We start from the raw sequence: 57,671 nt of genomic DNA, 5'->3' as shown, positions 1-57,671 counted from the left end.
ACCGGCGTACCGTCGACGGTCGCCGTCACCTTGGCGGAGGCGACCGTGGTGCCAGCGGTGAGCGTGGCGGTATAGGTGCCGTCACCGTTGTCGGTGACACCGGAGACCGTCCCCAGCGTGCTGGCGACCACCACCGTGTTGCCACCGGCGGTCAGCGGCGTGTTGCCCGCATCGCGAAGCGTGACGGTGATGGTCGAGGTGCTGCTGCCGTCGGCGACGATGGCGCGTGACGAGGCACTCAGGCTGCTGTTGGAGGGATCGGGGGAGGCGTGCAGTACCGCGCCGACAGTCACGACAAGGGCCACGAGAACCGACAGGCCAGTCCACTGCCTTTGGGCAGGGCGAGGGAGGCAATGCATGGGATGGGCTCCGGAGGACGAAGTGGTGGCAGGTGTCCGTCACCTGCCACCACCAGCAATCGGCTGGTTCCCGGTCACGCATGAGCCGATCGGCACGACTGTCCGTGCTGCCTCACTACGGCCGCAGCGCCGCGGCAGGGTCGGTGCGCGCGGCTCGCCAGGCCGGCACGAGCCCCGCGAGGCCACCCGTCACCAACAGCACGGCCGCGGCGCCAACCAAGATCAGGGGATCACTCGGTTCGAGCCCGTGCAGCAGGATGCGCACGGCTCGTCCCGCCCACAGCGACAGCACGAGGCCCCCCACGATGCCGGCCCCGACGAGCAGCGCCACGCGCTGCAGCACGAGTCGGACGACGCGCCCCGGCGTGGCCCCCAGCGCGAGCCTGACCCCGATCTCGGCGCGCCGCCGGCTCACGGCGTACGCGGTGACGCCGTACAGCCCGACGACCGCGAGCACCAGCGCGAGCCCACCGAACAGCCCGGCGACCGTGGCGATCAGACGCTCCTGGGTCAGCGCGTTGTGGACGTACACCTGGTGTGCGGCCACGCGTGCGGTGATTCGCGTGTCTGCGGCATCCACCGCCTGCGCGACCGCCGCGACCAGCGTCGCGGCATTCGCAGCCTGCGACCGTGCCGCGATGGTGATGGACTCGCGCGGCGCACCCTCGAGCTGCCCCAGCGGCAGGAACACGGTCGGCTCGAAGTCGCGGCGAAGATCCCGCCGATAGACGGTGTCGGCGACGACTCCCACGATCTCGCGAGAGGCGGACCACGTGTCGGGGCGGTCGGGCAGGCCTTGTCGCACCCGGCGGCCGACGGCGGGGCCCCCGCCCAGGAAGCGCCGCACGAAGGCCTCGTTGACGACCATGACAGGCGGCGCGTCGGAGGTATCGGCGGCGGACAGGTCGCGGCCGGCGCGGACCGCGATGGCGTAGGTGGCGAAGAAGCTGTCGCTGACGCCGCTCACCCAGACCATCCGCTGCCTGGTCTCACCGCCGACGTCGGTCCCGTCGACGTCCACGATGGCCGAATTCCACCCGCTTCCTGACGCCGGCGTCTTCGTGGTCAGCGTGGTGGTGGCCACCCCCGGCACCTGGCCGACGATGGTGCGAAGCCGTTCGAGGAGCGCAACCCGCTCCTCGGGTGGAACCGCATCGGGCAGCATCCGCACCTCGGCGACCACGACGCGCCGGCTCTCGAGCCCGAGCGGCCTGGACGCGAGGCGAGTGAAGGTGGCGACCAGCAGTCCCGCCAGCACCACCAGCGCCAGCGACATGGCGATCTGCACCAGCACCAGCCACTGGCCCAGCGCGTGGCCGCCATCGCCGGCCACGGTCCGCGCCTGTTCCTTCATGGCGGCGCCCGGCTCGACGCGGGTCGCCTTGAGGGCCGGCAGGATGGCGAACAACGGGGTCACGACGCACGCCACCCCCGTCGCGAACAGCACGAGCCGCCAGTCCAGCGCCACGTCGAGCATCACCGGTGACGTGCTCGTCGAGAGCTGGCCCACGATCACGCGCGCCGTGAACACCGCCACCAGGAGGCCGGCCGCGACGCCGAGGACCGACAGGACCAGGCTCTCGGCGAGCAGTTGCCGGACCAGCCGCCAGCGCGAGCCGCCGATGGCCAGCCTCACGCTCATCTCGCCGCGCCGCGCCGTCGCCCGGGCCAGCAGCAGGTTCGCGACGTTGGCGCTCGTGACCAGCAGCACGATCACCGATGCCGCCATCAGCACGAAGAGCGCGTCGCGGTACTGGCCGCGCAGGGGCGAGCGCCCCTGTTCGGCGGTGACGACCCGCAGGGGTTCGCTCAGGTAGTCGGGATCCGGCGTGCGCGTCGCCTCGCGCACCGCCGGCGTCATCGCCGCCACGGCGGCCTGGACCTGCGCCTCGTCCTGCGTCGCACGCCGCCGGATCAGGATGTTCATCCACCAGTTGCGGCGCTCGTCGAGCGCCGAGCCCGACCCGCGCAACAGCGGCTCGGTGCCGAACGGAATGGCAACACTGAACGACCGTCCGACCTCGGGGCCGAAAAACGGTCGTGGCGTGACCCCGACGATCGTGAAGGGTACGCGTTCCACGACGACTGTGCGACCGAGCACGTTCGGGTCTCGTCCGAAGGCGCGTTCCCAGTACGCATCGCTGATCACGGCCACCGGGCCGTTCGCCCCGCCGCCGCGACGGTCATCGTCGGCGACGATGGTCCGGCCCAGGACCGGCGCGACGCCGAGCAGCTCGAAGAAGCCGCCGCTGACGAAGAGGCCCTGCTCGCGTCGGCTGCTGGCGCCCACACGCGCCGTCATCTCCTCGTTGGCCCAGGCGCCGGCGCCATCGAACTCGCGGCCGCGCAGCTGCACCTGCTCCCAGATGGGGTACGTCCAGCTGCCGCCGTCCAGCATGTACAGCCGATCGGCGTGACGCACCGGCAGCGCGCGCAGCAGCAGGTGGTCGATGATCGAGAAGATGGCGGCATTCGCGCCGATGCCCAGGGCGAGCGACAGGATCGCCGTGATCGCGAACAGCGGGTTGCGGCGCAGCAACCGCAATCCCATCCGCCCGTCCCGCCATGCCGACTCGAGCCAGCCGAAGCCGCGCTGCTCCCGCACCGCCTCCTGCACGGCCGTGACACTGCCGGTGCGGGCGATGACGCGCCGACGCGCCTCCGACGGGTCCATGCCCGCCGCCAGCTGGTCGTCCAGCTGCAGGGCCGCCAGGCTCTCGAGCTCCTCGCGCAACTCCGCGTCGTGCCGTTCCCGATGAAAGAGGCCTGCCACGCGACGGGTCACCGCGCGCAGGCGTTTCACGCCTCACCGCCGTCGGCGAGGAAGCGCGCCATGATCGCCGTGGTCTGCGCCCAGTCGCGCGACGCTCGCGCCATCTCGGCCCGGCCGCCGCGTGTCAGCCGATAGAACTTCGCGCGACGCCCGTTCTCGGACTGTCCCCACTCCGACGCGATCGTTCCTTCCTGCTCGAGCTTCAGGAGCGCCGGGTGCAAGGTGCCGTAGTTCACCGACAACAGATCCCCGCTGATCTGCTCGATGCGCCGTGCGATGCCGTAGCCGTGTTGCGGCCCCAGCGTATCGAGCGTGCGCAGGATCATCAGAGTCAGCGTGCCCTGCCAGACGTCGGTCTTGCTCGCCATGTCGTCTCCTATTGGATTGCCATACTAGAGGCGCTCGTATGGGTACGCAATAGGAGAGGACGGAGTTCCGTGGCAGACCAGGCCGGTCGACCTGAAGGTCGACCGCTACCGCCGTGCCCGGAGGGCTCCGGTCATGAACGGCAGCTCGCCAGTGCATGGCGCCCCCGTGCAGCCGTGACTCGCTTCGGCGCCCGGCGGCTCCGCCGACGGCTGTAGGCGTCGACCTTCAGGTCGACGCGCACCGGGCGTCGATGCGCTTATCGTTTGCGCTGCAGGTCGCGCAGGGCGCGCCAGCCGATGAGCTTGATGTTGCGCTGGGCGATCAGGGCCTTCACCGACGCGTCGTCGGTGAAGAGGTGGTACTCGGTGTCGCGCTCCTGCCAGCTGTTGGTGATGTGCTGCATCTCCTCGCCGGCGACGGCCGGGTGGATGTACAGCTCGGTCACTCCGGGCTTCAGCTCGGCGATCATCCGCTTCCAGTAGACGTCCACCGCTTCACCCGGCTTGCGCTGCTGGTGGATGAGATAGTCGGGATAGACCGTGCCGTCGGCGTCGAGCTCGGCGCGCAGGTGACCGCCGCCCATCTTCGCCAGCAGGTCCTGATTGCCCATGCGGATGGGCAGGTCGAACTCCTTGGCCAGGGCACGATACACGGCGTGAAAGCGCATGTCGTACTGCAGCGCTCCCATGTGGGAGTCGAGATGCGTGACGTCGATGCCCCGCTCCAGGGCCTTGCGCACCTGGGCCCGTGCCTCGACCGCGGCCTGTTCGGGCGTCGCGTTCTTGTAGATCGGCCCGATGTCCGGCCAGAGGTAGCCCTGCGGGGTCACGAGCCCGGGGACGTCGGCCCTGTTGGCGACCGGGCCCCACTTGTAGACCTTCCACTCGCTCGTGTGGGTCAGGTGCAGCCCGAAGTCCCTGGTCGGGTTCGCCGTCGCGTACACGGCGATCTCCTCGAACCACGGGGTCGGCACCATGATCGTCCCGCTCGTGATCAGGCCCCGCTCCATGCCGTCCTTCACCGCCATGTTCGTCCCGTGGCTCATCCCCACGTCGTCGGCATTGACGATGAGGACGATGTCGGAGGCGGAGAAGCCGAGACGCTCGGCCAGCGACGGCCGGGCCGCCGGGGCCTGCGCGCCGGGACGGGTCGTGGTGAGCAGCAGGATGGCGAGCAGCGCGCCCACGAGGAGCAGGACGAATCGACGCATGGTCGTCATCTTAGAACAGCGTCACAGCGTCTTGAGATACTCCAGCAGCGCCAGCTTGTCGGACGAGGGCAGGGTCACGCCGTAGGTGTGACCCGTGTTGGCGTTGCCGCGCTGCGTGGTGTCGAAGCGGACGCCTTCGCGTTCGGCTGCGGCCCCCTGGCTGACGAAGCCGACGCGGTCCCAGTCGTAGACGTCGTAGGCCCGGATGAACGTCGTCGGGCGTTCCTCGGGGAACAGCAGCGCCCGCAGGTCGGGCACCGAGCCGTTGTGCAGGTACGGCGCCCGCAGCCACAGCCCGTCGAGCGGCATGTTGGCGTAGCCCCCGGTCTTGCGGAAGCGCGCGAACTGCCACGGCCGACCCTTCCCGATGGTGTTCATCGCGGTGGCCAGAGCTGGCGTGAACGAGTCAAGCCGTCCGCGGTCGGTGCCGATTTCCTCGATGGGGGTGACCTGGCCGATGCCCGCCGCGCCGATGTCGTGGCAGCTGGCGCAGGCCGACGCGTAGACGGATCGTCCGGCGGCGGCGCGCGATCGGTCGAGGCGCGCCTCGGGATAGGCGGGCGCCGGGAAGTCGAGCAGCCAGTGCTCGATGCGCCGCATGGAGGGCAGGTCGAGTGACGCCGGCGTGGCGCCCGCGCCGATGGCGGCACTCTTGTTGCGCTCCTCGACGCGGTCGTTGTTGCCATCCCAGTGGAGCCAGAGACCTTGCCGCGGGCGCTGGTTCCAGATCGACGGCAGGTCCACGGTCCCCACGGTGGTGTCGAGCGGCAGCCTCAGCAGCACCTTGTAGGGATTGAAGGTGTCGACGCGGCCCGGCCCGAACGGCGGACGGTCGTCGAACCAGGCGTTCTCCTTCGCCCGCTCGAGAATGCCGTTGCGCGCCGCGCGCACCACGAACAGCCGGTAGGCGAGCCGCTGGAAGAACCCGAACTCGGGGTTCGCCCTGCGAATGCTGTCGATGAGGCGCCCGGTCTCGAACGCCGGACTCTGCGCGCACGCCGTCAGGAACCGGCCGTAGCCCTGCAGGTCCATCTGATTGGCCGGCATGCCGACGATGACCCGTCGGGGGGCGTCGACGGTCTCACGCAGTGTGCCGACGTGGCACGTGGCGCAGTTGAGTCCGACCAGGTCGCCGTCGCCCGGTCGAAACGAGGTGCCGATCGGGCGTCCGTGCCCGGCGCCGTCATCGAGGAAGCCAATGCGCTCGTAGCCGCTGCCTGGCCGCGTCGGCAGCGCGTCCTCGCACACCTCCGGCAGCACCTTCCAGATCCAGTAGGGCAGGCCAGACGACGCTTCGGCGCCAATCGACCCGTACTTGAAGTGATCGACGATGTCGGGGAAGGCGGCGGCGTCGTTGCGCGCGGGTGTGGTGGCACGCAGGCAGACGGACGCGGCGAGCGTCAGCATCAGTGCGATCCCGGGGAGCCGGCGGACGCCTCGGCGAGGCGTCCCTCCCATCGGCGCGCGGCGAGCAGCAGCGGGTCGCGCCATGGCGGTCACACGAAGGGCGCCGGGGAGAAGACGCTCATGATCTGATCGAGCATCGCCTCGCGCGAGTCGTAGCGCGTCTCGTCGTAGCAGCCGAGCGGATTCTCGACGGCGTTGACGAGACAGCGGTTGCAGTAGGTGCAGGGGCGGGCCGGCCGGCCCATGCCGGCGGCGAACTGCTGCACGAGGTCGTTGTTGGCGATGAGCGGTCGTGCGATGGTCACGGCATCGCAGAACTGCTGGCGGATGGCCTCGCGGATGACCTCGGCGGTCTGGAATCCGCCCGTGCACAGCACCGGCACGCCGACCGCGGCCGAGATGACCTTCGCCGCGGGCAGGTTCAGCCCCTCGATGCGGTCGCCGCGCGCCTCGGCCCAGCGTCGCTCGAACAGCCGCTGCGTCGGCTCGAAGCGGAACAGCAGGTAGTTGCGCAGGGCCTGACTGCCGCTCGACAGCAACTGGTCGTAGGTCTTGACGAGTTCGTCGACGGGGAAGTCGCCGGCCGGATTGCGCGGGTGCGGGAAGTACGACCCCGACGACACGTGGATGGCATCGACGCCGGCGTCGTCGAGCCACCGGCACACCTGCACCGTGTCGTCCAGCGTGTTGCCCGGCTTCTCGTCATCGTCGAGGGCGTCGTTGTGGTCCTCGGCGCTGATCTTGACCTGCAGGTGGAAGTCGGTGCCGACCTCGGCGCGAATCGCGGCGACCACGTCGAGGAGGAAGCGCGCGCGCTGCTGCAGCGGGCCCCCGTAGTCGTCGGTGCGGTCGTTGATGGCCGAGCTGAGGAACTGCGTGAAGAGGTAGCCGTTGGCGGCGTGCAACTCGACGCCGTCGAGGCCCGCCTCGCGAGCCCGGCGCGCTCCGGCAGCAAACGCGGCGATCGTCTCGGCAATCTGGTCGCGCGTCATCGCCACGCAGGGGAACCCATGCAGGGGCTCGTCGCGATCGGTGGAGCTCCAGGCCTGGGCGAACTCGATGCCGGGGACGTCGCGCTGGCGTCCGGCGTGTGACAGCTGCAGGATGAAGCGGCAGTCGTGCTCGTGCACCGCCTGGCCGAGCGCGCGCCAGAACGGGACGCGTTCGTCGCGATCGATGGTCGCGTAGTTGGGCACGATGCGCCCGCGGATGGTCACCGGCACGAACGACGAGATGATCGCGCCGACGCCGCCCCGCGCGAACTTCGTCTCCCAGTTGATGCGGGCCTGGTTGCCCGACCCATCGTAGTTGTCGAAGCGCCCCGACACGTTGGACCGGAAGACGCGGTTCTTGACCGTGAGGTGCCTGAAGGCGAGCGGCTCGAAGATCGGATCGGTGGGCATGAGGGCCTCGGCGATGTCCGTCGACCTGAAGGTCGACGGCTACATCCGCTTCAGATAGGCGATCAGGGCGCGCTTGTCGTCGTCCTTCAGCTGCGCGCCGAACGTGTGGCCACGGTCGAGCACGAAGTCCGGGGCGACGTTGTTGCGCAGGAAGCCGCGGAACAGCGTCTCGTCCGACAGCAGGTTGAGAATCACGCGATTGCGCACCAGCGCCGGCAGGCGGGTCGGATCGACGCGTGCGATCAGGTCGACGGGGGTGCCCGCGGGAATCTGCACCGGGCGATCGCGGCCCGTGACTCCCAGTTCGCTCGGCGTGCTGGTGACGATGATCGACTGGACGCCGAGCCGCTTCTCCGGCCACAGCAGCTTCTCGACGGCGTCGTTGAAGGCCGCCATGCGACCAGCCACCGACGGGTCCTTCACGTACGTGCCGAGGGCGTTGTTGTGGAGGTACGGCGCGGTGGCCCACATCGACACGAGCGACGGCGTGCGGTAGTAGCCGCCCTTCGATACGGTCATCGAGATCGGGTCATCCGGCTTGCGCGGGTTGTACAGCCCGACGATGGTGCCGGCCGGTGGCAGCTGCTTGTAGGTCTCCGACGAGAACTCCTCCCACACGTTGCCCTTCTGGGCGTTGGTCCCCATCGCCCGTGCGACGTTGGTGCCCAGCTCGCGCACCGAGTAGCGGCGGTCGTCGGACAGGAAGTTGTTGGTCAGGAAGTCGGGCTCACGGACGGCGTTCTCGAACCAGGCGCGACGCGCCCCGGGATCGGCGAGGGGCGATGGCGGCTGCTTGCTCGAGTGGCACTGCGCGCACTCGCGCGCGAAGACGCCCGCGCCCTGGCTCACCTCGGCCTGCGGCTCGCCGAGGTAGCGGGCGCCGCCGGGCGCGTCGGCGAGGTGCATCGGGCCGATGGTCTTCAGGAAGGCCTCGGCGGCCTCCATGCGCGCTTCCGTGTTGCGCCAGTCTTCGCACTTCTGGCGCGCCTCGGCCATGCGGAACGGCTGCTGCGGCACCAGTCCGGCCACCGGGTCGATGCGCGTCAGCCAGATGTCCGAGCACATGCCGATGTTCACGTACACACGCAGCGAGGCCCCTGCCACACCCACCGAGTCGGCGCCGTCCTTGAGGATGTGATGCACGGCCCGCTCCGTGCCATCGGGCATCTTCTCCATCACGGTCGGGCGATGGCCCAGCAGGAACACGGCGTTGATGTTGCTCGGGTTGTGCACGTGATCGGTCGCGAACCGTGACGTGTCCGAGGTGCCCGGCGGCTGCCGGTTGCCGAGGTGCCAGCGGAAGTCCTTCGGCGTCATCTTCAGGTTGAAGAGCCGGCCTTCCTCCCAGTACTGGTTGCCGATGGCGCCGGCCAGTTCGCTCCACTTCGGCCGCTCGGGATCGACCGGCGGATTGAGCGGATTGAAGCCGACGTGGCAGAAGCCGCAGGCCATGCCGATCAGGTAGGGCGGCTGCATGCCCTTCGGATGCGTCCGGTATGTCTCCGCATTCCAGGTCGCGGGATTGAAGGCCGGGTTCGGGAACCGCCGCAGGCCGACGATGCCGGCGGGTTGCCCGAAGGACGCGGGCAGCGCGTCAGGGCGGCAGGTGTCGAGCCACAGGCCGAACTCATCTGGCCCGGTGGCCGCCTCGCAGCCCGGCTGCGTCACGGCGCCGAGCTCGCGGAAGCGCCGCCCGTGGCGGCGCGAGTCCACGTAGTTGAGCAGGTCGACGTTGCCCTCGGTGAGCTCCGCCATCCGCACCCAGAACTTCTCGTTGCCGCCGGTCCAGAAGTACCAGGTGTCTCGGCCCGCCCGTTCGATGTCGGTCAGCCGACTCCCGTAGCCGTAGTCGTCTTCCGTGCCGTAGACCGGCTGTGCCGGGGAAACGCTGGCATGCAGCGTCACCGGGCCACCGGGCGCGGTGCCCAGGAGTCGAGTCGCCGACAGGGCCGCGAGACCGGCTCCTGCCAGCCACAGCAGCGTCACCGATGTCGTCCACGTGCGCTGGCGCACCATGTGTCCCTCCTGAAAGCTCTGGCTTGCGTATTGACGTGTACCGACAAGAACGGCGCGTCGAGCCAAATCGCACACGCCTGTTCGCTGTGTGCCACCCGAGCGTTGTCGCTCATGACCCGACATCCGGCCGGGACGCACGACGCGTCGAGGTACTGCCATGGCCAAGCGTTCGACTCGCAGCACGCCCCAGATCGCCCCACCCGCACCCGCCGCGCCGGCCTACGCCGCGACGTGTCGGGCCCTCCTCGTCCATGCCGCACCGGCCGAACGCGACGATGCGCGAGCGCAGGCGATCGCCGAGGCCGCCGTCCATGCGGTGATGGGCGAGGCCGTGCGCGTGGAGGCGCTCGGCCCCGGGGCGCGCGACTATCGGGTGACACGCCTCGATGGGCGCGCCATGGACCCGGGCAAGGCCTGGACGCACACCCGCGCGTTGCAGGCCCATCGCGACATCGCCGACGCCGAGCCGGCCATCGACCAGCCCGGTCTCGAACCGCCCCCGGGGACGCTCGCGCCCACGGCCGCCGGTCCAGCCCTGCGTCCTCGCGACTTCTCGGCCGAGGCGCCGTTGCCCTGCGCCAGGACCAACACGGAGTGGAGTCTGGAGCTGTGTCGGGTCAAGGAGGCCTGGGCACTCATGCCGCCGACGCCGCAGGGGCGCGCCAAGGGCGAGGGCATCGTCATCGGCCATCCCGACACCGGCTACACCGGGCACGCCGAGATCATCGACATGCCGTCGCGGGTGCGCGTGGCCGACAGCTTCGACTTCGTCCTTCGCACGCCTGACGCGCGCGATCCGCTCGAGGCCGGCAATCCCGGGCATGGCACCACGACGGCCAGCGTGATCATGAGCAGCACGGGAGGCGCCGGGGCCACCTTCGTGTCCGGGGTCGCGCCCGCGGCCACGATCGTTCCGCTGCGCGTCACGCCGCGCGTCGTCCTGCTCGGCTTCGATCGGCTTGCGGAGGCGATCCGTTACGCGACCGATCGCGGCTGCCACGTCATCTCGATGAGTCTCGGGGGTGTCACCCCGTCGGGCGCTCTCGAGCGCGCCATCGCCTACGCCGTCAGCGAGGGCGTCGTCGTCCTCGCCGCCGCGGGCAACGTGTGGCCGTGGGTGGTCTATCCGGCGCGCTACGACCAGGTCATCGCGTGCGCGGCCTGCAACTGCCAGCGCGCCATCTGGAGCAAGTCGGCCAGTGGCGATACGGTGGACGTGACGGCACCAGGGGAGTCGGTCTGGGTGGCGCGTCCCGGCAAGGACGTCGGGCAGGCCGACGACATCGTGGACGTCGGTTCGGGCACGTCGTACGCCGTGGCGACCACCGCCGGCGCGTGCGCGCTGTGGCTCGCGTTCCACGGCCGCGACACGCTCATCACGCGGTACGGCAAGGGCCAGATCGCCGCCGTCTTCAAGGAAGTGCTGATGACGCAGGGGGTCGACACCCCGCGCGGCTGGCGGACCGACAAGCACGGCGCCGGCATCCTCAATGTCGAGAAGCTGCTGCGTGCGCCGCTGCCGTCGACGCCGCCGGCATCGGGGCTGCGCGTGCGCGCCTCCGTGGTGCCGCGCGGCCAGAACGATGTGGATCGCTTCCTCCCGTACTACCCGGAGACGACCCCCGACCAGGTGCGCAGCGGTCTCGTGCGCCTCCTCGGGACGACCGACGCCCAGTTGCCCGTGGTGCTCGCCGAACTCGGCGACGAACTGCTGTTCCACGTGGCGACCAACCCGGACGTGCGCGCCCGCGTCATCGCCCGGCCTGGCCCGAAGAAGCGCGGTCAGCTGCTGACACCTCGGGCGACGCCCGGAGCGGCGCCCCGCGGCGCCCCGGCCGCGCGCCTGCCGCGCGAAGGGTCGAAGGCCCTGCTCTCACGCCTGGCGTGAGCGAGAGACGATGCCGGGCGCATGGGAGACCGAGGCCGAATGGCGACGGCTGACGCGCGAGCTGACGGCCTGGCGCGATCGGCGCGTGCGTGCCGATGCGCTCGGTCAGCATCGGTCGCAGCTCGAGGCCGTGTGCACGCTGCTGGATCGCGTGCTCGGCGAGCTGCGCGTTCCCATGGCATCCATGACCGGTGACGACGCGGCCATCCTCCAGCAGAGCCGTGTCCACGACCGTCGCCTGACGTGGGTGCGGCGCCTGTGGGACTTCTTCCGCGACCGGTTCGACCAGCGCGACGACCCGACGCTGGCACCCGTGCTGCACGGCGCCGACGAGGTCGTGTGGAGCTGCATGCGTGAGCCGGCGCTGGCGCTGGCCGCAGCGGGCGCCGGGCCCGCCGGCCCGCCGCCCCTGCCGTACGTCGAGCCGGCCCTGACGCCGGAAGTGTTTCCCCACGGGCTCGTCCCGGGCACGTTGCGTCGCGACATCGACGCGCCGTTTCTCCGGCAGGCGCTCGACGCCCTGCCCTTCGCCGTCGTCCGCGTGCCGGCGTCGTGCGTGACCGCCCCATGGTGGCTGATCCACCTGGGCCACGAGGTTGGCCACGTCGCCGACGCGCAATGGATTGGTTATCCGACGCGGACGGCCGTTGTCGAGAGCGTGACGCTGGATGCGCAGGCGACCGCCGACTGGACGCGCTGGAGCGGGGAGGTCTTTGCCGATGCCTATGCGGCGCTGATGCACGGGCAGTGGGCACTCTGGGCGCTGGCCGTGGCCGAGACGCACGACGCCACGGCGCTCGTGCAGCCTCGGGACACCTACCCGCCGCCGGTGGTGCGGCTGCTGGTGATGGCACAGGCGTGCGCCGTGCTGCGCACACCGACCACCGACGTGGCGGCCGACGTCGCCCGATGGCAGACCGTCGTCGACAGCGATCCGCGCCTCGCGGCGATGACCGCCGACGGCAGGCGCGTCGTGGAGGCACTGTTGCAGGTCACGGTGCGCCGCCTGTCGCTTCCCGCGCTCGCGGCTTGGGATCCCGCCAGTTGGGACCGCGCCGCGCTGCGGCCCTGGGTGTCGACGCTGCCGCGCCGGCCGGCCACCCCGTCGGCACGCCCGCGGCGTGCGTGGGCGCGATCCCTGGTGGCGGCGAGCGGGCTGCGCCGCAAGGACGGAGAGACGGCGCCAACCGGCCTTCAGGGAGAGGCGATTGCCGACGACCTTCTCACATGGTTGCCCGCGGTGCGTGAGCCCGGCAGTCGTGCCTCACGCGACGATGTCGCGGGGCGCGTGGCGGCACAGGGCGTGACACTCGCTCGCGATCTGATGGATGCGGAGCCGCTGCCATGAGCGTGCGCTTCGTGATCCGGCTCCGTGCGGACGACGCCGGTGGATGGACGCGCGACGTCCGGGACGCCGCCGGCGTCGTCGTCCCCGGGTCGACGCGGTCGATCGGGGCCCTGCCGCTGCCGCATCCGGATGACACGCTGCTGACGTTCCCGGCGTGCCACCCGCCGCTGGCCGCGGGCGCCGTCGACGAGGCCGACCTGCACGCACTCGACGCCCCCACGCTCGGTCGGTGGTACGCCAACATGGCCTCGGGGCAGGCCTCCGACGGCATGCCCCGTCGCTTCGGGCGGTACCTCTTCGAGCTCGCGCTCGGTGAGGCTGTCTGGGCGCACGTGATCGCGGAGGCCGCCGGCGCCGCGATCGAGCTGCGTCTCGACTGCCTGCCAGACGCCTGGGCGCTGATGCGGTTGCCCTGGGAACTGCTGCACGACGGCCAGCACTTCCTGGCGGCGCGACCGGGGCCGCTCGTCCTCATGAGCCGGCAGATCACGGCGCCGGTGGCCATCACCGCCCCGCGCGTCTTCACGCCGCGCGTCCTCTTCGTGATCGGCTCGCTCCAGGACGACACGGAGATCCGCGCCGGCGCTGAGTACCTCGGACTGCTGCGCCGGCTGCAGACGCTGGACCTGACGATCGACAGCCGCGTGCTGCGCGACTGCACGGCCGAGATGCTGCAGGCGGCGGTGGCCGAGTTCCAGCCGTCGGTCGTCCACTTCATCTGCCATGGAGGATTCGCCGAAGGCCGAGGGGCACTGCGGTTGATCGCCTCGGATGCCGGACTGCCCTTTCAGGACTACACCGCGCCGCAGTTGCTGGCGCTGCTGGCAACGACGGACGCCACCGGCGCGGTGGCGTACCCGCCCGTCCTGGTACTCAACGCCTGCTACAGCGCGACGCCGCTGCCGCCGGCCGCGGACCCCCTCGACACCCTCTCGGGACTCGAGGTCTTCGGTGGCGGTGCCGGCGTGCTGCCCACGTCGGCCGGCACCCTGCCGCTCGGCGCGGAGCTCGTGGCCGGCGACGGCGTGCACGGCGGCCCGGCGCTGGTGATCGGCATGGGCGGCAAGGTCGCCGATCTCGCGTGTCGTCTCTTCACGCGGCAGTTCTATCAGTCACTGCTGCGTGGCGACCCGACCTGGTCGGCCGCGGCGGGTCGGCGCGGCGCGTTCGCGCACGGGTTCGACCCGCGCGACACGGTGGACTGGGCCACGCCCGTGGTGTTCACCGAAGCGTCGGCCAGCCTGCAGGTCGATCCCCTCGAGCTCGACGCCGCCCGGCGGCGCGAGTCGACCGTCCGGCAGTTCCGGCGGCAGGCCGACCCGCCGGCGTTCTGCGGCCGTCTCCGGTTCTTCGATCAATGGCATGCGGCCACGGCGCCCCCGCCGCGAGGCACGCGGCGCCTGCTCGGCATCGCGATGAGCGACGCCGATCGCGACCGGCAGGTCGGCGGATCGCGGCTGCTCGAGGAACTCGCCGTGGCGTCGATTCACGCCGGGCACGTCCCCTGCCTGCGCCTGCACAACCAGGCGTCGCCCGAACGGGCGACCGACATCGCCGGCGTGGTCCGCGAGATTCTCGCCGCGGCCCTGGAGACACGCCTGCGCTTCGGCCTGCCGGCCCACACCTGGGTGTCGCAGGTGCTCCAGCTCACCCGATCGCTCAAGGGCCATGCGGCGCAGGTGGATCCGGCCGTGGACGACGCCTTCGCCCTGGATGAGGCCAACGGGTTCCGCACGGCGCTGCAGATGGACCTCTGGAGCCTCCGCGACGAGGTCGTCGCACAGCTCGGGGCACCACGCGGCAGGCCGGGCCAGCAACTCGCCGTGGTGCTGCTCGACGAAGTGCAGCGCTACGCGGGCGCTGCCGGTCGCTTCGTCGCCGAGCTGCTGCGCGCCGGCGGACTCGGCACCGAGCAGGATCCGATCCCGGTGGCCTTCACCTACCGCAAGGATCTCAACTACGCCGAGCCCTACGAGCAGGTCCGGAAGGCGCTGGATGCGATCTCGAACTGGGCCATCCGCGAGGAGCTGCACCCGCTGCGCGAGGCCGTGTCGGATCGCTCGATCTACCTGCACCTGCTGCTGCACCGGGCGCAGCCGCTGGTGTTCTCGCCGACGCTGGCGCTGCTCGACGTGGACCGCTTCTACAACTCCATCCATCGCGCCACCGCGTCCGGCTATCCGTCGCAGTTCCGCGAGAAGGCCGAGCCCCTCAACAACGTGCTCCTCACGCTGCAGGACGCCGACGTCGTGGTGCCCGCCACCGACGAGGACGTCCTGAGCGGGCTGGGAGACCAGTGATGTCGACGGCGCCTGGGCTGCCTGACGTGGGATCGGTGCTGGCTCGGGTCGAGTCGCTGCTGGCCGGTGGCATCGGTCCCCGCGTGCCGGATCAGCTGGACCCGGCGAGCATCCGCTGGGTGTGTCTCGTCCCCGTGTGGACGCCGACGCTGGCCGCGCGATGCGCCATGCCTGGCTGGGGCAGCGCGGCCGACCTCGACGTGCTCGACGCCTGGCGGGACGACGGGCTCATCGAGGCGACGCTGACGCCGCTGTCCATCGACGACGCCGGGCAGGTGACACCGGCGCAGCACCTGTTCTGGGTGTCGCGCCACGCGCGCCCGGCCTGGCTCTCGCGCATCATCGAAGAGGATGGCCTCGACGCCCTCGCGTCGCTGGTGCAGTCGATCGCCAGCCGTGTGCTCGCACAGCCGCGCGATCAGCACATGCCCACGGCCACGTGGCGCTGGGCCGTCGTGGCCTCGCATGCCACCAGCACGTTGCCGACGCTGCGCGAGGCCTTCGAGCACGAGCTCGATCAGGCCCTGTCGCAGGAGCGGCCCGAAGAGGCCTGGCTGTGGATCGAGGCCCTGCAGCGCGTGGCCGAAGTGGTGCCGGGCGAGGCCACGACGCTGCACCAGCGGTCCGTACGGCGCCTCGCGCTCTTCGACCGCCAGCGCAGCGACCGCGCGATGCTGCGCGGCTACCTGCCGCGTCGCGCCATGTTCGAGGCCTACCGCGATCTGCTGACCGGCCCGGACGGCGTGTGGGCGATGCACTACCTGGGCGGCGGTGGCGTCGGCAAGACGATGCTGATGCGCGCGTTGACGTCCGGCACCGACGAGCACCTGCCGCCGGGTGTCGTGCTGCCGCCCACGGTCACGGCGCGCATCGACTTCGATCACATCAATCCCGACTACCCGGCGCGGCGTCCTGGCCTGCTGATCGCCCACCTGGCCGAGGAGCTTCGCCTCAAGGACGATCGGCTCGCCGCCTCCGAGGCCTTTGCGCTGCTGTTCAGCAAGATCGCGTTGTTGCACGAGCGGGTCGACAGCGATCGCACGCCGGCGGCCGACGTCGAGGAGATGCTCGAGGTGTTCCGCTGGGCCTGCGAGAGTGTCGCCAGCGGCGGCCGTCGCATCGTCCTGCTGCTCGATACGTGCGAGGAGCTGGACCGGCTCGGCCCGAGTGGCACACTGCCTGACAGCGTCGAGCGCACGTTCGCGCTGCTCGAGCGCCTGCACGAGATGATGCCGGCGCTGCGTGTCGTGCTGTGTGGTCGGCGACCGCTGGCCGGCACCTATGCCGACGGCGAGGTGGTCGCTGCGGGGATGCCGGAACGACCGTGGCTGCGATTGCATCGCGTCTTTGCCTTCTCCGGGGACGAAGCCCGCGCGTACCTGCAGCTGATGTCCGTGCCCGAGGCCCTCGTCGTGCCGGTGCTGACGCGCAGCGTGGCCGCGGCGTCGTCCGCCACGCTGGGCCTCCCGGCCGGTGAGGCGTCGCCACGGTACAGCCCCTTCAGCCTGTCGGTGTACGCGACCTGGATCGCGAAGCAGCAGGACGTGGATCCGGCGCGCATCGTCGGCGACGACGTCGATCACTTCGTCCGCATCCGCATCCTCGATCGCATCCACAACGAGGACGTCCGTCGGCTGCTGCCACACGTCGCCCTGCTCGGCCGCTTCGACGACGCGACGCTGCGCGCATGCGTCGACATCCGGGACGACGTGGCAGACGCCGTGTTGCGCGAGATCGCGGCGCAGGAGTGGATCGATCGCCAGGCAGGTGGGTACTACGCCGTCGAGCCCGAGCTGCGCATGCGCTTGTGGCGGTACTTCGAACGTGAGGAGACCAGCGTCCTGGACGCGGCGCGCCGCCGTGTGCTGCCGGCCCTGTGGCAGCGCCTCGACGCCGGCCCGGTCGGTGAGGTGCCCGATGAAGCGGTGGTGCAGGCGCTGCTGCAACTCGTGCATGCCGACCGCGCGTCGGTGCTGCGGGCCTGGCTCATCCTCGACACGCGTGTGACGGCTGGCCCGGAGTCGGCCTGGGGCGTCCGCGTGCTGGCGCGGGTGCTGGCCGACGAGGCGTCGCTTGGCGCCGAGGTGGATCCGGGCGCCCGTGCGGCGTGCCTGACGACGTACGCCGAGTGTGTCGTCCGCGAGCATGGCGCGGCCGGCACCGCCGATCTGTGGGCCACGGCCTGGGAGGGCGCGCAGCACCTGGCGCCTCCGGACGTGCGTGCGGTCGTGCTCGTGCGAGCGGCGAGCGGTGGCCTGACATGCGCCGCCGCGTCGCTCGACCTGCCGGCGATCGAGCGGTGGGCGTCCCGGCTCGCGAGTCTCATCGAGGACCCTGAGGTCATCGTCTCGGCGCCGTCGCATCTGGCCCCGGTGATCGCGGCGGTGATGGCGTGCCTGGACGCCGCCGAACGGCAGGCCGACCCACTGGCGCCGGCACCATCGGCCCCATGGCTGGCCAGCCTGACGGCCGTGACCGCCGAGGTGTCGCACGCGCCTGCGCGCGCCATCGCGCTGGCCTGCGCCGGGCGTCTCGCCGCCCGACATCAGGAGGTCCACGAGGCGCGCTCCAGGTTCGAGGACGCCCTCGACGCGATGACCGAGCCGGGCGATGGGCAGCTTCCGCCCTGCTTGCAGTGGCCGCGTGGTCTCGATGCCGCGTCGTGGGTGACGCTCGAGTCTCTGCGCGGACTCGCCGGTCTCGAACCCGTCGAGGACACGCTGGCCCGCTTCTCGTTGCTGATGCCCGTGGCGAGCGAGGTGGCGGCCAATCGGCTCGAGGCGCTCCGCCTCCGTCTGACCGCCGCGGTCCGCGTGCCGGAGGCGCCTCTCTCGGGTGCCGCCGCGAGCCCCCTCATCCGTCCGGACGACGTGGCGATCGCCGACAGCCTCGGTCTCGTCGTCGTGCCGCCACGTGCGGTGGCCATCGCGCTCGATCACGTCGAGTGCGGCCGGCCCGAGGACGGCCTGCGACTGCTCGCGGAACTCGCGTCGGTCGCCACCAGCGCCCGCAATACGGTCGTAGCCGTCGCGGTCGATCGGGCGCGCATCGCGGCCGTCACTCGCATGCGCCTCGGCGAACACGGCCGACTGAGTCGGCAGCTGCTGGCCGGGGCCAGTGAGGTGCCGCTCGCCGAGCGTGAGCGGATGCGCGCCTTCATCCACGGGCGAATCGCCAATGACGAGTCCGTGCGGCCGCTGGCCGAGATGCCGGTCGCCTCACTGGACGACGCGCATGCGATCTGGCGTGCCCGTCGCGCGCCCGACGCGAAGGCGCGCGAGGACCTGGCCGCCTGGGGTCGCCGCGTGCTGGCCGCGCCGCCTGCCGGCGGTGACAGCGAGTGGGCGAGGGCCGCGGCCGCGCTGGATCTGATCGAGTGCGCCGAACTCGGCGGCGTCGATCGCACCGGGCACGGCTTGACGCCGATCTCGCCCGAAGCCTGGTGGAGCCGGTTCCCGGCGCATCCCGAGCTCGCGCTGCGCCTGTGGACGCGGAGTGCGGCGCTCGGCGTGTCGCCAGGCGGGCCGACGACGCAGCTGGTGCGCCGCATCGGGGTGCGTCGCGCCGCGGCCATCGCGATGGAGGAGGGGGAGCTGCTGGCGCTGCGTCTGCCGGCGCACGCCCTGCGCCTGCTGGCGCTCGCGCTCACCTGGTTCGAGGACGCCAGTGACGCGCTGGGCATCTGGCAGGTGACCGCGCTGCTGGCGATCACGCGCGTGCGATCGGGCGTACCGCGTGACGCCCTCGACCTCACGGCGTTGCAGGAGGCGCACGGGGCCCTCGTGGCGGGTGCCGCGGCTGGTGCGAGCGGACTGCCGTCGTGGTCGGTCATCGAAGGCATCTCGCGCCTGCCGCTGACGGAGGCGCCCGGCCTCACGGAGTGGACGCCCTGGCTGCACCGGGTGATCGTCGTGCAGCACTGGGTCGCGTCGGGCGTGCGACCGGAAGTCATGTTCAGCGCGGCGGATGCGCTTCCCGTGGAGCTGCGCGACTGGCCCTCCGAGGGTGCGGCCGCCGCACAGGACGGCACCGCGCAGACGCCCGTCACGTCGTCTGGCATCACCCTGCCGTCCGATCCGCCGACGCGGTCGGCCCCGGCCCCACCCTCGTACGCACCCACGACGGCGCCCTCCCCGGCGGGCGCGCCCTCGAGGAGCCCTCGTTCGGGCTCGCGGCTGGCCTGGCCCTGGTGGGCGCTGGGGGGCCTCGCGACGCTGCTCGCCGCGGGGCTGTTGATCGGGTGGCTGGTCACGACGACGGGCCGGTCCGACGCACCCACGATGCTGCCGCCGGGTGCGACGGTCGACCCTGGCCAGACGGGTCAGGGGACCGACGAACCCGGCGCCACCGCCACCAGCGAGATGACGCCGCTGCCGGTGCTCCCTCTGGCCGTCGCGCTGGTGCTCCTCGCCGCGGGCGCCGCGATCTGGGGCGCCATGCGGCGGCGCGCGCCTGCCACGCGCGCCAGCGGCGGGATACCGACGTGGGTGGCGCGGGTGACGTCGACAGACACCGACGGGGCATCCGACCGCCAGGCGGCGTTGGACACGACGGTGACGCTGGCAGACGAACGCGGCGAGCCGGTCACGGTGGCGCACCTCCGCATCCGACGCATCGAGGCGCTCTCCGGGCTGGACGCGCTGCGGCAGCCGCCCCTCGGGACGGCGCTGTCGTCGCCCCTGCCCAGGACCCCGCCGCTGGAGCGCATGTGGCTCGATCTGGAGACGACCACAGCCTGGCCGTGCTGGGAGGCGCTGCTCTGGTCCGGCACGGTGGACGTGATGCGCCTGCGCCCGTTCGTCGTGCGGGCCGTGCGGGGGGCGCGGGCCGCTCGGCCGCTGCGTCCGGCGACGGGGGCGCCGTGGACGATTGCCACCATTGCGGCCACTGCGGGTGACGCGCGCCAGGCCTCGTACGCGTGGGAGCCGGCCGTGCGGGCGCGGCGGGCATCGGTCACGCCAGTGCCAGCCAACGTCGTGCGCGAAGGCGTGCGCCAGCGCGACATCCGGGTCGTCCATGTCGCGGCCCAGCCGATCGATACGCCGCAGGGCCTCTTCTTCGAGGTCACTGGCGGCGAGGACCTGCACGTCAAGGAATCGCTGGAGTCACTCCGGGGCGATCGCGGCACGCTGTTCGATGCGTCACAGATCGCGCACACGTTTCCCGATATGGTGTGTGCCGTGCTGCAGCCGCCGCGTCGGGCGTCGCTCGATCTCACGCCGGCCGGGCGCGAGACCTGCGCCTCGCTGCGGGTCATCGGCGCGGCCCTGGCCGAGGAGGGCGTGCCCTTCGTTGTCGTGCTGCCACCACTCGACGGCGAGCTGTCGTCGCTCGTCGTGCGCCTGCTTGGTCGTCGCCTGGTGACGCTGAGCGACAGTGGCACCCTCGACCCGCACGAGTTCCTGCTGCGGGCGCGCGAGATGGTGCTCGGACACGCCCAGCGCCTCCTGCCGCGCGATGCCGCGATCGAGCTCGCCTTGCAGGTCACCGTCTACGCCCGCTGAGAGCGGCGACCCCCCTTGCCACAGGAGCCCGACCAGCCGTGACTCTTCTCGAAACGCTCGAGGGATGGTGGGGCAGGGACGCCGCGCACCACGTGGTGCACGACCTGCCCGCGACCGCCGTGCAGCCGGCCGGTGACACGGGGGCGGTGTGCCAGGCCGGGATGCACTACTTCAGGCTCTGGCTCGCCGAGATGCGACTGGCGCAGGACCAGGCGTGGTTCACCACGCGCCATCCGGCCGTCCACGCGCTGGTGCGGCTGCGGTTCGGCGACGCGGACGTCGAGCTGCCGCGCATCGTCGGGCCGATGACGTTGCCAGGGCTGGATCAGGCGCACCTCGGCGACGTGGTGCATCTCGACCATCCGCTGACGCCGCTGCTGCCCTGCAGCGGCGGGGTCGTCGAAGTCTCGGCCGGACTGGTGGCGCTCGAGGGCACCAGGGTGCTCGGCCAGTTCGTCACGGCGATCGAAGCGGTGACGCAAGTGCTGGCGCAGCCGCCCCTCTCGACGGCGCTGGCGGCGGTCGGGCCCGTCACGCGCGCCGTGCAGACGCTGTTCGGCGCGGCCGCAGGGCGGCAGCACCTGGGCGTGCACCTCGCGTACGCCGGCGATCAGTGGCCGCGCGCGCTGCATGCCGGCTATGTCGCCGTCATCCGGAAGGACGTCACGCAGATCGCCGTCGGCGACCTGTCGGTGCAGCAGGGCGCGTTGCGGCTGCGCGGGGCGCCACTCATGGGCGCCGACTACATGCTGTTCCGGCTCGAGCGGATGGCGGAGCGTGACGACTGGGACAGCCTGGCGTCGATCGCGGCGCCGTTCCGGGACGCCCTGACGGCGCTCAGCCACGGCAACGCGGTCGTGGCCGAGGCACACGTGCGCCGCGCCATGCTCGAGGCCTGGACGTCACCCGACCTCACGCGGGCCGATCGCACGCGCGTCAGCACCGAGATCAAGCGCACGTTCCAGGAAGCGCGCAGTCTCGGCCTTGGTCTGGAGCGCGCGCCGGCGACGCTGGCCGGCGCCATGGCGGGCGCCCTGCCGGCCGACGCGGTGGGACGTCTGCAGCCACCGTCGCTCGAGGCGCTGCTCGATCTCGGGGAGTGAAACAGGGCTCTGGGCTCTGGGCTCTGGGCTCAGGGCTGAGGGGTTGGGAGGGCCGGCTCGCCGAGCCGGCCGACACGGGGCAACACACGAGGAGCACACGATGGCCAAGAAGGCACTCTGCGTCGGCATCAACGACTACCCGTACGACGGGTCCGATCTCAACGGCTGCGTCAACGACGCGACGGCCTGGGGCAGTGTCCTCAAGGAGCTCTACGGCTTCCGGGACATCACGATCATCCTCGACAAGGACGCGACCAAGAAGCGGATGCTCGACGGCATCAAGGCCCTCCTGAAGGGCGCGAAGGCGGGTGACGTGCTCGTCTTCACGAACTCGTCGCACGGGTCGTACAAGGCCGACACCGATGGCGACGAGGAGAAGTACGACGAGATTCTCTGTCCCTACGACATCGCCGACAACGACATCGTGGACGACGAACTGCGCACCCTGTTCGACAACGTCAAGCCGGACGTGCGACTGACCGTCGTGCTGGACAACTGTTTCTCGGGCACCGCCACGCGTGCGCCCGTGTCGGACATCATCCCTGGGCTGCGCACACCGGACGATCGCCGCGTCCGCTTCCTCAGCCCGGCGCTGCGCGGCGGCAAGGTGCTGCAGAACCCGTGGAAGGCCAAGCCGAAGCGCATCGAGAAGCATCCCGAGGCGGACATGAAGGACGTGCTGCTCACCGGCTGCACCGACAAGGAGTACTCCTACGACGCCAACATCGAAGGCACCTACCACGGTGCCATGACGTTCTACGCGCTGAAGGCCATCCGCGAGGCGCCGCACGCCCTCACGTACAATCGCCTGCACAGTCGCATCACGAGCCTCATCGGGGACTATCCGCAGCATCCGCAGCTGGAGGGCAGCAACGCCAATCGGCGGCGGAAACTGTTCAGCTGAACCGACGTGTACACCCTCGACGGTCGCCAGAAGAAGGCGCTGCACGCGGCCCTGCGGCACGCGTTTCCGCGTCCTGCCGCGCTCGAACGCCTCGTCGAGTTCCATCTCGACGAGCACCTCGCCGTCATCGCCGGCGAGGGCGCGCTGGACGACGTCATCTTCCGGGTGATCGCCTGGGCCGAAGCGCACGGGCGGCTGGCCGCGCTGGTCAACGGCGCGCGCGCCGAAGTGCCAGGCAATCCGCAGGTGATGGCCTTCGAGCGGATGGTCGTCGAGGCACGCGACGCCCGTCCGCTCGATGCCGCGCTGCGGCAGTTCGCCGAGGGCGTGCGTCTCGCGCCGGCGCTCCCGGACGACCCCGAGCTCGAGAAGCGCGTCTTCCGCGCCGGGTTCTCCGACATCGCGCAGTGGCGCGCCCGTCTGGGTCAGGCCGAGCTCGCCGTGTGCCGCGTCGAGGCGCCTCCCTGGCGAGCGCTCGGCACCGGGTTCCTCGTCGGGCCCGACCTGGTCATGACCAACCGGCACGTCATCGAGGCCCTGGCGATGCAGCCCGAGCCGTCGATGGTGTTCCGCTTCGACTTCAAGCTCTCGCCGGACGGATCGCGCCTTCGGGAGGGGGAGACGTTCGGCCTGGCGCACGAGTGGCTGGTGGCGAGCAGTCCCGTGGCCGATCTCGACTTCGCGATCCTCCGCCTGGCCGAGCCGGCCGGCGAGCGGCCGACCGGCGGCACCGCGGACGCCCCGCCGCGTGGCTGGATCACCCCGCAGTGCCGCGACCTGGAGCCCGACGAGACGATCTTCGTGATCCAGCATCCCCAGGGCGACACGCTCAAGCTCGCGACAGGACGCTACGACAGCCGGGAGCCGACCCGCCTGCGCTACCGCGTGGATACGGAACCGGGGTCGTCCGGCTCGCCGTGCTTCACGGCCCAGATGGAACTGGTCGCCCTCCATCGCGGATCGGCCGAAGGCCTCGCCAATCAGGGCGTGCCGCTGGACGCCATCGCCGCGGCGTTGCCCGCCGGGTTCTTCCAGCCGTTGCCGCCGGCGCGCGTGGCACCGGCCGCCGCACCAGACGATCTGAGGCAGGTCGAGCGACTCGCGGCACCGCGTCGTCGCCGCTCGCGGATGATGGCCGCGGCCGGGGTGGCAATCGCGGCGGCGCTGGTCGCCGTGCCCGTGTGGTGGGCCCGCATGGACCCGCCTGCGGGGCAGGGCACGCCGGCATCCGCGTCGCAGCTGCCGGCCTCGTCACCCCCCGTGCGCGTGCGCTTACCGGTGCGCGAGGTCGCCGTGCCGTTCGCGACGACATCAGGCGAGGCTGACGGCTGCCGGTCGGATGCGGACCACCAGCGTGCCTTCTTCCGACTGGAGACCACTGGCGCGTGGCCGGCGGCCGAGGGTGCGCGCTCCCGTGACGTGCAGTTGGTGGCCATCGGGGACGTGGTGATCGAGGACGCGAGCATCGCCATGCGCACCGGCGTCGAGGCGGCAGCCGTGTCGCTGCCGCAGCGGCACCTCGCGCGCAGGTGGGTCTTCGCCGAGCCCGTGCAGGCGCCGGTCGTGCTCGTGGCGTGCATCCGCTCGACGACGTCCGTTCGGCCCAGGCCCGCATTCAAGGTCATCACCTGGAGGGAGGTCACCCCATGAGGTCCCCGCACATCGTCGTCGTCGCCGTTGCGGTCGCCGTCGCCATCGCGCTCGGCGGGTGCCGCAGCGGCGAGGCGCCACCGGCGGCGCCAGCCGCAGCCGAGGCCGCGAGTGGTCGCGCAGACGGTCCCACGCCGGCGCCGGCCGAGCCGACCGCCGTGCTCTACGGGCGCGTGCTCGGCTCCGATCATCAGAACGCCGCGCCGTCGGATTGGCAGGTCCGCGTCACCGCCGAGTACGAGGACGGGACGGACGTCGCGCCCCGCGATCGCGACAGCACGGGCGAGCTCTTTGCCTTCAAGGTCGTGCCGGGCAAGCGGGTGCGGCTGTACTTCGAGGCGGTGCCGTATCAGGCGTCGGTCACCGAGTTCGTCGACGTCACCGACGAGCGTCGCTATGCCTCGCGTGTGCCCGACATCGTGATGGACCGCATTCGCTGGACGATGGCGCTGTTTGCCAATGGCAATGGCGAGGCCTTCGGGCGCAACCTCGAGGCGCAGGCCGCCGTGGCCGAGCAGACCGGGTCGGCCGACATCTTCCGCGCCAACCTCGAGTTCTACCGCAAGGCCTCGGCTCGGTTCCCCGACTGCCTGCGCCGACTGCAGGAGTTCGAGCGCACGCCGCGCGGCGTCGCGCTCACGCAGCAGGCCGAGGCCCGAGGCGTGCCGGTGTCACTGCTCGAGGGGCTCGTGCAGAGACCGGCGGAGGTGGCCACCACGGAGCCGGACACGCTGCGCGCGCTCGCGGCGAACCCTCGCGTGGCGCAGACGCTGCGCAACGAGGCGCGCCGGGCGCTCGACGCGCCTACACCGGAGGCGCGTACCCCTCGACGATGAAGGCCTTGCCGGTCGAATTGGCGAGCCTCACCTTCAGCGCCTCCTGGTAGTCGTCGGAGAAGTAGAACGCCTTTGCGGCGTCGACGGAGGCGAACTCGATCACCACGAACCGCTGCGGGTGCCAGTCGCCCTCGAGGGGCGTGACGGCCCCGCCGCGCACGAGGAAGCGACCGCCGTGGCGGGCCACGCTCGCGCCCGCGAGATCACGGTAGGCGGCATAGGGTTCGGGGTTGGTGACGTGGACTTCGACGATGACGTAGGCGGGCATAGGAGGAATCGGGAATCGGGAAGCGGGAACCGGGAATCGGGAGTCGAGACACGTAGCCGTCGGACTTGCCTGGCCCGCCAGAGCGCGTGCGCGGAGGCGGGTCCGACTGTCTTGTGTCAGGCCGCCGGCTCCGCGTGGATGTCGCGGGCGCGGCGCAGGGCGTGCTGCACGCTCGGGGTGATGTTGTCGGCGCCGATGTGGTGGACGAAGTTGGCCTGGTGCAGCATCTTCGCCGGCTGGTCGTGCGCGCCGCAGAGCAGCAGATGGCGACCGGACGCCTTGAGGCGGTCGGCCAGCGTTTCGAGGGCGTAGAGACCGGTGGCGTCGATGGCCGTCATGTTGCGCAGACGCACGATCACGATCGCCTGCAACGGTGTCAGGTCGCGCGTGGCCAGGCCCAGCTTGTCGGTCGTGCCGAACAGGAACGGGCCGTGGATGCGCAGGATGCTGACGTAGGGCGGCACGTCCTGCAACTGCAGGCTGTGCTGTTCGCCTTCGAGGATGTACTCGGGGGTGACGATCGACACCGAGCTGGTCTCGGACACGCGGTACACGTACAGCAGCGCGGCCAGCGCCATGCCGACCTCGACGGCCACGGTCAGGTCGGCGAACACGGTGAGGGCGATGGTCACCAGCCACACCGCGCGGTCGGTCTTGCCGAGGCGGACCACGCCGGGGATCTCGAACCACTCGCCCATGTTCCACGCCACCACGAAGAGCACGGCGGCGAGCGTGGCCATGGGGATGTGGCGCGCCAGCGGGGCCGCCACCAGGATCACGGCCAGCAGCGTCACCGCGTGCACCAGACCCGACACGGGGGACACGGCACCGGCACGCACGTTCGTGGCGGTGCGCGCGATGGCGCCCGTCACCGGAATACCACCGACCATCGGCACCAGCATGTTGGCCACACCCTGGCCGAGCAGCTCGGCGTGCGGGTTGTGGATCTCGCCGGTCATGCGGTCGGCCACCGTGGCCGACAGCAGGCTCTCGACGGCCGAGAGCAGCGCCACGGTCAGCGCGGCCGGCAACAGCGGCAGGATCAGGTCGGCACGGAACTGCGGGATGGCGAAGGTCGGCAGGCCCGACGGGATGCCGCCGAAGCGCGATCCGACGGTCTCGACCATGCCCGGCATCAGCATGCTGGCGGCCGTGCCGGCGATCAGGGCCACGATGGCACCCGGGACGCGGGGGATCAGCTTCGGCACGCCGAGGATGACGGCCAGTGACACCGCGGTCAGCGCCACGGCGGGCATCTGGGTGGTTGGCAGCGCCTGCCAGTACGCCTCCATCCGGGCGAGGAACTCGCTCGGCACGGTGGCCATCGTCAGGCCCAGGGCATCCTTGATCTGGGTCGAGGCGATGAGAATCGCGATGCCGTTGGTGAAGCCGATGAGGATGGGCCGCGGGATGAACTTCACCGCCGTGCCGAGGCCGGTCACGGCGAGCCCCACCAGGATCGCCCCGGCCATCATCGTCACCATCAGCAGCCCGGAGGTGCCGTGCTCCGCGATGATGCTGGCCACGATGACGACGAAGGCGCCGGTCGGCCCGCCGATCTGGACCCGGGATCCGCCGAGGACCGAGACGAGGAAGCCGCCGACGATGGCGGTGTAGAGCCCGGCCTCCGGGGTGGTGCCGGAGGCAATCCCGAAGGCCATGGCCAGGGGGAGGGCCACGAGGCCCACCGTCAGTCCTGCCACGATGTCCGAGGTGAGGTGCCCCGCCGAGTAGCCGTCGCGCAGGACATCGAGCAGGCGCGGACGCAGGCGGGAGAGATCCAGATCCGACAGGAACGTTCCCACCGGCTCATTGTGGATCGTCGGGGCGGTGCGTGCGCGGTGGCTATACTCCCCGTACGACCATGGCAGACACGCATCCACTCGTTGGCGTCATCATGGGCAGCCGCTCGGACTGGGACACCATGCGACAGGCCACCGAGGTCCTCGAGCAGTTCGGCGTCCCCTTCGAGGCGCGCGTCGTCTCGGCCCATCGCACCCCGGATCTCATGCGCGACTACGCCACCGAGGCGGAGGTCCGCGGCCTCGAGGTGATCATCGCGGGGGCCGGCGGCGCGGCCCATCTGCCGGGCATGGTGGCGGCGCAGACCCTGGTGCCCGTGATCGGCGTGCCCGTCCAGAGCCGGGCGCTCAACGGGCTCGACTCGCTGCTCTCCATCGTGCAGATGCCCGGCGGGGTGCCGGTGGCGACGATGGCGATCGGCACGGCGGGGGCGAAGAACGCCGGGTTGCTGGCCGTGGCGATGCTCGCGGTGCGGCGTCCCGCCCTGCGCGAGCAGTTGCGGGCCGTCCGTGCCCGACAGGACGCCGCCGTGCGCGCGGAGTCGCTCGAATGAGCGCCCCCATCCTCCCCGGCGCCACGATCGGGGTGCTCGGCAGCGGCCAGCTCGGCCGGATGTTCACCATCGCCGCGCGGCGGCTTGGCTACCGCGTGCACACGTTCTCTCCCGACCAGGATTCCCCGACGGGCCAGGTCGCCGACCACGAGGTGACGGCGTCCTACGACGACCTCGCGGCCGTCTCGGCCTTCGCGCGCGACGTGGCCGCGGTCACGTTCGAGTTCGAGAACGTGCCCTCGCGCACCGTGGAGGCCCTGGGGGCCGGCACGGTGGTGCGGCCGTCGGGGCACGTCCTGCACGTCACGCAGCACCGCGTGCGCGAGAAGACTTTCCTCGTCGGCGCCGGCATTCCCGTGGCGCCCTTCGCCGTGGTCGAGGCATCGGGCGACATCCAGCGGGGACTCGCCCAGGTCGGACTGCCAGCCATTCTCAAGACGGCGAGCTTCGGCTACGACGGCAAGGGCCAGGTGCGGATCGCGGAGCCAGACGCGGCGTCGGCGGGCTGGGCGACGATCGGCTGGCAGCCCGCGGTGCTCGAGGGCGTGGTCGCCTTCGCCTGCGAGGTGTCGGTCGTGGTGGCCCGGAGTGCCGACGGCGCGATGGTGGACTACGGCGCCATCGAGAACAGCCATCGGCACCACATCCTCGACGTGTCGGTGTGGCCGGCGCGCATCCCCGAGGCCACGGCGCGCAAGGCCGTGGCCCTCGCGCGCGCGGCCTGCGAGGCCCTCGACGTAGTCGGCGTCCTGTGCGTCGAGATGTTCGTCGACGCCGCCGGGGACGTCATCGTCAACGAACTGGCGCCCCGCCCGCACAACTCCGGGCACCTCACGATCGACGCGCATGTCACCTGCCAGTTCGAGCAGCAGCTCCGGGCCGTCTGTGGCCTGCCGCTCGGCACGACGACGGCGAGGGCGCCTGCGGCGGCGATGGCCAACCTGCTCGGCGACGAGTGGGGCCGGGGTGAGCCGGACTGGGCGGCCGCGCTCGCGCTGCCCGAGGTCAAGCTGCACCTCTACGGGAAGCTCGAGCCCCGCCCCGGCCGCAAGATGGGGCATCTGACCGCGACCGCCGGGACACCCGACGAGGCGGAGGCCCTCGTGCGCGAGGCGCGGCGGCTGCTCACCGCCCGGGCCTGAGGCGGCAGGCGTCTCCGGCCGGGCGGCTTCGGCTGGGGAAACCCACGGCGCTGCCGATTCCCCGGACGTGGCATCCGGATCGTTGTCGGCCCCCACCTCGTGCCCCGGTTGTGGGCAGCTCATGGAGACCGTCGGGCTCGTCGCCCGCTACGGTCGCCAGGTGGACGTGGACATCTGTGGGGCGTGCGGCGGGCTCTGGTTCGACGACAAGGAGAGCCAGCAACTGAGCCCCGGCGCCACGCTCGCGCTGCTCGATCGCCTGACGCTGCGGCCGTCCCGTGGCATCCAGGGCCGTTCGCCCTGTCCACGCTGCCGCCAGGCGCTGCTCGACGTCCACGACCAGCAGCGCGCCACGAAGTTCTCGTACCGGCGGTGCTCGGCCGGCCACGGGCGGTTCATCACCGCGTACCACTTCCTGCGCGAGAAGCACCTCGTCCGCGAGCTCACGGCCGTCGAGATCGAGGAAGTGCGCGCGCGCATCCAGCAAATCAACTGCGTCAACTGCGGCGCCCCTGTTGGCCTGGCCGCCGCACTGTCGTGCGGTCATTGCGGCACCCCGGTCTCCATGGTCGATCCCCAGCAGCTCCGCCGTGAACTGGCCACCCTCAGCCTCGCCGAGGCGGATGGCCGTGACGTCGACCCCACCCTGCCCATCCGGTTGTTGCACGAACGGGCCGCCACCGAGCGCGCCTGGGCGAGCATGCCGGGGGACCGGTCGTGGGTCGACGACCTGATGGCGGACAATACGGGTATCGCGCAAGCCGCAATCCGCATGCTCGGCATGCGGTTGGGGTAGCGCAGGCCATGCACGCCCGGGCCGCAAGGAGCGGGCGCGCGGGAGAATCGGGATGATCGACCTCACGGCGCTGACGCGCTCCGCGCAACACATCGAAGCCCTCCCGGCCAGCGTGACCCGGCTGATGGCCCTCACGGCGGGTGACACGTGGTCGGCGCACGACGTCGAGGAGGTCGTCCGTCTCGACCAGGCCCTGACGCTGCGGGTGCTGCGCGCGGCCAACTCGGCGGCCAGTGCCTCCGCCATGCCGATTGCCACGGTCCGCGAGGCCGTGGTGCGCCTCGGCATCCGGCCGATGGTGTCCCTGGCGACGACGGTCGGCGTGCAGAAGCGCCTGGAGCAGGGGTTGCCGGAGTACGGGTTGTCCGAGGGCGAGCTGTGGCGGCACTCGGTGGCGTCGGCGCTCGCGGCCGAGGCAGCGCAGAGCTATTGCCACGTGTTGTTGCCGGCCGAGGCCTATACGGCGGCGTTGCTGCACGACGTGGGCAAGCTGGTGATGGCGCGCTTTCTGGCCCCCGACGTGCTGCGCCTGCTCGCGGAGGCCCGCGAGAAGGGCGGCCTGTCCAGCCTGCGGGCCGAGGCGGAGCTGCTGCAGGTCCACCATGGCGAGCTCGGGGGGCTGATCGCGCAGCACTGGGACCTCCCCGTCCGCATCGTCACCGGCATCACGCATCACCACACGCCGGAGCTGGCGCGCGACATCATCGCGGACGTCGTCCACGTGGCCAATATCGCCGCCAAGCGGGCCGGGACGGGCTACGCGGCCAATGACTCCGACCTGGCGGTGCAGCCGGAGTCGCTGGACCGCATCGGGATGACGGGGGAGGGGTTCGTCGACCTGACCACCCAGGTCACGATGCGGCTCGAGAAGGTCCTGGCGATGTACGCCAGCTAGGCTGGAATCGCCACTTCGTCGTGGCGCCTGGCGCGTCACGCCGTGCAACTTTGTCGCGCAAATTCAAAAGAGGCTGACTTTAGGTACCGACTGCGGAGGCTAATCTCGCTGGGTCGTCTTAAAGGCTCAGGTTCAGACGCGGTCTTCTGTCGGCACGATTCATGCGATTCTCATCTATCAGTCCCGGAGGACCATAGATGAAACTCGTTCAGCAGCTGGCCATGGCTGGGGTAGCCTTGGCCGTGACCGGAGCCCAGGCTCTCGGCGCCACCATCCTCGTCACCAACCCGGCCAATCTCGGCGCCAACGCGTCGGCCACCATCGCCCCGCTCGGCATCGACTACAGCGAAGTGACCCAGGGCACCTCGGTCACGCTGACGGACCCGAGTCGCTCGGTGGCGTTCACCAATGACGGCACGCTTCTCAGCCGCGTGGACGAAGGCGGCACCTGGGGCGGCAACTTCATGCTGAACGAGGCGCTCCTCTGGAGCGGCGGTTTCGACCCCAACTTCAACCTCGTCGACGGCGGCACCCTCACGCTCACCTTCAACGCCAAGGTGCAGGGCGTGGGTGCCCGCATCCAGCGCCTCGACTACGGCACGTTCGGCGTGACCATCAAGGCCTACAACGGCACCACCCTGCTCGGCTCGTTCCTGGCCAGCGGCCTCGAGAGCACCGGCGACCAGGATGGCTCGGCGCCCTTCGTCGGCATCCGCGACACCGCGGCGCGCATCACGTCGGTCACGTTCTCGGTCTCGGATGGCTCCTTCGCCATCAACGGCCCGCTCGTCAACACCACGCCCGGTGGCGGTGGTGGCAACGGCGTGCCCGAGCCGTTCACGGTCTCGCTGGTCGGCCTCGGCCTCGCCGGTGTTGCCGCTCGTCGCTATCGCTCGCGGAGGGCTCTGTGAAGCTGTCCTCCCACACGTTCGCCACCGGCGCACTCGTCGCTGTCGTCACCGCCGGCGTGCTGGCGGTTGGCCCGCAGGCGCCGACCACCCCTTCCGCCACGGTTGCCCCGGCTGAGACGGCCGCGGCCGCCAGGCCCGCCCGTCGTCCGCGCGCCAAGACCGCGGCGAAGCGCTTCGACCAGCCCGCCGAGGCCGCGATGTTCGCCGCCCGCAAGCGCGCCGGCGCCATCGAGACCCGTGGGCCGAACGCGGCACCGGGCAGCCAGGCCACCCCGCAGATTCCGGTGCGGGCGTACCTCGCCGCCGCCGCGCACATCCGGCGCATGCCGCAGTACTCGAGCGTGACCAACGAGATCCTGCCGGCCGGTCCGCAGGTGCTCGCTTCGACGGCCCCGCAGGCGCTGGCGGCGCCAGGCGGCGCCCTCGGCACCTGGCAGCCCCTGGGGCCGGGCAACATCGGCGGGCGCACCCGCCAGCTGGTGTTCCACCCCACCAACCCGGACATCATGTACGCGGCCGCGGTTGCCGGCGGCGTGTGGAAGACCACCGACGCGGGCGCGTCGTGGAACCCGCTGACCGACCTCCTCATCCCCAACATCGCCGTCAACTCGCTGGCGATGGACCCGAAGAATCCCCAGGTGCTGTACGCCGGCACCGGTGAGGGCTTCTTCAACTTCGACGGCGTCCGCGGCGCGGGCATCTTCAAGACGACCGATGGTGGCGCCACCTGGACCCAGCTGGCCGCGACAGCCACGGCCGACTTCTTCTACGTCAACGACATCGTCGTCAGCCCGCGCAACTCGTCGCGGATGTGGGCGGCCACGCGGACGGGCGTGTGGCGCAGCACCAATGCCGGCGCCACCTGGACGCGCGTCGTCGACGGGTCGACGGCCAATGGCTGCTTCGACCTGGTCACCCAGACCGACCGTGCCGTGGGCTACATCTTCGCGGCCTGCGGCAGCTTCAGCACCAGCACGCCCGCGGTCGGCATCTTCCGCGCCGTGGAGAACGGGTCCTCTCTGCCGTGGCAGCACGTGCTGACGCGCACGCAGGAGCCGGGCCTCGGCCGCATCTCCCTGGCGCTCGCGCCCTCCAACCAGAACATCGTCTACGCGCTGGCGGCGCAGACCGCGGCAGGGACCTACCAGGACGGCATGCTCGGCGTGTTCCGCTCCGACAACAGCGGTGCGCCCGGCTCGTTCGTCGCTCGCGTGCGCAACACCGATCCGAACAAGCTGAACACGCTGTTGCTGACCAACACCGTGTACGGCTTCCTGGCCGACTGCGGCTTTGGCGGGTCGAACCAGTTCTTCAACCAGGGCTGGTACGACAACGTCATCGCCGTGGACCCGACCAATCCGGACCGCGTGTGGGCCGGCGGCATCGACCTGTTCCGGTCCGACGATGGCGGGCGCAACTGGGGTCAGGCGTCGCATTGGTGGTTCAGGCCGGGCGTCGATCCCGAGTACGCCCACGCCGACCAGCACGTGATCGCGTTCCACCCGCAGTACGACGGCGTGGCCAACACCAAGCTCTACGTCGCCAACGACGGGGGCTTCTTCCGCACCGACAACCCGAACGCGGCCGTCGGCACGACGCTCGCGAGCGTCTGCGGCGCCCCGCCGGCCAACGCGGTGGCGTGGACCGAACTGAACAACAACTACGAAGTGACGCAGTTCTACCACGGCTCGGCCTATCCCGACGGCGACACCTACTTCGGTGGCACGCAGGACAACGGCACGCTGCGCGGCAGGCAGACGACAGGGCTGTCGTGGACGCGCCTGCTCGGCGGCGACGGCGGCTACACGGCCGTCGACCCGACGGACACGAACGTGCTGTTCGGCGAGTTCACCGGCCTGTCCATCCAGAAGTCGACCAACGGCGGGGCCAGCTTCTTCGATGCCGTCAACGGCATCGCCGGTGACCAGGGCTTCGCGTTCATCGCGCCGTTCACGATGAATGCCGCCAACGCCCAGCAGCTGTGGACCGGTGGCTGGTTCATCTGGCGCACCACCGATCAGGCCGGGGTGTGGACACGGGCCAGCAGCATCACGGCCGGTAACGGCAGCGTGTCGTCCGTCGCCGTGTCGCCCGTCAACCCCAACATGGTGGTGGTCGGGATGAGCGACGGCTACATCCACTACACCAACACGGCCCTGACCAACACCGGCACCACCAATTGGCCCTTCACGCGACCGCGCACGGTCTTCGTGACGTCGGTGGCCTTCGACCCCGTCGACGCCAACACGGTGTATGCCACTTTCTCCACGTTCAGCGGCGTCGCCGTCTACAAGAGCGTCAACGGCGGCGCGTCGTGGGCGCCCATCGTCGGCACCGGCGCCACGGCGCTGCCGGCCCTGCCGGTCCACACGATCGTGGTCGACCCGACCAACACCCAGCGGCTCTACGTCGGCACCGACGCCGGCGTGTTCACGTCGATCGACGGCGGCCTCAACTGGTACAAGGAAGTGACCGGCTTCGCCAACGTGGTGACCGAGTCGCTCGGCATCAACCCGACGGGCACGAAGCGTCTCTTCGCCTTCACGCACGGCCGCAGCGCCTGGCGCGTCGACCTGCAGCCCTGATCCCGGTCCTGCCGGGTCGCCTCACCAGCGACCGGCCTGACCAGCACGGCACTCATCGGCGGCAGTCGGCGTCCATCGCCGGCTGCCGCCGTTGTCGTTTCTGCCCGAACGTCGCAGCGGGTCGGATACCATCCCTGCCACCAGCCGCCATGTCCCTGCCCCCGACGACGATGCGCGTGTGCTTCGGCGCCCTGCTCCTGCTGCTGATGGCAGCAGCGGAGGTGTCGGCGCACGCGGGATCGGTGGCCTACTGGCGCGTCGTCTTTCGCGGTGCCGAGGCTCGCAGCCAGCTACTGATCGCGATCGACGACGTCGAGCGGATGGCGCCGGGCCTGCTGTCCGCTGTGCGCCCCGGAGCCCTCGACGTCCAGCGGCTCGGTTCCTTCGGCGAGACGCTGCTCGCGCATTTCACCATCGAGCAGGCTGGCGCACGCCTCCCGTCGCGGATCGTCACCGCCGCTGTCCTGGACTCCGGGCTGCTCGACGTGCAGGTCGTCCACCAGCTCGACACGGCGGCGACGGCGCCGGTCCTTCGCAGCGCGTTCCACGTGCTGACCGACGACAGCCACCGTGTCGTCGTCCGGGCCGAGCGCGCCGGCGCGGTGGTGGCGATGACGCTGCACGCCACGGCGCCGACCCACGTCGCACCCGGTGTCGGGGCGGCATCGTGGCATGAGGCGATCGCTCCGGACGGGTCGATGCGCGCGATGCTGCTGCTCGGCGTCGAGCACATCCTGACGGGCTACGACCACCTGGTGTTCCTCGCCTGCCTGCTGGTGCCCGGCGGGACGTGGCGGTCGCGCATCGCCATCGTGTCGGCCTTCACTGCGGCGCACAGCCTGACGCTCGTCCTCGCGGCGGCGCAGGTGGTGACGCCGCCAGCCAGGTTCGTCGAACTGGCGATCGCCGTCAGCATCGCCTACGTCGCCATCGAGAACCTGCTCGGCGATCGCGCGCGTTCGCGCTGGCCCACCGCGTTCGGCTTCGGGCTGATCCACGGTCTCGGCTTCGCGGGCGTCCTGCGAGCGCACGACCTGCCCGCCGCGCAGTGGTGGGCGGCCATCGCCGCCTTCAACGTCGGTGTGGAGATTGGACAACTCGCCGTGGTCGCCCTCGTGCTGCCACTCGTCATCGTCCTCGCCCGCACGCCGTGGCATCGTCGCGTCGTGCAGGGCACGTCGGCGGCGGTGATCGGCCTGGCGTGCCTGTGGTTCGTGGAGCGCCTGTCATGACTGTGCACTCAGCCTCGTCGTCATCCCTGCCGCGCCAGCGTCGATGGCGTGCGGCGCTCCTGCCGTTCGGCGCCGGTGTCGCGCTCGCCGCGCTGTACCTCTACACGGCGAGTGCGGCCACCGATGGCACCCTGCGCGTCACGGTGGTGGAGCAGGGACAGTCGAGGCCGATTCCGGTGCGCGTGCGCATCACCGATGCGGCCGGTGTTCCCATCAGCAAGCGCCCGCTTGGCGCGCTGGCGATGCCCGGCGAAGCGCTCGGCGTGCCGCGCGAGGCGCTCGCCATCATGTGGGGCCACGACGACAGCGCGCAGGGCTATGCGACGCAGCCCGACGGTGCCTTCTACGTCGACGGTACCTTCGAGGTGCCGCTGCCGCCAGGCACGTACCAGATTGCGGTATCCAAGGGGTACGAGTTCGTCCGCCAGCAGCATCGCGTGACGCTCGACGCCGGCCGGCAGGTTCGCGAGCGCTACGAGCTGCGGCGGTGGATCGACATGCCGTCGCGCGGCTGGTATTCCTCCGACGATCACATCCACCTGCGGCGGTCGCCACGCGAGAACCCGCTGGTGCAGCGCTGGCTGGCGGCCGAGGACATCCACGTCGGCAACCTGCTCCAGATGGCCGACTTCCACACCAGCTACTTCTGGCAGTACGCCTTCGGCCCTGACGGGCGGTACCAGGAGGGCGGTCGGCTGATTTCGTCTGGCCAGGAGGATCCACGGACACCCGAGATCGGTCACACCATCTCGCTCGGGCACGCGAAGGTGGTGCGCGTGCGGCCCGTGGACGCGTACTACGGCTACGACCGCACCTTCGACCGCGTCCACGAACTCGGCGGCGTGACCGGCTACGCCCATCAGGCGATGACCTTCCACGGCTATCGCGGCATGACCCTCGACGTCCTGCAGCGGAAGCTCGATTTCGTCGAGCTGATGCAGTTCTGCGCGCCCGCCGGCCCGCTCATCACGACGCACTACTACCACTTCCTCGATCTCGGCTTCCCGCTCACCGCGCTGGCCGGGTCCGACTTCCCCTGGTGCGGCCGCACCAAGGCGTTCGGCGCGGCGGAGGACGAAGGTCCGCGCATCGGCGACGCCCGCTTCTACACGTACGTCGACGGCCCGCTCACGTTCGACGGCTGGATCGGCGGCCTCAAGGCCGGACACACCTTCGCGACGACCGGACCGATGCTCGACCTGCGTGTGGACGAGGCACGGCCGGGCACGACGCTGGAGCGGCGAACCGGCGACACGCTGAAGGTGGTGGTCGAGGCGCGCGGGCATCGCACCGACGTGCCGTTGCGCGACCTCGAACTCGTGGTGCATGGAGAGGTGATCCGCGCGGTGACGGCCCGCGACGCGGGCCAGTCGACCGAGCGGCTCGCCTTGTCGTACGACCTGCCGATTGGCGGCCACGGGATCTGGATCGCGGCCCGGGCGCGCGGCGGTCCGACGCAGGCGGCACACACGACGCCCGTCTACGTGCGCGCCAACGGCACCGGCTTCGCCAATCCCGCCACTGCGCGTCGCTATCTGGATCTGTCGGAGGCGTACTTGCGCGAGATCGAGGCCGAGCTCGCCACGCCCGGGACGGCGGTCAACAACCAGCTGGTGCGCGCCCGCGACGGGATGACCCGCCGCATCGCCGACACGCGGGCGATCCTGGCGCAACTGGGCGCCACGCTGCCGTCTGTGCCAGGGCGATCAGCCTCGGCCCGTCGCGTCGCCTCGCCAGGAGACCAATCCCAGTGACGGGCCGTGTGGATGGTTGGGCTCGTCGAGGCCGATCTCCACGTGCGCGTGGCCGAAGTGGCGCAGCGCCTGCACGATGGCGTCGCGGGTCATCCAGCGGGGATGCGTCTCGCCGCTGCCGCAGAAGCCCGGACTGAAGCGGGCAGCCTGGTACCAGTGCGGGTGCAGCGTGTGCGCGAAGCCGTCGACGGTCCGCGTTTCCGGGGCACGGAAGCGCGCCGCCACCTCGGGCCGCTGTTCGACCAGGGCCCGGTCGTAGTAGTGCGTCCAGATGTAGAGGCTATCGCAGGCGCGGGCCAGTCGCGCCAGCAGTTCCACCGGCTGCGCCATGTGATACAGCACGCCGCTGGCCACGCCCACGTCGAAGCGCGCCTCGGGCGACGCGCGCAGGAACGCCATGAAGTCGCCGAGCAGGAAGCGCGCGTGGGTCATGCCCACCACCTCCTTCATGACGAGGCACTTCAGGTAGGCGCGCCGGTTGGCCTCGATAGCGGTGACGCTGGCCGCTCCGCGCTGCTCGAGCAGCCACGTGTGTCCACCCTCGAGCGGGCCCAGCTCCAGGACGTGCGCCCCGTCGAGGCTGCCGAGGCGATCCAGCGCCCAGACCAGGCGACTATCCTCGAACAGCGGAATCTGACCGGCCGTCCACTGGGAGAACGCGGGTGGCAGCCGCGACGCCCACTCCCCGGCATAGAGGTTCAGGGCGTGCTGCGGCGAGGGTGCGCCGGCCTCGTACTCGTCGGTGACGGGGCGCCGCCACAGCCGCGCGAGCTGGACCTTGGCGAATCCGCCGACGCGGTGAATCAGCGGATGCATGCGCCGGTCATTCTAGACCGTGCGCGGTGGGTCAGCGCGGCTGGACGGGCAGCAGCCGCCGCAGCATGAACTGCTGCGCGGCAGGCACCGCGCTCCAGTCCGTCTCGTCGTTCCTGACGAGCATCACGCCGTACTCGGAGCGGACGGCGTCGCAGATCAACTGGAGCCGTGCGGCGGGCGTCAGCTCGCGATGCAGCGGCGACACCAGCGCGCGCCGCGCCGGATCCCACTCCACGCCGGTGGCGGCCTTGTAGACGAAATCGAAGGATTTGCCCGTCTCCACCCAGAGGCGCTCGCTGTCGTCGATCGACACGCGGGTCACGGGGACGTCGGGCATCCAGCTGCGCGAAGTGCCAGAGGTCACGGCGATGTCTCGCGGCCACGCTGCCACACGTAGAGCCCCGTGCCGAACACGATCTCGATGGCTGCACCCGTGAGGGCCACGGTGGACGGCGCCCATGCCAGCATCACCCCCAGCACCGCCGCGCCACCGAGCAGCGCCCCGAGGCCCCAGTAGGCCATCGTCCCATACAGCGTGGCGAACGTCAGGTAGCGCCCGCCAATCACCATCAGCACGGCCGGGAAGAACCACGTCATCCGATACCGCGAGAGCACGTAGGCCGCCGGCAGGCTCATCAGCATCCAGATCGTGCCTTCCATGGCCAGCCGCCCGAGCGGATTGCCGGCCGTGTGCGTGCCTGGCGCGCCCAGGAGCTTGTCCACCACCGTCCCGATCGGAAAGATGAAGGAGGCCCCGAAGAAGAGCGTCCAGACGGCCGTCCGTTCGTCATGCAGGGCAGCGACCAGGCCGGCCGCCAGCCAGACGAACCCGGAGACCACCACGCCCGGGGCGCCCCAGATGTATCCGCGACGCATGTCCGCCTGCAGCTGCTGCAAGGTCATAGAAACACCAGAGTAGGTGATCTCCCTCGTTGTCGGCGCGCGGCCGCGGCATCACGCCATCGTGCCACGCGGCAGTCTGGTGCGCCCGATGACCGTCAGCAGCGCCGCGAGCGCCGTCATCGCCGTCGGCACCGGAAAGAAGTACAGGGCACTGAGCATCGCGAAGCCCGCGAGTGCGACGGCGGTGATCAGCAACAGGCGGTCGGTGGCACGTCCCCCTGGCGCCGTGGCGAGCACGAAGAGCTGCGCCGCGCAGACCAGCAGGAGCAGCGCCGTGCAGAGGTTGTTGCCGTCCAGGATCTGCATGTAGCTGCGGGCGGGTCCCACCGGCATCGGGACCATGGTGCTCTTCATGGTGGCGATCGCAGCGTGCATCGCGACCTGATCGACAGGCACCGCCATGAAGGTGCCGGCCAGGTGGGCCATCCCCGTGACGAGCGCGAGCACGGCGGCGATGCGAACGAGAAGGGATCGGCTCATGGGCGGACTCCGGGCAGAAGATCATCCAGTTCGGCCGCGACGCGCAGCCAGCAGGTCATCGACGGCTTCCGCGAGCGATACAACACCCGTCGCGCAGTCGTGTCGATGCTCGTTCACTCGATCGGCGACCCCGCCGCACGCCAGACCAGCCTCGTGCGCCGCTCCTCGAGATGGCGCCGCGCGGCGATGTCGGTGGTCAGCGAGATCGCGCGCGCGAACGCCTGGGCGGCCTCGTCGACGGCACCGGCGTCTGCCAGCAGGTGCGCGCGTGTCGCCCAGGCCGGCTGGAACCGCTGCACGGCATCCCCGGCAATCGCCTCGAGCGCCGCCAGACCCGCCTCGGGCCCCTCGACCCTGCCGACAGCCGCCGCGTGCGCGACGCGGGCGCCGAGTGTCGGCGCCACGAGGATCAGCGCGGCATGGAGCGTGCGCAGGGCCTGCCAGTCCGTGCGGCCGGAGTAGGCGCGGGCGCAGTGTACCGACTGTATGGCCGCCTCGATCTGGAAGCGTCCAGCACGCCCACAGGCATGCGCCCGGCGCAGGTACTGCTCGCCCTCCGCGATCAGGGCGGCGTCCCAGCGCGACGGCTCCTGCTCGTCGAGAGGGACGAACGTGCCGGCCACCTCCCGGGCATCGCGCCGTGCGAGCGAGAGCGAGATGAGCGCGGCCAGTCCCAGCACCTCGGGCTCGTCCGGCAGCAGGGTGGCGAGCAGGACGGCGAGGTCGTGCGACTCGTGGCCGATCGACCCACGCGGCTCGGCGCCGGCCACCAGGCCGAGGTCGATCGCGTACGCGCCGTAGATCGCCTCGAGCACGGAACGCAGGCGCTGCGGCATCTGCGCCCTCCCGGGGACGACAAACGGGATGCGCGCATCACGGATGCGGCGCTTGGCGCGCACGAGTCGCTGCGCGACGGTCGCGGCCGGCAGCGCGAAGGCGCGGGCGATCTGGCTGGCATCGAGGCCCATCACCGTCTGCAGCATCAGCGGCGTACGGACGGCCGGGTCGATCGCCGGATGTGCGCAGGCGAAGAGGAGCGCCAACCGCTGATCGGGAATGGCCGACGGGTCCTCGTCCGTCGGCAGGATCGAGGGTTCCGAGCCTGTCAGGACCTCGAGCGGCACCGACAACCGGTGTGCGGCCGAGCGACGGGCGTCGCGTCCCCGGTTGCGGGCCACGGTGACCAGCCACCCTTCCGGGTTGGCCGGGACGCCCGAGCGCGGCCACGTGATCAGGGCCTGTGCGAAGGCCTCGGCGAGGCAGTCCTCGGCGGCTTCGATGTCGCGATCACGCGCCGCCAGAATCGCGAGCAGCCGCCCGTAGGCGGTGCGTGCCACGGCCTCGGCACGCACCACCGCCGCCTCCGGTCGAGGCGCGACGTCGCCGCCTGGCTCGGTCACGTGGCGCTGACCCACGTGCCTTGCTCGAAGCGGACGGCGGACGGGCGGATCTCCACCGTCCCCCACTGGGCCGCCGGACATCGCTCGGCCCATGCCAGGGCCGCATCGAGGTCCGGGACGTCCACCATGAAGATGCCGGCAAAGGCCTCCCGGGTATCGGCGAACGGCCCGTCCTGCACCTGCAGCGCGCCCTGCCTGACCGACACGCTCGTGGCGCTCGCGACGGTCTGCAGCACTTCGGCCGAACGAAGGACACCAGCCTGGTCGAGGGCGGTGGCGTAGGCATGGAACGCGGCCATGCCGGCGCGAATCTCCTCCTCCGACAGCGTCGAGACGGTGGGTTGCGGGTAGTGGATGAGCAGGGCGTATCGCATGGTCGAGTCTTCCTCTTGCGGTCGAGGTGCACGGTCACGGGTGCGCTCGGCGAGCGGGCCCACCCGGGGGACACCTTCATGACGAAACACGCCGCCCGCGATCGACAGAGGCCGCGACGTCCTGCGCCACGGCCGCGATGGTGCCGAGCCACAGCCCGAACCCCAACCACGGGCCCGCGCCGTACCCGACGAGCGGCGCCGGCGTCAGGCCGGCCATCGCGCACGCGAACAGCACCGCGTAGTACGCCGCCACGGCCCCCTGCGCGGGGTCCAGCCGGCCCAGTCGCCACGTCAGCGTGCCGACGAACACCAGCGTGGCCAGCAGGACGCACACGCCGGCCAGCATCGAGTGCTGCCACGCGACCGCGACCACCAGTTCGACGTGGCCGACGGGCTGCAACGGATCGCCCTGGGCATGTGCCAGGACCACCGCGACGACGAACGGGACCATCGTCGCCACACGGCGCCACCACGGCGTGACGTCGAGCGCGAGGATCACCAGCGCGCCCGCCGAGAGCGCGAGCACCTGCGACAGGTCCGGCTGGGCCGCGAGTACCAACGCCACCGCCCAGAGGGCCGCCGCAGCACCGGTGTGCAACCGCGCGTCGCGGCGCATGCGCCACGCCACCAGCGACAGCAGCGCCGGGAGGCACACCGGCGCGACATACAGCGAGACGGGCCCGACGACGACCCAGCGCTCTGGACTCTGCGCCGAGCCGAGCAGTGGCAGCGCGCACAGCAGCAGCGTGGCACCGGCCGCCACCAACACGCCGCGGCGCGAGGGGCGGCGCGCGAGCACACCGCCGCCCGTGGCGAGCGCCAGCGCCATCACGATGGAGGCGCCCTGGACCAGCCACGTCCCTCGACCCACATCGGAGATCGAAAGGACGAACAGGCCCGCGACGAGTGCGGGTACGGCCCCGAGCAGCAGGGGCGCGGTCAACCCGCGAGATACAGGCCGTCGTCGGCCGGGCCGCGCCCCGCGCATGCATCCTCCCAGTCCCGCATCGCCTTCGGCACGCTGACATGTGCCCGCATCGCGCCCGTGGTCGCGTCGCCAGCGAAGAGCATGAAGGCGTTCACACGTGGCGCTGCCATCGGGCAAGCCCATACTCGGCTGTTCCCGCACCATGAGGCCCCGTCGCTGCACGGGCCGGCGATCCCACTCGAGGAGAGACGATGAGCAAGTACCTGGTGAAGGTCAAGTACAACGCGGACGGCGTCAGGGGCCTGCAGAAGGAAGGCGGGTCTGCGCGGGTGGCCGCCATCACGCCGGGCGCCTGATCCGCGCCGCCGAGCATCGCGCCAGGTTGGATGCATCGCTCTTCCATACCGGCGTGCCGCGCACGCCGCACGTCACGGCGACGGGAGACGGCAGCGCAAGCGCAGCAGGCTGCCCCCGCCACCGAAAGGCCCGGCCTCGCTCGAGAGGTAGAGGGTGTCGCCGCGCATGGCGACGCCCTCGCCCTGGGACTCGCGGACGTCATCGAGCGGGATGGTCAGGGAGGGCCGCATCTGGCCGGCGAGGATGTCGCTCGCACGGTGGAGGGACGCGACCCGCGCCGTACGCGCCACCACGGTGCGTCCGTCGGTGGAGGCCTCCGCGTCGGTGACACGTTCGAGCCCGAGGTCGCCGAGGCGGCGCACCGTGACCGCGCCGCCGCCGGCCGGCAGCGGGCCGGTCCGGTAGACGGTGCCTGTGCGGTCCTTCGTGACGACGAACGCCTCGTCGCCGAGAACGAAGAGGCCCTCGGCGTTGTGGGGGCCGTCCGGATAGGTGAGCGTGAACGTCTCGGGCGCGTCCGCGGTGCTGCTCCCGGGCGCGGGTTCGGGCAGGCGGTGCAGGAACACTTGTGGACGGCCCTGGCCGTTGTCGCCGATGTCGGCCACGTAGAGGCAGTCACCCGCGGGACACGGCCCGGCCGAGACGTCTTCCCAGTCACGCGTCGCCACGGGCACGCGCACACGGCCCACCTGCCGCCCGGTGTCGTCGATCGCGAACAGGTCCGTCTCGTGGCCCGAGTCGTTGTGCGTCCACAGCACCGGCTGCCGGCGCCCGATGGCGAGCCCGCTCGTCTCCGGCACATCGGGCAGCGAGGTCGGCCCACCCGCGATCACGCACGGCCCGGCGCTGGTCCGAGGCGCCCACATCCTCGCGGCGAACGCGACGAAGGCCGTCGCGCCCGTGAGCAGCGCCAGCACCGCAAGGCCTCGCCGACGCGCTGCGCGCCCCCTGATCTCCATGCCGCTGACGGTAGCACCGGCCGCGCGATGACCCTCCCGTCCGACTTCGCGCCATGCCAATGCCCTCGAAGCGGTGATGGAACTCGAACAGCCGCATGCCGATGCCGCAGTGAGCCCGACACATGTGTCGGGTGGCGGGGGAGGTGCAGGAGCGCCACCCGTCGGCGGCCGCCCAGCCCAACCGAGGACCTCGACGCGCGTCGTCGTCGAGACCGTACGCCCGCACGTCACGCCACGGTGACCCTAGCGCCGGTTCTCGTACCACTTCACGTTTGCCGTGGCCGTGCCGACGCAGACCACGTCGAGGCGCGCGTCGCCATTGAGGTCGGCGACGGCGCACCCCGCGGCGCCCATGCCGCCCTCGTCGAGGACCTGTCGCGTCCACTGGCCGTCGCGGCCGCTCGTCAGGCGATACAGGTAGACGCTGCGCTTCCCCTTCCGCTCGCCGACGAGCATCTCGTCCCGACCGTCGCCGTCGAAGTCGCCCGTGACCATCGTGTGGCCGTCCGTGATCGACTCGTCCACGACCGTTCGCGTCCAGGCGCCATCACGCCGCCGATAGACCACCGCCTTGCTGCCGTGCCACGGCTCGATCGTGCCGATCACGTCCTCGTCGCCAACACGACCCACGACGACTTCGCTCGCGCCGCTCTTCGGCCATGGGCCCGGATCGCCGTCGGCGATTGTCGTGCGCGTCCATCGGGCGTTCTCGAATCGTCGCGCGTGGATGCCAAGGAAGCCCGCCGTCAGGATCGACTCCCTGCCGTCGCCGTTCCAGGCGGCCGCCAGGATGCCGTGCACGACGCCCTGCTCGTCGTCGTCGATCACCTCGCGCGTCCACGCGCCGGGGCGGTACAGCACGAGCGGCACACGGCCCCGGTACTCGGGCGCGGTTGCGCCAGGGCCGATGAGTGGCGCGTTCACCAGCACCGTGTTTCCGGTCCCGTCGATGTCCGCGAACCGCAGGCGGTGCGACGTCGGCAGGCGGTCGATCTCTCGAGCCGACCACGGCGCGCGGGGATCGCCGGCGTGCGTCAGGATCGAGACGATGCCGGGACTCTGCGCGTACTCCATCGCAAACCCGTGTGCGAGCGCAATCTCGGGGATGCCATCGCGGTCCACATCGAAGGCCGCCACGTTGATCGCATCCCGGATGCCGGCCACCAGCACATGCGGCGTCCAGCTCGGGTTCTCATACCAGAGGAGCCGATCGCTGTCGCTGTCGACGACGATGACGTCCGGCTTCGAGTCGCGGTTGAGGTCGGCCACGAGGACCTGATAGCCCGCCGACAGGCTGGTCGCGATGGTGTGCGCGGTGAAGCGAGGCGCCGCGGGCTGGGCCGTCGCCATCACGGTGAGGGCGAGGGCCGCGGTGAAGGCGAGCAGGGTCGCAATCCGGTTGGTGGGCATTGGAGTGGGCGTGGTGGTGCGACGGTACAGCGGAGACCCGAAGGCTGGCCAGCACGTCCGTGCCGCGCGTCGCGCTCGCACTGGCGTCACACGAGGCGCAGGTCGGGGATGTCGCGAAAGTCCGCGGGATTGAGCGTCCAGATCGCCGCATCGGCGACGAGGGCGCAGGCGGCCACGGCGATGGCGATCTCGCGCCCGCGTGCCCGCGGCACCTTCTTGTACAAGCGCGAGGCCACCGTGGCTTCAGCGACACCGAAGGTCACGGCGGCCTCGCCTGGAAACAGCTCCTCCTGCGCAGCCAGTTCGACGCGTGTGCGAGGGCCGCGAAGCCACTCGTACAGGACGATCGTCGAGAGCATCAGCCGGTGGCCGTCCCGGGTCAGATCGACGAGCGCGTCGAGCGACCGCCGCGGCCCGGTCAGTGCATCCACGAGCGCCGAGGTGTCGACGTGGACGATCATGCGGCGCCATGACGGCGCCCGCCGGCGCGGCGCGCGGATCGGACGGACTCGATTTCCTGGTCCACCTCACTGGCCGGGCGGGTGGCTTTCGCCACGCGCAGACGCTCGAGGACTCCCAGCGCATGCAGGCGTTCCCGGTCGCTGAGTCGGCCTGCGCGCTCCGCGTACTCCGCGACCGCCTCGCGCACGACGTGGCTTTGAGCCTTGCCGAGGCGCGCGGCGGTCTGCCGGATGCGCGCCACCGTCGCCTCGTCCAGTGAATACGTCACGCGTACCATAACGTTGCAATAATACCATAACCATGTCGCACCGATGTGGGCGGCACCGCATGGCCGCCTGATGGCGCGAGGCGACCGCTCAGTCGCGAGCCGCGGCGAACATGGCCTCGATGTTTTCAGGCGGCACACCCGCCTGGATGTTGTGCACCGGCGCGAAGACGTAACCGCCACCGGGAGCGAACACCTCCACGTGGCGACGCACGTCCGCGGCCACGTCCTCGGGCGTGCCGTACGGCAGGGTCTTCTGGCAGTCGAGCGAGCCGCCCCAGAAGACCAGCTGGTGGCCGAACTGCGCCTTCAGCACCACCGGATCCATGTCCGCGGCGCTGGTCTGCACGGGGTTGAGGATGTCCACGCCCATCTCGATGAGCGTGGGGATCATCGGAAGGATCGCGCCGTCGGTGTGCAGCATCACCTTCATGGCGGTGTTGCGGTGGATCCACTCGATGCCGCGCTGGTAGTGAGGCATCATCAGCTCGCGGAACATGCGCACCGACAGGAACAGCGACTCCTGCGTGCCGAGGTCGTCGCAGATCTGCAGCACCTGCACGCGGTCGCCTGTCGCGTCGACGAAGCGCTGCAGGTTGATCAGCCAGGCATCGGTCAGCGTCTCGTAGAGCGCGTGCACGTAGTCGGGCTCGGTCGCGAGCGTGATCATCCACGCCTCGAAGTCGCCGGTGCCCAGTCCATAGAACAGCTCGTACGGCGGCCCGAGCGGCGCCACGATGGCCAGGTCGGTGTTCTCGAACAGGGCCCGCGACTGCGCCTCGTACGACGCCAGGTGGTCGGAGGCGAGCAGGGGTGCCTCGTACGACGCGAGATCGACGTGCGCGGCGCCCGGATACGTCTCGAGGCGATCGAAGTAGAACCCGTCCCTCGGCATCCTCGCGATGGGCTCGCCGCCGCGCAGGATCGCGAGGCTGCCGTCGGCCTCGACCACCGGCTCGAAATCTCCTGGCACGTCCACGTCCGTGCCGTCGAACATCCGCCACGCTTTCCAGCGTTCGTTGCGGATGCCGAACGCCACATCCGGCCGGTAGAGCCCCGCGACATCAGCGCCGACGCGCGCCTGCACGGACTGCTCGACCTCGGCCAGCATCTGGAACAGGTCGAAGACCCGCGTGCGCGTGTCGATGCCGAGCCTCTCCTTGAGCGCGTGGTACGCCGACGCCGCGATGCCCGACTGTCGGGTGCCCCCGAGGTCGATGGGCAGTCGGTCGGGCTGCCCGTGGCGCAACGCGCACAGAATCCGTTCGCGCGAGGTCACGATCCAATCTCCCGGGCGAGCGCGCGGATGAACTCCGGGGTCGTCCCGCAGCAGCCCCCGATGAAGCGCGCGCCCGCGTCCACCACTGCCCGTGACGCCGACGCGAACTGCGCTGGCGATGTGGCGTAGACCGCTTCGCCGTCCACCAGGGTCGGCACGCCCGCGTTGGCCTTGATCCAGACGGGGCGATCGGTGGCGTTGACCAAGCGACGACAGATGCCCACGTAGCCCTCGATGCCCTGGCCGCAGTTGGCGCCAATCACGTCGGCGCCGGCCGCCTCGAGCGCACGAGCGGCGTCCTCGGGCGTGGTGCCCATCATCGTGCGGTCCTGGTCGGCGCCCGAGTCGAACACCATGCAGGCCACCACCGGCAGGCCCGTCGCCTTCGCGGCGACCACCGCGATGCGGGCCTCGTCGAGGTCGGCCATGGTCTCGACCACCAGCGCGTCGGCGCCTGCTGCTGCCAGGGCCCGCGCCTGCTCGTCGAACGCCGTCATGAGCTCCTCCTCGGTTACCGTTCCGGCGAGTAGCAGACGACCGCTCGGCCCGATCGATGCGAACACCAGCGCGCGACCGCCAGTAGCCCGCCTGGAGATCTCGACGCCCGCGCGGTTGATCGCCTCCACGGAGTCGGTCACGCCATGGTCGGCGAGTGCCAGGCGGTTGGCCCGGAACGTGTTGGTCAGGACGATGCGGCTCCCGGCCTCGACGTACGCGCGCGGCACCTGCTCCACGAGATCGGGATGCGACAGGTTCCACGTGTCGGGGCACGTGCCCGGTGGCAGGCCACGCGCCTGCAGCTGGGTGCCCCACGCGCCGTCGGTGATCACGACGCCCGCCGCGCGCAGGCAGGGCGCGGTCTCCGACCTCGCCGTCAACGAGGAGAGCAGGGTGATGAGCGGCTGCGAGAGCGGAGACACAGGAGGCTCCTTGGTTCACCCGCGAGCGGAGCGGGCGTACGGCGTGAGCGCGTGCACGTGCTCACGCCGTCATTATCGGCCAGGTTGGACAGCAGGCACGGGCGGATCGCCTCGCCCGCGACGTCATGGCGCGCCTGAACGCCGAGGGCGTGCCGACCATCCTCCAGGTCGCTGTGCGCGAGTATCTAGGTCTCCCAACGGCTGACTTGTCTGAGGCAGAAAATGGGCGTCTTCTCTGAACGCTCCAGGATCGTCGCCTTCATCCGCTTCTCAGAAGCGGTCCGGTTCGTGCAAAAGAAGAAACGATCCACAACTGTTTCTCGTCGAGACGACCGCTTGCGCTTCTCCAATCGTGCGTCGAAGCGCAAATGGATCGTCAGAGAGCTTGGCGTGAAGGGCACTATTCTCGTGGCCTCGATTCTTTCCCTGGGAATGCCCGCTGAGGCCGTGCCGATTTACGGCACGATTGAATTCAGCGAGTGGCCGCGGAAGCATCATCGTCGCGCCGGCGCAGCCGGGTTCGAACGAGACAAGAATCGACTTCGCGCCGCGGTACGCCCACGCCTACATCGAAGGCGAAGGTGCCGATCGGTCCACCTGGATTGTGCTGACCGCAAAGGAGCCGCCGCTCAAGGCCTGGCTGAGCAGCGAAAATCGCGCTGCCGCCCGGCAGCAGTGGTGCAAAAGGGAGAAGGCGGCGTTCGTCGCCGTCAAGATCGACGCACAGCAGGAGATTGATCTCCATTTCCTGTGTCCCCCGGGCGCCGCCATGTCGAACACTGAAATGGTGAGTACGACCAACGGCTCGAAGAGCGTCGATGTCCAGTTCACTCAGAACGACGCCACACGTCTCAAGGGTCGGCTCCGCGTGTCGGCCGCGGATGGGTAGGTCGTGCCATCATGTCGCCACGTGTCTGCTTGCGGGAAGCCAACCACCACTCACGCAACGGGAGGAAGTCACGATGCCAACGGCGATCATCTTTCACGAAGTCGAGGACGGCGCGGTCTGGGCCAGCGCCTGGAAGAAGGGCTCAGGAAGCCGACACGAGATGTTCGGCAAGCTGGGAATCACATGCCGTACCTTCATCGACCCCGAGAACCCGGATGTGACCGGCGTGATGGCGGACATTCCCGACATGGCGAAGTTTCACGAACTGCTTCAGTCCGACGAGGGCCAGAACGCGATGCGAGAGGACGGTCTGAAGGTCGAGACGATGCGAATGTTGGTCGAGTTCACGCCGTAGCCGTGCCAAGGGGGGGAGGACGGGGCAGGGTCTGACGGTGACTCCATACCCCCGATGACGGAGTGTCGTCGAATCCCTCCCGCACGGTGAGGCGGGCCTGTTCGCGCAACTGTGGTGCGCGCCTTGGCCCCGTGGCTGCTGTGCCGAACGGGCCGAAGCCGACATCACGCGCAAGGCGCCGCCATGTGAGGGCGTTGGCTCCGCCGTTCAGAAGCGGGTCGACTGTGCGTACCTGGTGAGCGCCTGCACGTTCTCCGGCGGCGTGCCTCGCGGCACCTCGCACCCGGCGCCCACGATGTAGCGGTCGCCCGCCGCAGCATGACACGCGGCGATCGCGGCGGTGACCGACTCGGGCGTGCCGTCGCGCAGCACACGCACAGGGTCGATGTTGCCGAGCAGCACCTGGCGCGGTCCCATCGCCTGCCGCGCCTCGTCCAGCGGCGCGGGGTAGTCGAGATCGACGATGTCGGCGCCCAGCGTGCCCATGGACGTCAGCAGCGGCCGCGTGTTGCCGCAGATGTGCAGGCGGACACGCGCGCCCATCTCGTGCACGCCATCGACCAGTCGCTTCTCATACGGCAGGACGAACGCGTCGTACAGGTGCGGGCCCACCAGCGACGCGGCGGCATCCCCGATGCCGATCAGGTCCGCACCCGCCTCGATCTGCGCACGGGCAAAGCGCAGTTCCATGTCGATGACCCACGCGAACAGCTCGTGCACGAACCCGGGGTCGTCGTAGAAGTCGAGCATCAGGGTGTTGATGCCGCGCAGGTCCGCGCCCTGCGCGCACGGCCCCTCGATCCATCCCTCGACCAGACGTTCTGCGCCCGCGCGCTCACGCAGGAGCGCCGCCGCTTGCACGCGATCGGTCATGCGTCCGCCGGCCTGCGGGTCCGGCCGCGCGAGCCGGCGCAGCCGGCTCTTGTCGGCGAGCAGCGCGTCCACTTCGTCCAGCGCGGGCGGCTGGTCATCGAACCACACGACCTTCGCGCCGCAGTCGGCCGCCTCTCGCGCCGGGTCGGAGATGCACGAGACGTAGTCGAAGTCGTACTGCGCCGCCGTGCGGCACTGGGCGTCGGCCAGCACCCGGTGATCGAGCGCATAACGACCGTACGGAACACCCGCCGTGTCGGCCGCGAACATCATCGTGATCGGCATCAGCGGGAGGTGGTCGATCGGCTGACCATCGAGCAGCGCCAGGACCCGCTCGCGACCGTTCATGACGGCGAACCCTGCAGCCCCAGCAACTGGCGGGCGAGGTCGACGGCGCTCGCCGCGTCGGGCGCATAGCCGTCCGCGCCGATCTCCCGGGCGTACTGCAGCGTGACGGGCGCGCCTCCGATGACGATCCTCGGGGCCGCGACCCCGGCCTGCCGCAGTGTCTCGACGGTGCGGCGAATCGCCGGCATGGTGGTCGTGAGCAGCGCCGACAGGCCGACCAGGTGGGGCTCGTGCTGTCGCGCGGCATCGAGGAACCTCTGTGGCGAGACGTTGGCCCCGAGGTCGATCACCTCGATGTTCGCGCTGCGCCACATCATGGCGACGAGGTTCTTGCCGATGTCGTGCAGGTCTCCCTCGACGGTGCCGATGATCGCCCTGGCGACGGGCCGGATGCCGGCCTGCACCAGCAGCGGCTCGAGCAGCGCAATCGATTCCTTCATCGCGCGCGCCGCGATCAGCATCTCCGGCACGAAGACCTCGTGCGCCTGGAACCGCCTGCCGACCACACCCATGGCGCCCACCATGGCGTCGAGGATCTCTTGCGGCGCCTGCCCGGCGTCGATGGCCGCCTGGGTCAGCGACCGGGCGGAGTCGCGGTCGCCTCGTTCGACGGCCGCACCAAGTTGCGCAAGATCGATCATGGGAGGATTCTAGACCCCGAGCGTTGCCATGGATCCGATTGTCCGGGTTGCCGTCGTGCTCTGCCGCGTCCTCGAGGACGAGATCGCGCATCTTGCGCACGACGCGCCACAGGTGGTGCACCTCGAACACCTTCCCCAGGGGCTGCATGACGATCCACCACGCCTGCGCGTCGAGGTGCAGGCAGCCATCGACAGGGTCGAGGCCAACACGCCGGCCGACGTGATCGTGCTCGGCTACGGCCTGTGCAGCCGCGGCACCGAGGGGCTCCGGACGTCACGCTGCCGGCTCGTGATGCCCCGCGCCCACGACTGCATCACGCTGCTGCTGGGATCGAAGCAACGCTACGCGCAGTACGTCTCGGAGCATCCGGGCACCTACTGGTACTCACCCGGCTGGAACCGCCATCATCTGCCGCCGGGCCCTGAACGCCACGCACGGCTCCTGGCCGACTATCGCGCGCGGTTCGGCGACGACAACGCGCAGTACCTGATGGAGACCGAGCAGCACTGGTTCCACACCTACGATCGGGCGACGTGGGTCGATCTGGGCCTCACGGCTACGGACGGAGACGTCGCGTACAGCTGCCGCTGCGCCAACTGGCTCGGCTGGCACTTCGACCAGCAGAAGGGGAGCCCCGATTTGCTGCGCGCCCTTGTCACCGGGCCGTGGGATGCGGAACGGTTCCTCGTGCTCGAGCCCGGCCAGGTGGCCCGCATGACCGACGATGCGCGCATCGTCGAAGCCGAGACACCTGAGGCGACGCGCACGCCATGACGGGTGACATGGTGTTGCGCGTGCGCACGCACGCGGGAGAGCAGACGTTCCGGCTCGCGCCTGATGCCGCCGGACGCACGGTCGCCGACGTGCTCCGCCGCGCCGGCGTGCCACTCAACACGCGCTGCGGCGAACGCGGGTTGTGCCAGGGCTGCGACGTCGCGTTGATTGCCGGCCATCTGTCGAGCGATGCTGGACCCCTGCAGGATTGGGCCGACGCGACGCGACACCTGCTGCAGGGCTGTCTGCACCGGCTCGTGGCCGGCACCGACGTCACGATCGAGATCCCCGCAAGGTCGCTGCTGACGCACGCGCCGCAGGTCGTGACGTCGTTTCGACTCGACGTGCCCTGGGCGAGCCAGCCGGTGTGGCAGCGCACCGCGGCCGATTGCGCCTGGAGCTACCGGGGCGAGGACTGGACCCGTGACGCCCTCGTCGCCGTGCCGGCGCTTGGCGCGGCCATCGACGTCGGGACCACGACCGTCGCCGTCGTGATCGCGAACATCGAGACGGGCGAGGTGCTCGGCCAGGCCTCGGCCCTCAACGCCCAGGCGCGACTCGGTGACAACGTCCTCACCCGCATCAATCTCTGCATGACCGGCGCGGAGCACGTTGGCCACCTGCAGCGCCTCCTCGTCGAGGAGACCCTGGCGCCACTGCTTGCCGAGGCACTCGCGTCGGCCGGGCAGGGGGCCGGGCACCTGGCAGCGATCGCGGTGGCAGGCAATACCACCATGCTGCACCTGCTGGCCGGGGTCGACCCCGGCCCGATCGGCGTGGCGCCCTTCGACGCGGCGTTTCTCGAGTACCGTCGCCTGTCGGCCTCCGACATCGGACTGTCCGCGGTCAGCCTGCCGTCAATGGTCGGCGCCCTGCGCGCCGACCTGCCCCTGCACCTGTTGCCCGGGGCTGCGGCCTACGTCGGCGCAGACGTGGTGGCCGGCACGCTGACCACGGGCGTGGCCTATCGCCAGGCGCCATGCCTGCTTCTGGATCTCGGGACTAACGGCGAGATCGTTCTCCAGCACGAGGGCCGTCTGTGGGGCTGCTCGACGGCGGCGGGTCCCGCGTTCGAGGGCGCGGGACTCGTGTGCGGCGTGCGCGCCGGCGATGGCGCCGTGTCGCACCTGTGGTTCGACGAGGACCCGCGGCGCATGCGCACCGAAGTCATTGGCCACGGCAGGCCGCTCGGCCTGTGCGGCACGGCGTACCTCGACTTCGTGGCACGCGGGCGCCGGGCCGGTGTGCTGAGCCCGACGGGGCGCATCCTTGTCGATCCCGGTCGCCACGATACCTGGCGCGATCCGTTCCACGGACGCGTCATCCTGGTCGCAGAGGGGGCAGGGCGGCGTCCGCTCTTCGTGAGCGAGGCCGACGTGGCGACGATCCTGCAGGCCAAGGCCGCCATCGCCGCCGGCATCACCTGCCTCCTCCGCAAGGCCGGTCTGTCGGCAGGCGATGTCGCGGTCCTGGTCGCGGGCGGGTTCGGGTTCCACATGCACCCCGACAGCCTGATCGGCTGCGGGCTGCTTCCGGGCTTCGAGGTCGACCAGATCGCGCTGGTCGGCAACTCGTCGCTCGCAGGCGCCTACGCGTCGCTGCTCGACAGCAGCTTTCTCGACGAACTGCGCCGCCTGGCCACGCGTATCGAGATCGTCGAACTCAACCTCGAACCCGACTTCGAGTCGATCTACATCGACGAGCTGGTGGCGCCTTGACGGGCGCGGCTACCGCACGGGTCGCGTAGCCGGCATGTCGTCGTCGTCGTCTCCGGTGTCGGGCATGCGTGACACCGGCCGATGCTCCACGAGGGCCATCTCGGCGTCGAGTGGCGGGGCGTGCAGGCGCATCGAGAAGTACAGCGCCAGCGCGAGCACCAGCAGCACCGTGACGAGGAACACGAGCAGGAGGTGCCAGCCAAGGGACCGGACGGGCCCGATCAACTCGGACTCTGCCTGCGAGACCGCGACGAGCCACGCCAGGTTGGGGAAGCTCCGACTCAACTGGCTCCGCGCGACGCCCACCACGTACGGAGCGCCGCCGGCACCGACGGCGCTGAAGTGCATCCCGTCCTCCCGCACCCCGCCGATCGCTGACAGCCTGGTCAACCCGTCGGCGAGCTCCTGCGCGGCGAAGAACTTCGCCGCGGGGTCGTTCGAGGCGCGGCTGAACACCACCGATCCGTTCTCGCGCACCAGCGTCGCCATGCCCGTATCGCCGAGCTGCAAGCCGGCCACCGGCGCGAGGAGTTCGCGCGCGTCGAACACGACGCGCACCACGCCCACCAACTGGTTGCTGGCCGTGTCGGTCACGGGCGCCGACACCTGCATCACCGAGACGCCCTCGGTGGCGTCCCAGCGCAGCTGCGTCACGAACACACGCCCGACGACCCCGTCGTCGACGGTCGCCTTCCACCAGTCCTCGCCCGACGCATCGCGCGACGCCGAGGCGCGCGAGGCCGCCACGAGTTGTCCGCTCCGGTTGGTGACGATGACCTCGCGATAGACCTGGTCGTGTGCCACCAGATCGGCGAGATAGCGCGAGGCACTGTTGGTGGCGAGCCGGGCCGCGTCAGCCGCCGGGGCCGCCTGCACGGCCTCGCGGATGTCGCGTGTGCGCCCGAGCATCGACACGTCGAGCACCTTGCGATAGACGTAGGCATCGAGGCCGGCCGCGGTCTGCTCCGCGACGTTGGCGAGGTGCGATCCGAAGCTATCCCGGAGCGTACCTTGGGCGATGAGGAGGACCAACAGCACGCCAGCGGCCAGAGCCGGCAGGCTGACGAGCAGGAAGACCGACAAGACGGTCGAGTTGATCCGGGGAAAATGGGTACGCATGGGACGACCCCCTTTCCGGTGCGGCCAGGCCGCATCTGCAAATGTCAGTCCCCACCATGCGTCCGTCTGGCTCAGGTGTCAAGGACCATCATTGCCGGCCGAAGTACTTCTTCACGATCCAGGCGGGCTGCCACTGGTCGGTCTCGCGGGGCATGCCGGTCAGGTCGATCGGCGGCGGCTGTCGATTCGTGGTCGGAACGGGCACGGTGTCGCCGAGCCGCGACTGCCACGTCCGCATCAGCGTCTGCAGGCGCGCCACCTCGCCGGCGTGCTCCGGCCGCTCCAAGAGATTGGTGATCTCGTGCGGGTCCGCGCGCAGGTCGAACAGCTGCAGGTGGCCGAGGGAGGGGTAGGCGATCAGTTTCCATCGGTCGTCGCGCACCGCCCGCTGCGTCTTCATGTAGACGGTGAACAGCGAGTCGCGCGTGCGGTCGGCGCGGCCCTCCAGCACCGGTCGCAGCGACGTGCCATCGAGCCCAGCGGGCGCCGGCACGCCGGCGAGATCGGCAAGGGTCGGAAACAGGTCGTGCAGGTACGAGAAGGCGTGCGTGGCGCGCCCCGCTGGCACGCCGGGGCCGGCGATGATCAGCGGCACGTGCGTGCTGTGCTCGAAGACGCTCTGCTTGCCGAGCAGGCCGTGGCTGCCGATGGCCAGCCCGTTGTCGGCCGCGAAGACGACGATGGTGTCCTTCGCATGGCCAGACGCCGCGAGGGTATCGAGCACACGCCGGATCTGGCCGTCCATGTGGGTGACCATGCCGTAGTACTCGGCGATCTGATCCCGCACCATCGCCTCGGTGCGCGGCCAGGCGCCCAGGTTCTCGTCGCGCCCGCCCTTCATCGCGCCGTTGTCGAACGGCAACTGCGGCAGGAAGTTGGGCGGCAGCGGCGGCAGCCGGTCGTAGTAGGCCTGCCGGAACTCGGGCGGCGGCTGCCGCGGGTCGTGCGGCGCGGTGAAGGCGACATAGGCGAAGAAGGGGGCCGCCCCCGTGTGCGCCTTCAGGAAGTCGATGGCCGAGTTCGCGAACAGCTCGCTCGAGAACGTCGTCTCGATGCGGCGCGGCGTCAGCGTGCCATCGGGGCCGAGGTCCTTCACGGGCACCTTCGTGTGGTCCGACATGCCGCCGAACATGATCGTGCGTCCGCGCTGGAAGGCACGCAGCCACGACGCCTCGCCGTTGTGCCACTTGCCGGTCCCGAACGTCACGTATCCCTGCGCTCCGAGCACCTCCGGCAGCAGCGGGGCGTTGGCCAGCGTCGACGTGTCGACGTGGAACAGCGTGCGGCCGCTCATCAGCATGGCGCGGCTGGCCACGCACACCGCGCCGCTGTCGCCGCCGAAGACGTAGGCGTTGCGGAAGCTGACACCGCGCTTCGCCAGGTCGTCGAGCGTGGGCGTGCGGATGTGGGGGTTGCCGTGCGCGGCAATCGTGTCCGCGCGCATGTCGTCGGCAAACAGGAAGAGGATGTTCGGGCGCCGCGCCGGCTGCGCCGAGGACATCGGGCGGCTGACGGCGGCCACTCCCAGTCCCGTCAGTGTCAGCGCGAGTACCAGGCCGGTGGCCCATCGCATCGGCGGGGTCATGCGCCGCAGTCTACCCGACGCGAGTGGGCAGGTGACGCGCGTCCTGGCGTCTCTCCCGGCGATTCAGGACGGAACGTCGCACCTGGGGTCGGGTAGGGCTGTCCCAGCCGGCCGTCACCTGAGGGCGGCAAGGAAGGGGCGGACATGACGCGTGGAAAGAAGACGACCGGGCGAGAGTACCTGCGCATCGGCGTCGGGATATCCGACGACCAGCAAGAGGAAGGGACGCTCGTTGGCCGGGCGGCCGAGGATATCGTTGAGAAACCCCATCGGGCTCGGGGTGTGCGTGAGGGTGGCCAGGCCTGCGTGATGCAACGCGGTGATCAGCACGCCGGTCGCAATCCCGACCGCCGCTCGGCGCGGTTCCCGTGGCGCGCACACAGTCCTCGATCACCCCGCGGTCGACGCCACGCTCGGAGAAGTGGCGCACGGACCGTCGTCGCCGCACGTCGGCGAGAAACGCCGCAGCACGCTGCCGCATCTGCTCGGGCGGGTACTGATCCAGGTCGACAGCGGCGCGGAGGTCGGCGTGGTCATGCGTCAACTCGCGTCAGCGGGCGTCGTACTCGAACTCTGCGGCGCAGCCGCCCCAGACCACGATCTGCGAGTTGCTCCACATCCAGTTGCGGTAGGCCTCGCAGCGCTCCCGGCCGAACTCGCGGATGATGCGGACATTGCCGCGGATGCTGGCGCGGCACTCCTGGCGCGCCAGGCCACGGCCGCCGCAGCGCAGCGACTCGGTCGGCTCGGTGGCAATCTCCCCCGACGGCGTCCACGACCCGCGCGCGACCTCGAAACGGGCCGAGACGATGCGTCCGCCGCGCGGGTCGAAGGCGCAGGTGAAGGTGACCGGAGTCGGCTGGACGTGCCTCGGATCGAGACGGAACTCCCCGCGCCCCGACACATCGAGGTAGCCACCGCGCGCCGTGACGTCGGCCAGTTCCGGCAGTTCGATCTCGACGCGCGCCAGGCGCCGGTAGCCGCGCGACTGCGCGTCGAGCAGGACCTGCTCGCCAATCGCCATGCGGCACTCCTCGACCGCGGCCTGGCGCTCGGGCGGCAGCGCCCCGGCGGGCGACGCCGTCTCCAGCCCGTGGATCTCTCGCGTGACGCGCTGCCGCTTCGTGTCGTAGCGACACTGGAAGACGAGGATCTGCCAGTCGAACCCTTTGGCGTACGTCGCCCGCCCCCGGCCCTGGATGTCCACGGTGTCGCCCCGACGAACGAACTCGGCGTCGGCCGGGGCGATCTCCACGGTCGCGACCGGGGCGCTGACCCCGCGTCTGCGCACGTCCTCTTCGAGCCCCTCCTCGATCCGATCGATACACGCGGCCAGCAGGCGGCCGTCCTTGACGAGATCCCAGGGCGCCCGCGCCACATCGTCGCCATTGGCGTCGATGGCGGCGTAGGTCACCGCGCGGACGACGCTGGTCGCGCGATCGATCCGGCATTCGTACCTGACGGGGAAGGGCGGCACATCGGTCGTCGGGCGATAGTCCTCGACGCCGGTCAGGATCGCGTCGGCCCCCTCGTCGCGTCGACTGGCTTTCGAGGCCGTGAACTCCACGGCGATGGCGCCGGGGTTCAGACCCGCCGCTGTCGCCTCGTCGAACGCCCGTTTCCACAGCGCGCCGCGACATTCGAGCGCCAGCGCGTGGGTGTCGGGTTCGTCCTGCGGCTGGGAGGCGGGGGCGGGCAGCGACGTGCCGGCGAGCAGCGCGAGCGCGGCGCAGGCGACCAGGACGAGCCGGGCACAGGTCGTGAGCATGGGGTATGGCCCCAATTGTATCCATCACACCTGCACAC

Annotated in this window: 48 protein-coding genes and 1 pseudogene (1 of these 49 running past the window's edge); 20 read left to right on the top strand and 29 right to left on the bottom strand. The window is 70.8% G+C overall.

Annotation, left to right across the window (positions count from 1 at the left end; translation table 11 throughout):
* The 7 genes from Q0C41_RS03605 to Q0C41_RS03575 all read right to left on the bottom strand — a co-directional run.
* A protein-coding gene (locus Q0C41_RS03605) for a choice-of-anchor D domain-containing protein (protein WP_291981086.1) crosses the window boundary here: on the bottom strand, positions 1-293 show its 5' portion. Its footprint begins 4,099 nt before the window's first position; only the first 293 of its 4,392 coding nucleotides appear in the window; its start codon is at positions 291-293; its stop codon lies beyond the left edge, outside the window.
* A gap of 181 nt (positions 294-474) precedes the next feature.
* Entirely contained in the window at positions 475-3,162 is a 2,688-nt protein-coding gene (locus Q0C41_RS03600; protein ID WP_291981085.1) for an ABC transporter permease, read from the bottom strand.
* On the bottom strand, positions 3,159-3,500 hold the full coding sequence (locus Q0C41_RS03595; RefSeq protein ID WP_291981084.1) for a PadR family transcriptional regulator: 342 nt from the start codon (positions 3,498-3,500) through the stop codon (positions 3,159-3,161). Before Q0C41_RS03595 ends, Q0C41_RS03600 begins: the two co-directional genes overlap by 4 nt.
* A 257-nt stretch (positions 3,501-3,757) precedes the next feature.
* Positions 3,758-4,711, bottom strand: a complete 954-nt coding sequence (locus Q0C41_RS03590; RefSeq protein ID WP_291981083.1) for a polysaccharide deacetylase family protein — start codon at positions 4,709-4,711, stop codon at positions 3,758-3,760.
* Positions 4,712-4,732: 21 nt separating this feature from the next.
* Entirely contained in the window at positions 4,733-6,118 is a 1,386-nt protein-coding gene (locus Q0C41_RS03585) for a c-type cytochrome (protein WP_291981082.1), read from the bottom strand.
* An 89-nt stretch (positions 6,119-6,207) separates the two neighbouring features.
* On the bottom strand, positions 6,208-7,521 hold the full coding sequence (locus tag Q0C41_RS03580) for an NADH:flavin oxidoreductase (protein ID WP_291981081.1): 1,314 nt from the start codon (positions 7,519-7,521) through the stop codon (positions 6,208-6,210).
* A 39-nt stretch (positions 7,522-7,560) separates the two neighbouring features.
* On the bottom strand, positions 7,561-9,537 hold the full coding sequence (locus Q0C41_RS03575; RefSeq protein ID WP_291981080.1) for a hypothetical protein: 1,977 nt from the start codon (positions 9,535-9,537) through the stop codon (positions 7,561-7,563).
* Between the two features lie 157 nt (positions 9,538-9,694).
* On the opposite strand from Q0C41_RS03575, the gene Q0C41_RS03570 reads away from it, so the two are divergent.
* The 8 genes from Q0C41_RS03570 (at position 9,695) to Q0C41_RS03535 (ending at position 25,070) form a co-directional block, all read left to right on the top strand.
* Entirely contained in the window at positions 9,695-11,425 is a 1,731-nt protein-coding gene (locus tag Q0C41_RS03570; RefSeq protein WP_291981079.1) for a S8 family serine peptidase, read from the top strand.
* Between the two features lie 10 nt (positions 11,426-11,435).
* Complete coding sequence (locus tag Q0C41_RS03565) at positions 11,436-12,773, top strand: hypothetical protein (RefSeq protein ID WP_291981078.1); 1,338 nt, start codon at positions 11,436-11,438, stop codon at positions 12,771-12,773.
* Complete coding sequence (locus Q0C41_RS03560; RefSeq protein WP_291981077.1) at positions 12,770-15,073, top strand: CHAT domain-containing protein; 2,304 nt, start codon at positions 12,770-12,772, stop codon at positions 15,071-15,073. Before Q0C41_RS03565 ends, Q0C41_RS03560 begins: the two co-directional genes overlap by 4 nt.
* Entirely contained in the window at positions 15,073-20,577 is a 5,505-nt protein-coding gene (locus Q0C41_RS03555; RefSeq protein ID WP_291981076.1) for a hypothetical protein, read from the top strand. Before Q0C41_RS03560 ends, Q0C41_RS03555 begins: the two co-directional genes overlap by 1 nt.
* 38 nt (positions 20,578-20,615) lie before the next feature.
* Complete coding sequence (locus Q0C41_RS03550; RefSeq protein ID WP_291981075.1) at positions 20,616-21,680, top strand: hypothetical protein; 1,065 nt, start codon at positions 20,616-20,618, stop codon at positions 21,678-21,680.
* Between the two features lie 100 nt (positions 21,681-21,780).
* A complete protein-coding gene (locus Q0C41_RS03545) occupies positions 21,781-22,584 on the top strand; it encodes a caspase family protein (protein ID WP_291981074.1) in 804 nt (267 codons plus the stop codon).
* 6 nt (positions 22,585-22,590) lie between these two features.
* Positions 22,591-24,234 (top strand): effector-associated domain EAD1-containing protein, encoded by a 1,644-nt coding sequence (locus Q0C41_RS03540; protein WP_291981073.1) that lies wholly within the window; start codon positions 22,591-22,593, stop codon positions 24,232-24,234.
* Positions 24,231-25,070 (top strand): hypothetical protein, encoded by an 840-nt coding sequence (locus tag Q0C41_RS03535; RefSeq protein WP_291981072.1) that lies wholly within the window; start codon positions 24,231-24,233, stop codon positions 25,068-25,070. The genes Q0C41_RS03540 and Q0C41_RS03535 overlap by 4 nt, the downstream gene beginning before the upstream one ends.
* On the opposite strand, the gene Q0C41_RS03530 is transcribed toward Q0C41_RS03535, so the two are convergent.
* Both Q0C41_RS03530 and Q0C41_RS03525 read right to left on the bottom strand, forming a co-directional pair.
* The gene (locus Q0C41_RS03530; RefSeq protein ID WP_291981071.1) at positions 25,039-25,338 is read right to left on the bottom strand and encodes a DUF1330 domain-containing protein; all 300 of its coding nucleotides are present in this window, start codon (positions 25,336-25,338) and stop codon (positions 25,039-25,041) included. The two genes, Q0C41_RS03535 and Q0C41_RS03530, sit on opposite strands and share 32 nt — an antisense overlap.
* 116 nt (positions 25,339-25,454) lie before the next feature.
* Entirely contained in the window at positions 25,455-27,143 is a 1,689-nt protein-coding gene (locus tag Q0C41_RS03525) for a SulP family inorganic anion transporter (RefSeq protein ID WP_291981070.1), read from the bottom strand.
* A 59-nt stretch (positions 27,144-27,202) separates the two neighbouring features.
* Between Q0C41_RS03525 and purE the strand changes: the two genes are divergently transcribed.
* The 8 genes from purE (at position 27,203) to Q0C41_RS03485 (ending at position 37,009) form a co-directional block, all read left to right on the top strand.
* Positions 27,203-27,694, top strand: coding sequence for a 5-(carboxyamino)imidazole ribonucleotide mutase (gene purE / locus Q0C41_RS03520; protein WP_367079107.1), 492 nt, complete (start codon positions 27,203-27,205; stop codon positions 27,692-27,694).
* On the top strand, positions 27,691-28,836 hold the full coding sequence (locus Q0C41_RS03515; RefSeq protein WP_291981069.1) for a 5-(carboxyamino)imidazole ribonucleotide synthase: 1,146 nt from the start codon (positions 27,691-27,693) through the stop codon (positions 28,834-28,836). Before purE ends, Q0C41_RS03515 begins: the two co-directional genes overlap by 4 nt.
* A gap of 67 nt (positions 28,837-28,903) precedes the next feature.
* The gene (locus tag Q0C41_RS03510; RefSeq protein ID WP_291981068.1) at positions 28,904-29,632 is read left to right on the top strand and encodes a zf-TFIIB domain-containing protein; all 729 of its coding nucleotides are present in this window, start codon (positions 28,904-28,906) and stop codon (positions 29,630-29,632) included.
* Between the two features lie 52 nt (positions 29,633-29,684).
* On the top strand, positions 29,685-30,527 hold the full coding sequence (locus Q0C41_RS03505; RefSeq protein WP_291981067.1) for an HDOD domain-containing protein: 843 nt from the start codon (positions 29,685-29,687) through the stop codon (positions 30,525-30,527).
* Between the two features lie 197 nt (positions 30,528-30,724).
* Positions 30,725-31,438: a PEP-CTERM sorting domain-containing protein gene (locus Q0C41_RS03500; RefSeq protein WP_291981066.1), complete on the top strand. Its 714-nt coding sequence runs from the start codon at positions 30,725-30,727 to the stop codon at positions 31,436-31,438.
* The gene (locus tag Q0C41_RS03495; RefSeq protein WP_291981065.1) at positions 31,435-34,023 is read left to right on the top strand and encodes a hypothetical protein; all 2,589 of its coding nucleotides are present in this window, start codon (positions 31,435-31,437) and stop codon (positions 34,021-34,023) included. Before Q0C41_RS03500 ends, Q0C41_RS03495 begins: the two co-directional genes overlap by 4 nt.
* A 149-nt stretch (positions 34,024-34,172) precedes the next feature.
* On the top strand, positions 34,173-35,255 hold the full coding sequence (locus Q0C41_RS03490; RefSeq protein ID WP_291981064.1) for a HupE/UreJ family protein: 1,083 nt from the start codon (positions 34,173-34,175) through the stop codon (positions 35,253-35,255).
* The gene (locus Q0C41_RS03485; protein WP_291981063.1) at positions 35,252-37,009 is read left to right on the top strand and encodes a CehA/McbA family metallohydrolase; all 1,758 of its coding nucleotides are present in this window, start codon (positions 35,252-35,254) and stop codon (positions 37,007-37,009) included. The genes Q0C41_RS03490 and Q0C41_RS03485 overlap by 4 nt, the downstream gene beginning before the upstream one ends.
* On the opposite strand, the gene Q0C41_RS03480 is transcribed toward Q0C41_RS03485, so the two are convergent.
* The 14 genes from Q0C41_RS03480 to Q0C41_RS03415 form a co-directional block, all read right to left on the bottom strand.
* On the bottom strand, positions 36,962-37,825 hold the full coding sequence (locus Q0C41_RS03480; RefSeq protein ID WP_291981062.1) for a class I SAM-dependent methyltransferase: 864 nt from the start codon (positions 37,823-37,825) through the stop codon (positions 36,962-36,964). The two genes, Q0C41_RS03485 and Q0C41_RS03480, sit on opposite strands and share 48 nt — an antisense overlap.
* 31 nt (positions 37,826-37,856) lie before the next feature.
* A complete protein-coding gene (locus Q0C41_RS03475; RefSeq protein WP_291981061.1) occupies positions 37,857-38,189 on the bottom strand; it encodes a hypothetical protein in 333 nt (110 codons plus the stop codon).
* A complete protein-coding gene (locus tag Q0C41_RS03470) occupies positions 38,186-38,728 on the bottom strand; it encodes a hypothetical protein (protein ID WP_291981060.1) in 543 nt (180 codons plus the stop codon). The genes Q0C41_RS03475 and Q0C41_RS03470 overlap by 4 nt, the downstream gene beginning before the upstream one ends.
* A 51-nt stretch (positions 38,729-38,779) precedes the next feature.
* Positions 38,780-39,208, bottom strand: coding sequence for a hypothetical protein (locus tag Q0C41_RS03465; RefSeq protein WP_291981059.1), 429 nt, complete (start codon positions 39,206-39,208; stop codon positions 38,780-38,782).
* 113 nt (positions 39,209-39,321) lie between these two features.
* Complete coding sequence (locus Q0C41_RS03460) at positions 39,322-40,608, bottom strand: DUF6596 domain-containing protein (RefSeq protein ID WP_291981058.1); 1,287 nt, start codon at positions 40,606-40,608, stop codon at positions 39,322-39,324.
* A complete protein-coding gene (locus tag Q0C41_RS03455) occupies positions 40,605-40,982 on the bottom strand; it encodes a YciI family protein (RefSeq protein ID WP_291981057.1) in 378 nt (125 codons plus the stop codon). Before Q0C41_RS03455 ends, Q0C41_RS03460 begins: the two co-directional genes overlap by 4 nt.
* A gap of 76 nt (positions 40,983-41,058) precedes the next feature.
* Positions 41,059-41,925: a hypothetical protein gene (locus Q0C41_RS03450; RefSeq protein ID WP_291981056.1), complete on the bottom strand. Its 867-nt coding sequence runs from the start codon at positions 41,923-41,925 to the stop codon at positions 41,059-41,061.
* On the bottom strand, positions 41,922-42,080 hold the full coding sequence (locus tag Q0C41_RS03445) for a hypothetical protein (RefSeq protein WP_291981055.1): 159 nt from the start codon (positions 42,078-42,080) through the stop codon (positions 41,922-41,924). Before Q0C41_RS03445 ends, Q0C41_RS03450 begins: the two co-directional genes overlap by 4 nt.
* 258 nt (positions 42,081-42,338) lie before the next feature.
* A complete protein-coding gene (locus Q0C41_RS03440) occupies positions 42,339-43,226 on the bottom strand; it encodes a hypothetical protein (RefSeq protein WP_291981054.1) in 888 nt (295 codons plus the stop codon).
* 243 nt (positions 43,227-43,469) lie between these two features.
* Positions 43,470-44,636, bottom strand: a complete 1,167-nt coding sequence (locus tag Q0C41_RS03435; protein ID WP_291981053.1) for a VCBS repeat-containing protein — start codon at positions 44,634-44,636, stop codon at positions 43,470-43,472.
* 86 nt (positions 44,637-44,722) lie between these two features.
* Positions 44,723-45,097, bottom strand: a complete 375-nt coding sequence (locus Q0C41_RS03430) for a PIN domain-containing protein (protein ID WP_291981052.1) — start codon at positions 45,095-45,097, stop codon at positions 44,723-44,725.
* Complete coding sequence (locus tag Q0C41_RS03425; protein WP_291981051.1) at positions 45,094-45,366, bottom strand: ribbon-helix-helix protein, CopG family; 273 nt, start codon at positions 45,364-45,366, stop codon at positions 45,094-45,096. Before Q0C41_RS03425 ends, Q0C41_RS03430 begins: the two co-directional genes overlap by 4 nt.
* A gap of 88 nt (positions 45,367-45,454) precedes the next feature.
* Positions 45,455-46,642 (bottom strand): uroporphyrinogen decarboxylase family protein, encoded by a 1,188-nt coding sequence (locus Q0C41_RS03420; protein WP_291981050.1) that lies wholly within the window; start codon positions 46,640-46,642, stop codon positions 45,455-45,457.
* A complete protein-coding gene (locus tag Q0C41_RS03415; protein WP_291981049.1) occupies positions 46,639-47,562 on the bottom strand; it encodes a homocysteine S-methyltransferase family protein in 924 nt (307 codons plus the stop codon). Before Q0C41_RS03415 ends, Q0C41_RS03420 begins: the two co-directional genes overlap by 4 nt.
* 466 nt (positions 47,563-48,028) lie before the next feature.
* Between Q0C41_RS03415 and Q0C41_RS03410 the strand changes: the two genes are divergently transcribed.
* Both Q0C41_RS03410 and Q0C41_RS03405 read left to right on the top strand, forming a co-directional pair.
* Positions 48,029-48,451: a hypothetical protein gene (locus Q0C41_RS03410; protein WP_291981048.1), complete on the top strand. Its 423-nt coding sequence runs from the start codon at positions 48,029-48,031 to the stop codon at positions 48,449-48,451.
* Positions 48,452-48,524: 73 nt separating this feature from the next.
* Complete coding sequence (locus tag Q0C41_RS03405; protein WP_291981047.1) at positions 48,525-48,806, top strand: hypothetical protein; 282 nt, start codon at positions 48,525-48,527, stop codon at positions 48,804-48,806.
* A gap of 207 nt (positions 48,807-49,013) precedes the next feature.
* On the opposite strand, the gene Q0C41_RS03400 is transcribed toward Q0C41_RS03405, so the two are convergent.
* Both Q0C41_RS03400 and Q0C41_RS03395 read right to left on the bottom strand, forming a co-directional pair.
* Positions 49,014-50,027, bottom strand: coding sequence for a uroporphyrinogen decarboxylase family protein (locus Q0C41_RS03400; protein ID WP_291981046.1), 1,014 nt, complete (start codon positions 50,025-50,027; stop codon positions 49,014-49,016).
* Positions 50,024-50,668, bottom strand: a complete 645-nt coding sequence (locus Q0C41_RS03395) for a corrinoid protein (RefSeq protein ID WP_291981045.1) — start codon at positions 50,666-50,668, stop codon at positions 50,024-50,026. The genes Q0C41_RS03400 and Q0C41_RS03395 overlap by 4 nt, the downstream gene beginning before the upstream one ends.
* A 28-nt stretch (positions 50,669-50,696) precedes the next feature.
* Between Q0C41_RS03395 and Q0C41_RS03390 the strand changes: the two genes are divergently transcribed.
* Together Q0C41_RS03390 and Q0C41_RS03385 are read left to right on the top strand one after the other, a co-directional pair.
* On the top strand, positions 50,697-51,443 hold the full coding sequence (locus Q0C41_RS03390) for a DUF1638 domain-containing protein (protein WP_291981044.1): 747 nt from the start codon (positions 50,697-50,699) through the stop codon (positions 51,441-51,443).
* Positions 51,440-53,161 carry an ASKHA domain-containing protein gene (locus Q0C41_RS03385; RefSeq protein ID WP_291981043.1) on the top strand — a complete coding sequence of 574 codons (1,722 nt, stop codon included), beginning with the start codon at positions 51,440-51,442 and terminating at the stop codon, positions 53,159-53,161. Before Q0C41_RS03390 ends, Q0C41_RS03385 begins: the two co-directional genes overlap by 4 nt.
* A 9-nt stretch (positions 53,162-53,170) precedes the next feature.
* Here Q0C41_RS03385 and Q0C41_RS03380 read toward each other — a convergent pair whose 3' ends face one another.
* The 4 genes and pseudogenes from Q0C41_RS03380 to Q0C41_RS03365 all read right to left on the bottom strand — a co-directional run bounded on the left by Q0C41_RS03380 (position 53,171) and on the right by Q0C41_RS03365 (position 57,633).
* Complete coding sequence (locus Q0C41_RS03380; RefSeq protein WP_291981042.1) at positions 53,171-54,280, bottom strand: cache domain-containing protein; 1,110 nt, start codon at positions 54,278-54,280, stop codon at positions 53,171-53,173.
* An 88-nt stretch (positions 54,281-54,368) separates the two neighbouring features.
* Entirely contained in the window at positions 54,369-55,865 is a 1,497-nt protein-coding gene (locus tag Q0C41_RS03375) for a sulfatase-like hydrolase/transferase (protein ID WP_291981041.1), read from the bottom strand.
* 114 nt (positions 55,866-55,979) lie between these two features.
* Positions 55,980-56,346 (bottom strand): annotated as a pseudogene (locus tag Q0C41_RS31335) (nitroreductase family protein).
* Between the two features lie 69 nt (positions 56,347-56,415).
* Positions 56,416-57,633, bottom strand: coding sequence for a DUF3011 domain-containing protein (locus Q0C41_RS03365; RefSeq protein WP_291981039.1), 1,218 nt, complete (start codon positions 57,631-57,633; stop codon positions 56,416-56,418).
* Between the last annotated feature and the right edge of the window lie 38 nt (positions 57,634-57,671).

Origin of the sequence: Luteitalea sp. (assembly GCF_022842525.1) — a bacterium.
GTDB lineage: Bacteria > Acidobacteriota > Vicinamibacteria > Vicinamibacterales > Vicinamibacteraceae > Luteitalea.
Note: the sequence above shows the minus strand (reverse complement) of the source record. Positions and strands in the feature narration are given on the sequence as shown.

Bases quoted from the DNA above. Each gene is read 5' to 3' on its own strand.
- Q0C41_RS03465 (WP_291981059.1), bottom strand. From the start codon at position 39,208: ATGAGCCGATCCCTTCTCGTTCGCATCGCCGCCGTGCTCGCGCTCGTC.
- Q0C41_RS03395 (WP_291981045.1), bottom strand. From the start codon at position 50,668: ATGATCGATCTTGCGCAACTTGGTGCGGCCGTCGAACGAGGCGACCGC.
- Q0C41_RS03430 (WP_291981052.1), bottom strand. From the start codon at position 45,097: ATGATCGTCCACGTCGACACCTCGGCGCTCGTGGATGCACTGACCGGG.
- Q0C41_RS03485 (WP_291981063.1), top strand. From the start codon at position 35,252: ATGACTGTGCACTCAGCCTCGTCGTCATCCCTGCCGCGCCAGCGTCGA.
- Q0C41_RS03535 (WP_291981072.1), top strand. From the start codon at position 24,231: ATGAGGTCCCCGCACATCGTCGTCGTCGCCGTTGCGGTCGCCGTCGCC.
- Q0C41_RS03565 (WP_291981078.1), top strand. From the start codon at position 11,436: ATGCCGGGCGCATGGGAGACCGAGGCCGAATGGCGACGGCTGACGCGC.
- Q0C41_RS03585 (WP_291981082.1), bottom strand. From the start codon at position 6,118: ATGCTGACGCTCGCCGCGTCCGTCTGCCTGCGTGCCACCACACCCGCG.
- Q0C41_RS03470 (WP_291981060.1), bottom strand. From the start codon at position 38,728: ATGACCTTGCAGCAGCTGCAGGCGGACATGCGTCGCGGATACATCTGG.
- Q0C41_RS03575 (WP_291981080.1), bottom strand. From the start codon at position 9,537: ATGGTGCGCCAGCGCACGTGGACGACATCGGTGACGCTGCTGTGGCTG.
- Q0C41_RS03455 (WP_291981057.1), bottom strand. From the start codon at position 40,982: ATGCGATACGCCCTGCTCATCCACTACCCGCAACCCACCGTCTCGACG.
- Q0C41_RS03385 (WP_291981043.1), top strand. From the start codon at position 51,440: ATGACGGGTGACATGGTGTTGCGCGTGCGCACGCACGCGGGAGAGCAG.
- Q0C41_RS03515 (WP_291981069.1), top strand. From the start codon at position 27,691: ATGAGCGCCCCCATCCTCCCCGGCGCCACGATCGGGGTGCTCGGCAGC.
- Q0C41_RS03445 (WP_291981055.1), bottom strand. From the start codon at position 42,080: ATGGCAGCGCCACGTGTGAACGCCTTCATGCTCTTCGCTGGCGACGCG.
- Q0C41_RS03560 (WP_291981077.1), top strand. From the start codon at position 12,770: ATGAGCGTGCGCTTCGTGATCCGGCTCCGTGCGGACGACGCCGGTGGA.
- Q0C41_RS03440 (WP_291981054.1), bottom strand. From the start codon at position 43,226: ATGGAGATCAGGGGGCGCGCAGCGCGTCGGCGAGGCCTTGCGGTGCTG.
- Q0C41_RS03490 (WP_291981064.1), top strand. From the start codon at position 34,173: ATGTCCCTGCCCCCGACGACGATGCGCGTGTGCTTCGGCGCCCTGCTC.
- Q0C41_RS03530 (WP_291981071.1), bottom strand. From the start codon at position 25,338: ATGCCCGCCTACGTCATCGTCGAAGTCCACGTCACCAACCCCGAACCC.
- Q0C41_RS03365 (WP_291981039.1), bottom strand. From the start codon at position 57,633: ATGCTCACGACCTGTGCCCGGCTCGTCCTGGTCGCCTGCGCCGCGCTC.
- Q0C41_RS03570 (WP_291981079.1), top strand. From the start codon at position 9,695: ATGGCCAAGCGTTCGACTCGCAGCACGCCCCAGATCGCCCCACCCGCA.
- Q0C41_RS03500 (WP_291981066.1), top strand. From the start codon at position 30,725: ATGAAACTCGTTCAGCAGCTGGCCATGGCTGGGGTAGCCTTGGCCGTG.
- purE (WP_367079107.1), top strand. From the start codon at position 27,203: ATGGCAGACACGCATCCACTCGTTGGCGTCATCATGGGCAGCCGCTCG.
- Q0C41_RS03435 (WP_291981053.1), bottom strand. From the start codon at position 44,636: ATGCCCACCAACCGGATTGCGACCCTGCTCGCCTTCACCGCGGCCCTC.
- Q0C41_RS03555 (WP_291981076.1), top strand. From the start codon at position 15,073: ATGTCGACGGCGCCTGGGCTGCCTGACGTGGGATCGGTGCTGGCTCGG.
- Q0C41_RS03545 (WP_291981074.1), top strand. From the start codon at position 21,781: ATGGCCAAGAAGGCACTCTGCGTCGGCATCAACGACTACCCGTACGAC.
- Q0C41_RS03375 (WP_291981041.1), bottom strand. From the start codon at position 55,865: ATGACCCCGCCGATGCGATGGGCCACCGGCCTGGTACTCGCGCTGACA.
- Q0C41_RS03580 (WP_291981081.1), bottom strand. From the start codon at position 7,521: ATGCCCACCGATCCGATCTTCGAGCCGCTCGCCTTCAGGCACCTCACG.
- Q0C41_RS03595 (WP_291981084.1), bottom strand. From the start codon at position 3,500: ATGGCGAGCAAGACCGACGTCTGGCAGGGCACGCTGACTCTGATGATC.
- Q0C41_RS03380 (WP_291981042.1), bottom strand. From the start codon at position 54,280: ATGCGTACCCATTTTCCCCGGATCAACTCGACCGTCTTGTCGGTCTTC.
- Q0C41_RS03505 (WP_291981067.1), top strand. From the start codon at position 29,685: ATGATCGACCTCACGGCGCTGACGCGCTCCGCGCAACACATCGAAGCC.
- Q0C41_RS03400 (WP_291981046.1), bottom strand. From the start codon at position 50,027: ATGAACGGTCGCGAGCGGGTCCTGGCGCTGCTCGATGGTCAGCCGATC.
- Q0C41_RS03390 (WP_291981044.1), top strand. From the start codon at position 50,697: ATGGATCCGATTGTCCGGGTTGCCGTCGTGCTCTGCCGCGTCCTCGAG.
- Q0C41_RS03480 (WP_291981062.1), bottom strand. From the start codon at position 37,825: ATGCATCCGCTGATTCACCGCGTCGGCGGATTCGCCAAGGTCCAGCTC.
- Q0C41_RS03590 (WP_291981083.1), bottom strand. From the start codon at position 4,711: ATGCGTCGATTCGTCCTGCTCCTCGTGGGCGCGCTGCTCGCCATCCTG.
- Q0C41_RS03405 (WP_291981047.1), top strand. From the start codon at position 48,525: ATGCCAACGGCGATCATCTTTCACGAAGTCGAGGACGGCGCGGTCTGG.